Here is a 57671-nt window from a genome sequence, read left to right on the forward strand (position 1 = left end):
CCTGTGCCTGTGCCAGTACCACCTGTACCAGTGCCTGTGCCAGTACCACCTGTACCAGTGCCTGTGCCAGTACCACCTGTTCCCGTGCCTGTGCCAGTACCACCTGTACCCGTACCTGTGCCAGTACCACCTGTTCCTGTGCCTGTGCCAGTACCACCTGTACCAGTGCCTGTGCCAGTACCACCTGTTCCTGTGCCTGTGCCACCAGTACCACCTGTGCCTGTACCACCAGTACCTGTACCACCAGTACCGCCTGTGCCACCAGTACCAGAATCATCTCCTCCTCCAAGATTAGGATCTACACCCCTAAAGTCTTTCTGCAAGTAAATCTTTACAGGAAAATTCTTCTGAATCATCTCGGTAGAAGCATAAGGGAATACGTTGTTCTTAAAGAAATCTACATAGTAAGGCACTTCTGTACCTGGCACATCATCACCATAATAGAGTTTTCCCGTACCTATACCCGTCCATTTTCTGTTCAAGTCGGCAGGAGTAATATCCTTATACAGCAGATAAACACCATATTTATCATGTATTTCTTTAATATCTTCATCCCAAGAATTGTTACCTTGAGGAAATTCCATACGAAGAACGGAGTAGTTACCCGATGGAGTGATAGGATCTTCGGATGGAGTGCAAGCCGTCATTGTGATGAGGCTCGCAACTGTGATATATATAAATCTTTTCATTCTTCTGTGTTATTATCCGGGTTAGTATTATCAACTGTGAACTCAGAAGTCTCACCTATGCGCTTTGCACAAAGTGGATTCTGCTCCAGCTGATTGTTCAATTCTCGTGCTACATCAGGTATAGGGACTGTATAAAGTGGATCCTTTGCCTGAAGGGTATAGGTTGTCTTGGTAGTTGGTGTAGAATACCAAACGTGCTTGATTTCTGGCATACCCCAACGGCGCAAATCATACCAACGATGACTCTCGAAACAAAGTTCACGACGGCGTTCCTGATGTATATACTCCACCAACTTATCAATATCTGCAACATCCTCTGCCTTTGGAGCATAGTTATCAGCAAATCTCTTACTACGTAATTCTACCAAAGCTTGAAGTGCTTCCTGACTTCCATTAGCATCCACTCCAGCCTTGGCGAGCATTGCTTCTGCTTCCATATAATTGAGATATGCCTCAGAAAGACGAAGACTTCTACCAAATACACCTGTACCACCAGTAGGTCGATAACTATTATTGACCTTCAATTTACCGATAGCCAAAGGCAGCAGTTCACCAGAGAATTCTTTCCTTACGATATAACGCTGCTTACGAAGGTCACCATCCTCAAAACTGTTGAGCAGTTCATCAGAAGCACGGAAATAAGGTTTACGAGGCAAACCTGTCGTTGGGTCTTCCGTAGAATATTCTTCAACCCATCCTGCCCAATCCGATACTTTACCATAAGGGAAGATGACCTCAGAAGATTCATCATAAGAATGATAATTGGTATAGATACGTGCCACCTGACCATATTCATTCTTTTCCGTTTCTACGGTATTGAGATCAAGCAACTTGAACCGCGAATCGTTCATCACCATCTTCGCATACTTGGCAGCCTCTTCCCAGTTCTCCATATAAAGATAGGTACGAGAGAGCAGCAGTTGTACCATTGGCAGACTTGCACGGTAATCCTTCTTCCATTGTCTTGCCTCAGAAACAAGTTTAAACTGACTTTCTGCCTCCAGCAAGTCTTTGACAATTTGGTCATAGACTGCCTTCACGGTACTGCGAGCCATCGGTTTTTCCTCTACACCACTTGTTAATTTCAGAGGAACACCTAAAGCATCAGGATTCTCATTGTATGGCTGACCAAATATATTCACTAAGTTCAGATAGTAAAAGCCACGGAGCGCATAAGCCTGTCCCAGGACATAATGGATATCTTCTTCTGAACCTGTCACAGTATCAATATAATCAATGACAGCATTCACACCCTTCAGTTTACGATAATATGTATAATACATATCCGTAGAGGTTCTACCAGCCTCTTTCATCATATTAAACATATCCGGCTGCCATGTATAGGAAGCCAACAATATATCGTAATTGAAATTATCTTCAGGTAACTGATAGAGAGTTGCAGTTAAGTCGTCATCCATCAAGGAAAGAAAATAATTAAAGCCACCTATGTCGTTACGAGGATAAGCCTCGCCCAACAAGATTTCATTAAGTGAGCGCACATCCTTTGGGACAAACTCACTTGTGGATTTTGGCTCCAGGAAGTCACCGCAACTATTGAGCATCAGCATGCCTCCCAAGAGTACCATTGTATATAATTTAACTTTTTTCATGATTGTCATTTTTTAGAATGAAGCACTAAGTCCGAAAGAGAAAATGCGTGGCTGGATACTGTTACCCAACTCAGGATCAAAGCCATTCCATTTCTTGCTGGCAATGACGAAGAGATTGTTTGTACTACCACTCAAAGAGATGCTTGTAGCATGAATCTTCTGACAAATTTTCTTAGGCAGATAATAAGACACAGACAACTGATTGCAGCGGAAGAAAGAACCGCTCACAAGACGTGCTGTTGAATTTGCCCACATTTCATAACGATTGGTAAAATAGCCATCTGGTGTATAGAGATTGAGAATATCCGCTACCGAAGTATAGAGACCAGGTATGTTGGTATGCAACTCATCACCAGGCTGCTTCCATCGATTCAACAATTCCTTGCTGAGGTTGGACAGCGGACTTGGCATCTTGCCATAAGTAAAGGTAGAATATGGGTTAGGAAGGCGTTTCTTAGAACCCAAAATCAGGGCAAAGCTCGCACTTACCTGAAGATCCTTCCAGCGCACATGAGGATTGATACCTCCAGTAAAGAAAGGCTCTGATTCACCTGCATAAACCAAGAATGACAATGGATCTATTGTCTTATCCGGATTTTCAAACTCCTCTACTTGAGTACCTCTAAAGGTAGGAAGACCTGTCTCATGGTCAAGACCTGTAAAATCATAAGCCCAGAAAGAATAGAGAGAATAACCCTTACGCAAAGGGCGCTGACTGTTGCCGGCTACGAAATCACGATGGGTCAACTGGTCAACACGGGCTGTGCGATCATCCGTCTCAGTCTTGTTCCAGTTCTTGGAAGCATTAAATCCAACACTTACTACTAAGTCCTTGGTCTTGATAGGAGTGATATTCATTGTCCACTCGAGACCATGGTTGACGATGATACCACCATTGAGCTTCAATGTTCCCATACCATATTCCTCTGGTACATCTTGCTCGATAATCGCATTAGAACGTCTTCCGTAATACTCAAGACTCATCGTTACGGCTCTGAAAATTTGCATATCGAGACCGAGGTTCCAAGTCTTGGTACGTTCCCACTTCAGATAAGGGTTAGGAAGACTTGCGATGCTGGTATAGTATTCATTATAACCAGGAAGCAAACCACCATAAGAAGCTATCAATTCCGGACTGATGGAATTGACTACATTTCCCTGAATACCATATGTTGCACGGAGGTTAAGCTGGTCAAGCCACTTCACGTTGTCTTTGATAAACTTCTCTTCTGCTATCTTCCAAGAGAAACCGAACGAATAAGTAGGATCAAACTGCTTACGCTTATCCTGTCCGAAACGGTTGGAAGCATCTGAACGGATATTCATATTCATAACATAACGATTCTTCAGAGAGTAAGCAGCTGTACCAAAGAAGGATACGTAATTGGAAGTATTGTTGATACTACTCCATCCACCCTCAAAGAGACCTCTAAGAGCACCCCAACCTATAGACTGTGTACCTCCGATAGGCACAATATCCTCTGGAAGCGAAGGAGAGATCAAACTCTCACCACGCTCTGGCACATAACCCCAGACATTCGTACCCTTACCATATGTTTTGGAAGAACGCATCTCAAAACCAAACATACCATTGACACGATGAATCTCATTGAAAGTCTTGCTTGCTACCAGCTTATGCTGCATGTCAAGCGAAGTCATATTGGAATTATTATTGGTCAACTGACCGCCAAATGGCAACAGGGCTGCTTTATACAAAGCAGAACCAGGTTCAGCCTCACCTACTCCATAACCACGATAGTTGGTTTCAATGTAGGAAGTCCTTTCACCCTTATAACTTTCAGAATCGTTGGAACTATGAGCCATAGAACCCACCAACTGATAATTAAGCCAAGGAAGAAGCTGGAAATCAATATTTGCAGACACATTGAAGGTATTACCGCGGTTCTTACTATAACTGTTATCCATCTCATTGAGGACATTGTAGCCATAAGTATTGTTGGAACCGAGGGACTTGTTCAACTGATAAGTATAATATTGTTTATAGAAAGCTCGTTCACCATTTTCCTCGAAAGCAGGTACGGCACGGCTGGTATTAAGAGCATACGACTGAGGACTTACACCGCTATAGCCGTAAGAATTTCGTGAACTACCGCTAATATTAAAGGAAGCACGGATTCGCTTACTGAATTGCACACCTACATTCAGACGAGTAGTAAATTGATTTTGACTATTACCAATTTCTGTACCTTCAGAATTAGAGTAGCCAAAAGAAGCATTATAAGTTACTCTCTGAGTACCACCAGATACGCTGAGATTATGACTATGACTGAAAGAATTACGGGTCAAGAGATCAAGCCAGTCAGTATTTACAGTTTCCAATCTTTCCATCTGCTTCATAAAGTCGGCCTCGGAAATCATGTGCTTGTTAAACATAGCCATCAATCCCTCATAAGTATAAATCTGAGGAAGCGGATCACCCTGATAGCGCACACCCGCATCATACGCCTCCTTACTGAACTGAATACGCTCTTGCGAATTCATAAAATCAAATAAGTCGTAGTTAGGACGTTGACGGACAGAGAAGTTTGCTGAATAGCGGATACTGGTACGTTCTGCAGAACCCTTCTTGGTCGTGATGACAATCACACCATTAGAAGCCTTAGAACCATAGATGGCAGTAGCCGAAGCATCCTTCAACACAGTAATATTTTCTATATCCTGAGGGTTGAGCCAGGACACCTGATTACCTATCAATTCCTTCATATCAGTAGTCATCGCTGCTGTAGCATCGATAGAAATAGGGTCTTCCTGGATGACTCCATCAACAACCCAAAGAGGGTCGGTATTTCCAAGAATAGTTGCCTTACCACGAATGGTAAGCTTAGGAGCAGATCCCACACGGGAAGAAGAATTGACTACCATCAATCCTGCCACCTTACCCTGCAACATCTGGTCGATAGTCTGGTAGGCAGGCATCAGCACATCTTCACCTTTCAAAGTGGTGAAGGCACCAACCATATCCTTACGAGACAAGCGACCATAACCAGTCTCCACAACTTCAACTTCCTTCAATTGACTTGTGGCAGCAGGAATCATACTCACATTGATGGAATTGCTATTGTGGTAACGTACCACCTTCTTTTCCATTCCAAGGTAAGTGAACTCCAGGTAATATGCCTTTCCTGGCTCCATTTCAGGCATGGTAAGACTGAATTTACCATTGATGTCAGTTACGGTTGCCAATTTGGTACCTCTCACTCTTACACTTACACCAGGCAGGGGATCCTGGCTGTCATCGGTGACGACACCTTTGGCAATAACTGCAGTACGGCGAGCTTGAACAGCTCCCTTTTGGCTTGTGTTTACATTGTTTTGAGCAAAGACTGCTTGTCCAGAGGCAAGAGCAAAGCACAAAAGAGATGTATTCAAGACCATGGTGTAGTTTTTTCTCTTAGAATTCATAGTCCCTTTTGTTTTAAATTAATAATTGGCACAAAGATAGCAAATAAAGTTAAACGAGCAAAACATTTTATTACTATTTTTTGTATTTTGCACGTATTTTGTCAGTTTTTCCTGTATTTTTATACGCAAATAGAAATTTCATTGAATTAAATTTAGATTTCTATGGTCTTTTTAAAATATTTAATGATATTAATAAAAAAGTTAATTTAAAATTCCATGTAACCTTTTCTATTACTTCATCGTCTAAGTTATAAGATAACATGAGTAATAACATAAAAAGAAAGGAAAAAATTATGATTTTGAGCACAACTCCAACCATAGAAGGTCACCCTATCCGTGAATATCGTGGCATTGTGACAGGCGAAACCATCATTGGTACCAACTTTGTGAAAGATTTCTTTGCCAGTATTCGTGATGTGATTGGCGGAAGAAGCGGTTCTTACGAAAGTACCCTCCGCGAAGCTAAAGATACTGCACTCAGGGAGATGAGCCAGCGTGCTGCATCCTTAGGCTGCAACGCCATCGTGGGCATCGACCTGGATTACGAAACCGTTGGTAACAGCGGCTCCATGCTGATGGTAACTTGCAGCGGAACGGCGGTGATTATCTAAGTTCTGCATCTGAAAAAAGAACAAAACATGTCTGAACAGGGGCGGTAACCGCCTAAAAAATCGAGTTACCGCCCCTGTTCAGACATATTTTACAAGATTATAATATAGTATTAACAGGTATAAAGTAATTAAATAAATATGAAGTTGATTTTTAAATATTTTTTTATTTCTCTATTGTTCCTAAATGGGCAATTAGTTCATGCACAATCATTTAAAATCGACAGCTTAAAAGGTAAAAAATGGGAGTTGCAATTGCCAAAAGGAAAGTCTTATACTTCGAGTCTTATATTCAAAGATACGACATACACAACTAGTTTCTCCTTTAATGGACAGACTCATACTATAGAGAAGCCATACTTAATACAGCAGGAAAACGTAGAAACATTTTATGTTATTTTTCCATCAGAAGGAAAGGGTACAAAAACTTTCTCTGTTAAGTTTAAAGTTTTAGAATTTACCGACAAGTTGCTAAAATTGCAAAATACAACAACAAATGTTGTAAATACGTATTTCGCAAAATAAACAACTAGTAGATTGTAAAGTCTAAAAGTTTAGTAAGGCACGTGTGATATTTCATCAATCATCAGTATGTGACGAACGACGTTTTACTCAACTTTTAGACTTTACAGACCACTAGTAAGACAGTGCTTTTTGCAACATATTTCTCTGTTTGATATTTTTTGTTTAATAAAATTCTTAGATTCATTATTTTTTTGTATTTTTGCAGCCGAAAAGAGTTGTTAGGCAGCAAACGTATGCAGATTGCAGAATTTAGAACTGTTGCTAAATCATTACCTCTGTTGAGGTGAAAAACTCATAAATAGTTCATTTTTAGCTATTCGGCTGATTTTAGCGTAATTTTCGAAGAAAAAAGCTTATAGTATTCAAATAAAAGCATTATCTTTGTATCCGATTATCAGAGCCTTATGGCTAACTATTGTTATTAAGACATTACCATTATGCTACAAAAAATAATAGGATGCAAGCAAGAACAAAAAACGCTGTAGGATTGCTATGAATCCTCAAAACCGGAATTCGTAGCTATCTATGGCAGACGCCCACCGCTGTCTTCATCTGAACACCCTTTGAAATTTCCTACGTTTCAATTGAACAGAAGAAAACGTAAAGCAAACGTCTTTCTTATTATGATAGGCCAAGCCATGGACTTTCATTTCATAGCCAGCATCTCAATGCCAGCCATCCACGACAAGACAACTGCAAAGGTAATAAAAAGAAATAAAGACTCAACATAATCACTACTCTTCTATCTCACCAGATATTTCGCAACCAAATCTCTGAGCATCGTCTCCGGAAGATTCGACAATCCCGTCTCTTGAATCGTAGCATATTCAGGCTTGTTCTTTCCGATAATAAACTTACAGTCTCGCCCATCTATGCTTGCATACAAATGGAAGTTGCCTTTGTAAGCCTGCTCTATGCGAACATCAGTACAACTTTTGCCATCTATCTCAAAAGAAGCAGAACTGTTGTCTTTATCCTCCAACCCCCATGAAACGAGATGAGCATTTATCGCTGACTCTATGGAACTGGTCCATCTGTCCTGAACCTCATTTCGCTTGGCTATGTCACGGAATTGCCGCAGAGAATCAGCTACTTCCCTGATGATTGCATCAGCACGCCGAATGCCATTGTCCTTGGCAAACAGAATGGCATCATCGTAAAAAATATGATGCAGCTTAGACCTTACATACATACAATGACCCGTATTGGGTAAATAGCCTCCTGTATCTATAATATAAGTGAGGTCATAGGCTGGCGACAAACGCCAAAGACCCGCCTCATCCATAACAAAAGAGAAATTCTTTGTATGGTCATCCGTATTGTTGGAAAGGACATTGAACACAAGTCTGCGAAATACTTCCTGACAATCAGTCTCCGGCAAATGTAATTTTCTGCAGACAGCAATAAGTCCCTCATAGCTATCGGTTTCCGGAGAAATCGCAGCAAGGGTCTGTGTATGCAATTTCCGCTCACCATCACGGTCGAAACGCTTCGTTATGAAATTCCGGTTTCCCTCTATCTCATATAGTCTGGATGGCATCATATCTTAACCAGTTATTATTTAGTATGACGTATTCTCTGCGCTTTCTTCTCATCCTTTCTCATCAGATAAGGTGATGGAGGAAGTTCTGGAAGCACATCATTGATGGCATCAATCTGCCCCACCACCTTCAGCAAGAGGAGAAAAGTAGAAAGCGAGAGATTGCCTGCTGTTCCATTCTCAAACTTGTGGATGGTGGTCAAGCCAAGCCCCGTAAGCTCGGCAACCTCTTTCTGGGTGAGATTGCATCTCATTCTATATTCTTTGAATCTCATTCCCAGCAAGCGTACCAACTCTGGAGTAGAATATTCATATAAATCTGCCATAATCTTCTATTCATTTATCTATCATTATAATGATATTTACCCTTTATATCAGCCTTTATCTTCAATATACTGATATTTATGGTTGCAAAAATAATAAAAAGGAATGAGACTGGCAAGCTTTCAAGAAATTATTTTTTTCCTTTCTATTTTTTCTGATAAATGACGTACTTTTGATGCTCTTTTTGCACAAAGTGCCCAAAAATCACTCTATACTATGGGCACTCAATGCTCACGTGATGAGCAGTGAGTGCTCGTCTGTTGATCCATCGATGCCCATCAGACGAGCACAGACAAAGAAACGTATTTATAGGATAAGACAGACACTAACAAAGATGTCAAAAGGCATAGAAAAACATCTATACCTCAATAAATGTTTCTCTCTTATAGGATAATTTTCTATTCAACGACGTTGAACCGACATTCAAAGACGTTGAACCGCCGTTCAAAGTCGTTGAACGGACATTCAAAGACGCTGAACGAAGAATTCTCCCTGGTGCATAAACAATTTATATCAAGAGAAAAAAGTCATCTTGCTATATAAGAAAAAAAACAGCAATAGCTACTACTGAAAAGTATAGCCATTGCTGTTTTTTTATATCGTTACTATATTTATATCACTACTGCACGATCTTGAAACGAATACGCAATGAATGGGCATGCTCATCCCAATTTGTTCCGAGCAATACAAACTTACCAATCTGCGCCGTAGAACGTACATGCTTGCCAATACATGGACAAACATCGTAATCACCAATGCGTACCAGACGCAAAGTTTCACTTGCATCATCCGGCAAACGATCAATCTTAACATTCGCAGGAATATGGTCGCGATCCACAAACTCATAGGTCACAGGCATATCTTCCTCTATCAAGCGATTCATTTCCGTTTCTATCGCCTTTTCCTCCTGACGAGTTGGCTTATGATCGACAATAAAAGTCATCTTACTCTTCTTACGCTCAATATGGGCATTGCGACTACGCTCGCAACCAAACATGCGAACCATCAACTGGTTGAGCAGATGCTCAGCCGTATGAGCAGGAGGGAACTCCTCCTTGTGGTGCTGATTCAATACGAAATCAATTTCCTCCATCTTGACATTGAATTTATAAATTCTTACTCCATTGGCATCCATTGATATTGGGAACACGCCATCCTTCTTCAGTTCTACCTTCTTCTTACCACCAGAGAACAGTTCTGTGACAAGAACCTCTTCTTCCTTGATTTGGAAGAAATCGAAGGCGTGACCAGGAATGCGAACCTGCAACTGACGAGTCTCTTGAGAGAAATTGAGCACGATGAGCATCACCTCATCATCCTTCTTGCGAAGGAAAGCAAAGTTGGTACGCGGATCAAAGCCTTCAGAACCCGGATTCACATACATCAAATCAAAGGTTTCACCCTCTCGAATCGCTTTCTCCTCATTGGCGAGACGTAGAAGCTGGCGATAAGTGGCTGCCAAATACTTCTGTTCTTGGGTATATACGTCCTCTGCATTTTCCTGATAAGCATGCGTCAAAGTCTCAGGACTCCAATAATCAAATATCGTGGTGCGACCATCTCTGCCACTGAATCCTTCCTTATCCATACCCTTCTCGCCAAATTCCTGCCCGCTATAAAGCATGAAAGGATTCTTCTGGAAGAAGAGACTCATGGCTACTGCTGGAATCGCCTTCATAGCATTACCACAGAAGAAATCGCTGGCGATGCGCTGCTCATCATGATTTTCCAGGAAATAGAGCATGTGCTCGCGGATATCATCCACCTCCTGCCATTCATGAGTGATACTGGCAGCAGGACGCTCACCACGGATTACTCCACGCAGACAATCATACATACCCACCTTATCATATAGATAATCAAAACCAGACTTCACATAATTGCGATACTGACTTGGATCATAAACCTCTCCAATCACAATAATATGAGGATAACGAGCTTTCAATATCTGAGTAGCATACGACCAGAATGCAGTAGGTACCATTTCTGCCATATCACAACGGAAACCATCGATGCCCTTGCTTGCCCAATAAAGCAGGATATCTGTCATCTTGCCCCATGTACTTGGTACTGGCTCATAGTGATAACTTCTACCTCCTGCATCACAATAATCGACACCATAGTTGAGTTTCACGGTCTCATACCAGTCATTACAACCTGGGCGATTGTCAAAACGATCATTTCCCGTAGCCTTAGCCGGACTTTCTGTATATGGTTCAAAAATCTTAGAATCCTTTTCGGAAAAAGGAACCATTGCCGGTTTGGAATGACGGACTTCATTCAGGTCTAAGTCACCCCAGGCATAATAGAAATTATTCTTTGTAGAGAAGTGCATGTTCGTATCATCATCTTCTCCTAAATCTCGTACACCTGCTGGTTTGCAAATAGAATGATACTCACGGGCCACATGATTAGGCACGAAGTCCATAATGACCTTCATACCAGCCTTGTGGGTTCTGTCTATAAGACGTTCCCATTCAGTCATTCGCAAGCTTACATTCTCCGCTAAATCTGGATCAATATCATAATAGTCAGTTATAGCGTATGGAGAGCCTGCCTTTCCTTTCACCACCTCTGCGTGTTGGGTAGGAATACCATAAGATGAGTAGTTTGTTTGGGTAGCGTGACGAATAACTCCAGTAAACCAAATGTGAGTGAAACCCATATCATGTATGCGAGCCAGCACATCATCGGTAAAATTATTCAGTTTGCCGCAACCATTCTCCTCAATTGTTCCGTTCTCCTTTCGTGTGGTATTCTTATTACCGAAGAGCCTCGGGAGAACTTGATAAATTACAATTTTTTCCTTCATTTAGCGGTTCTACTAAAAATGAAACGATTTATCTTCTCGGCAACGCCTTTGCCAAGAAGATAAAACGTGGGATTATTTTTTTAAACGATTAAGCAATACCGTGAGCCGCAACAGTCTTATCGATGCGACCAATCATTCCCTGTAAAGCCTTACCTGGACCGCACTCAGTAAAGTCATCAGCACCATCTGCAATCATAGCCTGAACAGAAGATGTCCAGCGTACAGAACTTGTAAGCTGTGCAATAAGATTCTGCTGAATCTCTGCAGGATCAGTATGAGGCTTACCATCTACATTCTGATATACAGGACACTTCGGAGCAGAGAATGTTGTCTTCTCAATAGCTGCTTGAAGCTCATCCTTAGCAGGCTGCATCAATGGAGAGTGGAAAGCACCACCTACCTTCAAAGGCAAAGCACGCTTAGCACCAGCGGTCTTCAACTGCTCACAAGCTGCATTGATAGCATCTACATTACCTGAGATAACAAGCTGACCAGGGCAGTTGTAGTTAGCAGCAACAACAACATTACCCTCTGTGCTCACAGAAGTACAAATTTCTTCTACCTTCTCATCTGGCAAACCGATGATAGCAGCCATTGTACCAGGATTTGCCTCACAAGCCTTCTGCATAGCATTGGCACGAGCAGCAACAAGTTTCAAACCATCCTCGAAAGCCATAGCACCAGCAGCTACCAAAGCAGAGAACTCACCGAGAGAGTGACCTGCTACCATTGCTGGATTAAACTCATCACCCAAGCAAAGTGCAGAAATAACAGAGTGGAGGAATACAGCAGGCTGAGTAACCTTTGTTTCTTTCAACTGCTCATCTGTACCAGCGAACATAATATCAGTAATCTTGAAGCCGAGAATCTCATCAGCCTTATCGAAAAGTTCTTTTGCCAATGCGTTGTTATCGTAGAGATCTTTACCCATACCTACGAACTGTGAACCCTGACCAGGGAAAACAAATGCTTTCATTTTATTTATATTTTTAAGTTTAATATTAATATTTTCTATCAGAAATGTCGCATAACCATCTTCAATACTAAAATAGAAGATGTCATCATCGACTCAATTCGGCTGCAAAGATACAACAAAAAATCGAGACTTCGCAGAGATTAATTAAAAATTAATGGTTGTATTAACATTTCAGATAATATTGTTCTAATTTCCCATGAGATTGTTCGATAATTCGACTAACAACAATCCGAATTAATCATAGGGAAATAAAAAATCCCTTAAGTCTTTCGACAAAAGGGATTTATATTGTTTTGCTTTACAGTGCGAAAATTATCGTACTAAAAACAGAGTAGCTAAACTACTCGAAAGTTGAGTATAATTACTCAGCTGCTGGAGCCTCTTCCTCAGCTGGAGCTGCAGCAGGAGCTTCCTCAGCTGCAGGAGCAGCAACAGGAGCATTCTCAGCAACAACAACAACAGGAACCTTAACCTCAACCTCCTTGTGGTAGTGAACTGTAGCCTCGTACTCACCAACCTTCTTAGCATCCTTCATAGTGATGATCTTGCGATCAACCTCGATGCCCTTCTTAGCGAGCTCCTCAGCAACAGTAGCAGCGTTTACAGAACCATAAAGCTGACCTGTAGCGCTTACCTTAGCAGCGATAGTAAGAACGACGCCATTGAGAGCCTCGCCCTTCTTAACAGCCTCAGCCTTGATAGCCTCAAGCTTGTGAGCCTGCTGCTTCAAATCCTCAGCCAACTGCTTCTTTGCAGATGGAGATGCGATAACAGCCTTACCTGTAGGGATAAGGAAGTTACGACCGTAACCACTCTTAACATTCACGATATCGTTCTTGTATCCAAGACCGATAATATCTTGCTTCAAAATAATTTCCATTAGTCTTTATCCTCCTTAAATTACTTCATCAAATCGGTTACGTAAGGAAGCAAAGCGATCTGGCGAGCACGCTTAACAGCCTGTGCTACACGGCGCTGATACTTCAAAGATGTACCTGTGATACGACGTGGAAGGATTTTACCCTGCTCGTTCAAGAACTTCTTCAAGAACTCTGGATCCTTATAGTCGATATACTTAATACCGCTCTTCTTGAAACGGCAATACTTCTTCTTCTTTGTATCGATAGAAGGAGCGGTCAAATAACGGATTTCTGATTTCTGATCTGCCATGATTAAGCCTCCTCTTTTTTACCAAGCTTTGCACGACGCTTCTCTGCGTAAGCGGCAGCATACTTGTCAAGTTTAACAGTCATGTAACGAATTACCTTCTCGTCGCGGCGATAGCCTACTTCGAGTGTATTGATAACAGTTGGGTCAGCCTTGAACTCAATCAAGTTGTAGAAGCCTGATGTCTTCTTCTCGATGTTGTAAGCCAACTTCTTCAAACCCCAAGCCTCTTCATTCAAAATCTCAGCACCATTATCGGTGAGCAGCTTCTTGAATTTAGCGACCGTTTCCTTCATCTGTTCATCAGACAAAACGGGAGTCAAAATGAAAACGGTTTCGTATTGATTCATACTACTTTAATTAATTAAAATGTTATTATTAAATTTCTTGCTTTTCGCTAAAAAGGTATTCAAAACACCTATTTTCGCAAATTGCGGTGCAAAATTACGACTTTTTCTTGAATTAACCAAATATTTTTTGTACTTTTGCACTATAAACACCTCTCTTTTATAGTATTTTACCATTTTTAGGGAGGAAATGTGGCTTTCATCTATATAATCTATCCTATTTTATATAATATCAGCCATATAATTACTGCATTTTAAAATTTTTCAAGTCATGAAGAAATTCGGTTCTAAAATTTCAAGAAAGAAAATCCAATCATCACTCCAGGCACTTCCTTCTATGGGAATAGCCTTCGTGGTTTTGGGCATCTTGGTTTTCGCTTCTACGTTTGTTTTCAGCATCAGAAGCAACGCATTGCTGCTCACTGGTCTTTTCCTCGTCATAGCAGGATGCCTCGGTTATGTTTATTCATTAAAAAAAGGATAGATGCAGTTTTAGAGCATCTATCCTTTTATCTTTCAACCAACTAATGTTCTATTAAGCATTATTCCTGTTCTGGAGCAATCAACTTATATCCCTTACCGTGGATATTGATAATCTCGATCTGTGGATCATCCTTCAAATGCTTACGCAACTTAGTGATATAAACATCCATAGAACGTGCATTGAAATAGTTATCATCAATCCAGATAGTCTTCAATGCGAAATCACGCTGAAGTATCTCATTCGTATGAGAGCAAAGCAATGCAAGAAGTTCATTCTCCTTGGTTGTCAACTTAGTCTGCTTGTCGCGGATTGACAAGAGCTGCTTCTGAGTATCGAATGTAAACTCACCGATATGATACAATGTTGATTCCTTATTTTTCTTACCACGAACACGGCGAAGAATGGCCTCTACACGGAACACAAGTTCTTCCATAGAGAAAGGCTTAGTGATGTAATCATCAGCACCCAACTTGAAACCTTCCAAGATATCCTCTTTCAATGTCTTTGCAGTCAAGAAGATAATTGGAATCTCTGCATTAGCCTGACGAATATCCTGTGCCAAGGTAAAACCATCCTTCTTTGGCATCATCACGTCAAGGACTGCTATATCAAATTTGGTCTTTGAGAACTCCTTATAACCAGCTTCACCATCAGGGCAAAGTACAGTATCGTAATCCTTAGCCTCCAAGTACTCGCGAAGCAACATACCCAAATTCTCGTCGTCTTCACAGAGAAGAACCTTTATTTTCTCTTCCATATTCTTTATCTTTTAATTGTTAGTATTCTTAATTTATTATCTATTTTCTAATCATGAATGACAGGCAACTTAATGGTAAACTTCGTTCCCTTACCAAATTCACTTTCCACCTTAATTTCACCATCATGCAAATCAACGACTTTCTTGACATAAGCAAGTCCGAGACCGAAGCCTTTCACATCATGCACATTTCCTGTATGAACGCGATAGAACTTATCAAATATCTTCTTCAAGTTCTCTTTCTTCATTCCCATACCCGTATCTTTGATTGAGAGATAGAGGAATTTGTCATCATTCCAGGTTTTCATTGTGATATTCAAAGCCTCATCTGTTTTCCTGTATTTAACTGCATTGTCCATCAAATTGAATATTACATTCTGGAAATGAACCTCATCCACATAGATAGCCGAATCAATAGCTTCAATATCCGTATAGACCTTTCCACCTGTATGCTCTACTCTGAGTGTAAAGGAGTTGGCAATATTCTCCACCATCTCATTAAGATCTAACTCCTTCTTCTTGAACACAGCCTTCTTGCGATCAAACATACTCATCTGAAGCACTTTCTCCACCAGAAATCTCAAACGCTTGGACTCATCATTGATAACATTTCCCAAATGCTTCATCATCTGTTCACTCTTATTCACTGAATTATCATTGAGCATCTGAGCCGCCAGACTGATACTGGCAATAGGAGTTTTCAGCTCGTGGGTCATATTATTGATGAAATCATTCTTTATCTCCGTATATCGCTTCTGACGGAAAATGACTACTATCGTGAAGATAAATGTAATAAGCAAGACCAAAGTGAAAATGACACTTGGAATCATGAATCTCACACTGGAGAAGATATAGCTGTTCATATCCGGGAAATGAATCTTAACCACACCCATCTTCGATTGCGGATCATTACGGAAAAGTAATTGAGAATAACTATACTCCTCACCTTCCTCCGTATAGTCAGGACACCTGTAAACTTCACGACCATCCTGAGTCGTTACCGTAAAATGATAAGGAATATCAATGCCATTATTCATCATCTCAGCCTTCAAGTCCTGATCCAACTGCTTGAAGTTGATTCGCTCCTTCAAAGGTTTATCTGATGCCGAGTAAAGGATTGAATAAACCACCTCATCCAACAAGGCTTTCTGATAGACATATCTATTCTTGACGATTTCCTGCAAAGATTTCTGCGTCTCATCAATGGAGTTTTTGTCACTCCTCAATATCATCGCCTTTGGCATATTACCAGGATTGGTGGCTATGGTCTTCAACTCGAACGAAGAATAGATTGTACCATCCTTTCCTACTACCGAATACTGATGAGAATGCTGAATGGTTCCATCAGGCGCTCCACTACGAGTTCCTACAGAATCTTTCTTGTTGGCTCTACGCTCCGTCTCATTGACATCTTTTTCCAAATAGCGCAAAGTCTCATTAAGCTCCAGATTTCTTGAAGCTTGATATAAGGCTCTGTTGACAGACTCGTCAAACTGTTCCTTTTTCATATTCACCATTTCCTGAATATAGCTCAACTGCAGAAACAGCAAAGCAAGGAACGAAAAGCCCATAATGATTGCGATAGTCCAAATTGTTCTTTTCTTCATGGCGGCAAAGATATGAAATTTCTTAATTAGTTAACACTTTTACGTTAACAAAATCACAAGTTTTCAGCGATATTAACATTTTTAGATGTTTATAATTAAATATAAGCAACTATATACATATAAAAGCAACAAAAAAGAGGCGAACGAAATACGCCCACCTCTTTCTCCATACTTATATCATTGTTACTCTGCTTCTTTAGCCAATTCCTCCTCATGATCAGCAATCAGCTTGCTCTGGATATCATTAGGAACAAGTTCGTAACTTGCAAACTTGGTAGTAAAGGAAGCTCGACCACCGGTCAAGGAACTGAGAGAAATCGAATAGTTGGAGAGTTCCTTCAAAGGAATCTTAGCACTCAACTTCTGATAACCAGCCTCACTGTCCATACCCATAATAAGAGCGCGACGGCCTTGCAAGTCGCTCATCACATCACCCATGAAGTCTGCAGGCACATAAACTTCCAAGTCGTAGATTGGTTCCAGAATCTTAGGACCTGCCTGCTTGAATGCATCACTGAATGCACGTCGTGCAGCCAACATAAATGAAAGTTCATTGCTATCAACCGGGTGCATCTTACCATCGTAAACGATAACTCGTACATCACGTGCATAACTACCTGTCAACGGACCATGCTCCATGCAATCCATGATACCTTTCAAGATGGCTGGCATGAAACGTGCATCAATAGCACCACCGACCACAGAGTTGAGGAAAACCAACTTACCACCCCACTCTAAGTCAACTTCCTCACGGCTCTTGATATTCATCTTGAACTCCTGACCATTGAAAGTGAATGAGGTAGGATCAGGCATACCTTCTGCATAAGGCTCCACAATGAGGTGAACCTCACCGAACTGACCAGCACCACCACTCTGCTTTTTATGACGATATTCAGCACGGGCTTTTTTGGTAATAGTCTCACGATATGGAATACGAGGTTCCTCAAAGACAACATTGAGTTTCTCATTATTTTCCAAACGCCATTTCAAAGTACGAAGATGGAATTCACCCTGTCCGCGAACAATAACCTGACGCAATTCCTTGCTCTGCTCAACAATCCAAGTTGGATCCTCCTGACGCATTTTCAAGAGAGCAGCCATCAGTTTTTCTGTATCCTGAGCATTAACAGCCTTGATAGCACGGGAATATTTAGGATTAGGATATTTGATAAAGTCAAATCGCCATTCAGTATCCTTGCCATTCAGTGTATTACCGGTCTTCACATCTTTCAATTTCACTGTACAACCTATATCTCCGGCATTCAGCTGTTCTACAGCTACACGATTTGCACCAGCACAGGCATAGATCTGTCCAATGCGTTCCTTGCTGCCGCGATCAGCATTTGTCAAGTCATCACCCGTCTTCACGCAACCACTCATTACCTTAAAGTAACTTACTTCACCGATATGAGGTTCCATGCCCGTCTTGAAGAAATAAATACTTTCAGGACCATTAGAGTCAGGAACAATCTCCTCACCGCGAGTGTTATGCAATTTAGGCATATCATCAACAAAAGGAACAACATTACCCAAGAATTCCATCAAGCGGTGAACGCCCATAGACTTACCTGCACAAACACAGAAAACAGGGAAGATGCTACGAGTAACCAAACCCTTGCGGATACCTTCACGCATCTCATCTTCAGTCAAGCTCTCGCTTTCAAAGAATTTCTCCATCAAGCCCTCGTCATTTTCTGCAGCAGCTTCAACTAAAGTTTTATGCAATTCCAAAGCCTTATCCATCTCCTCTTCAGGAATATCCTCAATAATAGGAGCACCACCCTCTGGCTTCCAAGAATATTTTTTCATCAGAAGTACGTCAATGAGAGCATTAAAGCCAGAACCTGTCTCAATAGGATATTGAATCTGAACACACTTTGAACCATAGATTTCCTTCATCGTAGCGATGACATTATCGAAATCACACTTATCAGAATCCAACTGATTGACCAGGAAGATAACAGGCTTGCCCAACTTCTCTGTATAGCGGAAGTTGTTCTGAGTACCTACTTCAGGACCATACTGACCATTAATAAGGATAACAGCCTGATCGGTTACATTCATAGAAGTAATCGCACCGCCCACAAAGTCATCACTACCAGGACAATCAATGATATTAAGCTTCTTGTTGTTCCACTCAACATGAAAAACTGTAGGGAACACAGAATAGCCATATTCCAACTCAACTGGGAAGTAGTCGCTCACCGTATTCTTCGCTTCTACAGAGCCTCTACGCTTGATAACGCCTGCTTCAAACAACATACTCTCGGCAAGTGTAGTCTTGCCGCTACCCGCACTGCCCAACAGCGCAATGTTTTTAATCTCATTAGTCTTATAAACTCTCATGACGCTTATAGATTTTAAGGGTTATACATAATTGTTAGTGAGGAGAGGACACCAAGGCATCTTCTCCTGAATTCGTTTTCTAAGTTACCACTTTTTTCTGACCCTTGCAAAATTTTCGACCTAAAAATGCTCTATTTTTAAAACATATTAGTAATTTTGCACCTTATTAAATACTCTTTTCGTGCTTACACCTTATTATATAAGGAAACACAGAATGCAAATAAGAGGCATCGCGTCTAAACATAAAGACGATGATATCATAAATTTAAAATATAAAAATCATGGCAGGAATTTACATACATATCCCTTTTTGCGAAAGTCGATGCATTTACTGCGACTTTTACAGTACTACATCTCTCAAATGGAAAGATGATTATGTAGATGCTCTATGCAAAGAGATGAAACTGCGGCCAGCAATCCAGGCATTGGGCGACAACTACCCTATTGAAACCATCTATCTGGGCGGTGGCACACCAAGTCAACTGTCTAACGAACATTTGCTAAGGATTTTCACGATGCTAAAAGAGACGTATGGAGATTTGTTTACCAAGAACATGGAAATCACCATGGAATGTAATCCAGATGATGTTACACCCGACTATTGCAAGACTCTGGGGAAGCTACCAGTCAACAGAGTCAGCATGGGAGCACAGACGTTCTCCGACCAAAGACTTCAATTTCTTCGTAGGCGTCACAATACTGCTGAAGTTAAAGAAGCAGTATCTCTTCTGAGAAATACAGGAATAGAAAACATCAGTATCGATCTCATGTTTGGTTTTCCAAAAGAGAACATAGAAGATTGGAAATATGATATCCTACAAGCTTTACAATTAGGTGTAGAACACATATCTGCCTATAGTCTCATGTATGAAGAAGGAACTCCATTATACAAAATGCTGGAACAAGGAAAGATAGAAGAAATTGATGAAGAATTAAGCAGAAACATGTACGACACCTTGGTTGATATGCTTACTATTTCAGGATATGAGCATTACGAAATCAGTAATTTTGCAAAACCAGGCTACCGCTCACGACACAACAGCAGCTATTGGAACGAAACTCCATACATAGGACTGGGCGCAGCAGCACATTCCTATCGTAGAGCGCAGAATCAATCTGGAAACATGAAAGTAACCAGAAGTTGGAATGTCAATAACATCCAACAATATATCAATAGCATCCATCAAGGAATCTTACCTTCCGAAAAAGAATACCTTGACCTTGCCACACGTTATAATGATTTGATAACGACTGCCTTAAGAACAAGTGATGGCATTGATCTGGAAAAGACAGAAAAGGAATTTGGAAAATGCTATCTGGAGAAATTGCTCGACGAAGCAAACGACAAAATAAAAAGAGGACTCATGAAAATAGACAACAAGAACTATCGATTGTCTTTAACAAGAGAAGGAATTTACATTTCAGACGATATCATGGGAGATTTCATGATTGTTTAACGACAATGTTAAGCAATCATGAAATCAATATTTTGAGTTTCTCGCAATTACGAAGAAAAACTATTCTCCAATTTTTATAAATTGTGAAACACAAGGAAGCTAATTATTCCAAGGTTCCAATGTATCTAATTTTCCTGTTTTCTTATAACGCTCATAATAATATTTCTTAATTTCTTCCAAAGCTTCAGCCTCGGTCTTTTTCTTGGAAATATATGGCTTTATCATCTGCATGAGAACAAATAACAAAACAACGACGACTAAAACTATTGCCCATGATAGAATTTCACTTGTAAATCTCAGTAATGGCTGCAGCAATATACCCACTCCAACAGGAAGGATAAAACAAACCCAATCTGCAGGAGAGTCCAAACGGCCGGCTTCCATATATTCTGAGCGCAGCTTCTCAGGTGCACTTAATATCAAATGCCGCTGATGTAAATTCCAATAGTCCTCAAATTCCTTATCCATACTTAAAAGATGTTCTTTATTTAAAAAGTTAAAACAAAATAGTGTGTAACAATATATATTCTTATACAATATGCAAAGTTAGTATAAATATTCAAAAAGTCCAAATATATCTTGATATTGCATACTCAATTAAGTATATTTAACTATAATAATAGCATTTTTATTGGAAATATATAAAAAACTATGATTTCATTGTTATTACATAGAAGTATATTCATGCAATTAACAGCAATCCAATAAACTTATCCAAAAAGATGAATATGATAAAAATAGAAAAAACAAATACTATTTTTGCATATTATAAAAAAATGCCTGAAGATAAAAATCTCCAGACATTTGATTCTATTACAAAAGTTGTATTAATATTCGCGCTCAATAAGTTCCACACAGCCCAATGCCATTCTCCATTTTTCCCATCCAGCAAATGCTTTGCTACATAATTCCAGCATAGGATGGCCGTCTCCAGCGACTCCTCTGTATGGAAATATTGGTAGAGATCTATATGTCCGATAATATTCTCCAGAATATCCATCATTGTCAGTTTCAAATTTTCCATAGAGGTATTCAGTTTTAATATCATTTTTACTTCTTGATTGGGAACAACCAACTTAATACCATCAGCAAGAAGGCGATAACAGCTGGGAACTGAGAGAACAGAGACCATACCATGGTAAGCACAGAATCTGTCACAGACTTAGGGTCTATCATCGTATTACCCATCGCGTCAGTTATCATATTAGCTCCAGCCATACCCAACAATAATGCTATCAATGAACCAGAGATGGCTGTACCAAACTTTTGAGACATGGTACCAGATGAGAAGATAAGTCCGGTTGCAGATGTCCCGAAGTGTTCTGTATGATAATCAGCCACATCAGCATACATAGACCACATCAATGGTGAATAAATTCCAATTCCAATAGAAGTAAGCACAACCAAAGCTATCATAACCCAAATATAAGATGGATCCATTGGGATAAAGAAGAAGACAATGGAAAGTACCAAACAAAGTGCTGCAGCCCAGAAAAATGCCATACGCTTAGAACCAACCAAGCGAGTAAACCAAGGAGACACTCCACCAAAAATCATACAGGTAACCTCACCAAATGCCATAAAAACGGTATAATTGATAATCAGCCCTTCTACAGTCACATTACCATGCAAGCAATAATCAAACATATATCCGGCTACAGCATAGCGAAAACCATTAAAGAAATTGGTACATACAGCAATGGCCGTCATATACAACCAGGCTTTATTGTGCACCAAATCTACAAATTGATGGAAAGAGAACTTTTCTGCACGCTTAGGTTTCAGACGTTCTTTTGTCATAAGACCACAAGCCAAAGTCAGCACGGCTGCAACTACACCAAGAACAGCACCTATCACAGCATATTGATGCGCATCAGTACCACCCACCATCTTCTGCAGATATGGAAAAGAAAGCAATGTAATGAATCCCATTGCATAGGCTCCTACCATACGGAAAGAAGAAAATTGGTTGGTCTCATTGTCATCATCGGTCATTACACCCAACAAGGAGCCATAAGGAACATTTACCATGGTATATACTGCCATCATCAAGAGATATAAAGTATATGCATATATTCGTTTACCCACAGGTCCAAAATCTGGAGTATAGAGTAACAATGCAAAAATCAATCCAAAAGGAATCGCACCAAAGATTAGCCAAGGACGATAGGTACCCAAACGAGACTGAGTACGATCTGCAAGACTACCCATCAATGGATCAGTCACCACATCAAACATACGGGCAACAAGCATCAATACTGCTGCATCAGCAAATGAAAGTCCAAAAACATTAGTAAAAAACAAAGGGAAAGCAATAGACATTACCTTCCAAACTATACCACCAGCAGCAGCATCACCCAATGCGTATGCTATTTTTTCTTTTATACTTGCCATTAATTTTTATATGTTATTAAGTTATTTATAAAGTGTTAAGTATCATCATAAGATATAGGAGGCCGAGTAAAAATGCAGGAATCTATGCTATAAGATGCAGGAATCCAAGCAAAAACACTTCACCACAAAAATAGGGACTCAAACGCAGAAATTCTTGCTTGCCCACGCAAAAATAAAAGCCCTATGCCATCAAGAAAATCAAGCGACTATTGAGTAATCAACTTTTTGGGGAATTAGACGAATGATAGCGAATCAAACCTTCCATAGGAGACCTCATGATTACTCCCATTTTCATTCCTGTTTCTTCCATTGCAGCCAAGATAAACTTCTGAAAATAGAAAGCAATACTGCCTACAAATCCTACAGCATTTTCTGCCAAGGAATAAGAACATAAAATATGAGAAACAAAATCACGAAACACCTGAACCAACATCTCTTTCAAGAGTTTATACTCCTCATCCGTTAATCCAACCTTAGCATCAGCCTTACCTTGAAGTAATTCACCGACAAACGTAGAGATGGAAGCCAGGAAACGATTAGCTAAAGGTTGTCGATAAACCCTATCAATAATACCAGCATAGTCCATACCAGCCCATGCAAAGAATCTTTCCTTCACCGCAGACATGACAGGTTCACGCAATATCAATCTGAGAAAATCCTTTCCAATTGCAGTACCACTACCCTCGTCACCTAGGATGTACCCCAACGGAGGAACTCCCCGAACAATATTTACTCCATCATAGAAACAACTGTTGGAACCCGTTCCCAAGATGACAGCCACACCTTGTTCTCTTCCCAATAAAGCACGGGCTGCACCCAGCATATCACTCTCTGCTATACAAGTTGCTCCAGGAAAAGAAGTATGAAGTAAAGCCTCCATCTTCGGTTTCATGGCATCAGTAATTCCGCTACCATAGAAAAAGACCATCAGCGGACCTGCCAATGCTTCACCTATTTTATTTAAAAGAGGAACTTTCACATCCTCATCCAAAATTCGGATAATCTCATCCTCATGAAGATGATAAGGATTCAATCCCTGCGACTGGCATGTTATCAGAACACGACCATCAGTTTCCACCAAGTTCCAATCAGTTTTTGTACTGCCACTATCAGCTATCAAATACAACATACTTATATGATTAATTTGAATATTTCACTTACTACAATAATACGACAAGCACCCATATTCTAAATTCATCAGGCACTTTCTCAATGCAAAATTAAGAAAAGAAACAAATATTACCAAACAAAAAACGAAAAAGTTTATCGATTATTTTGCATTATCTCTGATTTTGAGTAACTTTGCACTCAAATATGAAATTTGTTATGAAAAAGAAAATTCTGTTTATCCTTTTATTGTTGGTTGTGTGTTTATTGCCAACTCATGCCGTGCTGAAGGAAGCTAACCTCGACACGACACTCTTCATGCTTCGTACTGAATTGACACAATACCACATAGACCTGGAAAAACAGAACAGAATGGCGAAGGCTCAGCAGCAAGCTGTCATCAAAGAGCTTATTCATATCATGATGCAAGCAGACCAGAACTCCATTATGCTCTATTCACAAAGAAATGGTTATATATTTGACTTGACCTATGCCTGCAACGAAGCTACAGAACAGTTCAGAAAATTTAAGTCTAAAGCAGCCCCATTCCGCAATATGATCAACCAAAATAATATTGAGGTGGCACGGTTTGACTCGCTCATCAACTATCTCTACGGCATGAACACCGTATTCATGAGCAAGGAAGCACAGGTGAATAGGAATGTGGATCTGACCCTTGCTGTTAATATCAGGAGGCAACTGATAGAAAAGCAACAGCAACTCAACGAATACATCAAGGCATACGATGTAACCGACAAAAAGCTGAAAGCTCTCAACGACTATGCCAATATCAGATATTCCGAAATACAAACCAGCATCTTCAATAATGGAGGAGAAAACTATTTCAAGATATTAGGCAACTTAGGCAACAACTATAGAGAAGCAAAAAGTTCAGTCACCGAGAAATACAAGCCTGCACCAGGTATGATGTCACAATGGGATGTACGCATCATCTTCATTCTTTTCGGCATCATCATTTTCTATGGACTCATTTCCGTCTTCCTCAACTTGCTGACCATTCGTTGTCTGATGACTTTCCTCATCAAGAAAGGATGGTTTGAAAGCATCAAGGAGAGTTTTATGGCCAAGCGTCCATGTATCATCATGGCAATGACCGTTGTTACCTTTGCTGCTATTTTAGGGATTATTAGAATGATTACCAAGCAGAATTTCATCATCATGGCAAGCGATTTGCTGGTGGAATTTTCCTGGTTGGTGGGTGTTATTCTCATCTCTCTCCTTCTCCGTGTAGGCAATGACCAGATCAAGAGTGCTTTCCGCATCTATTCTCCATTGATGCTGATAGGCTTCTTCGTCATTACGTTCCGTATTATCCTGATTCCAAACGATTTGGTCAACTTCATATTTCCACCTATTCTGTTGCTTTGTACTTTATGGCAGTGGAATGTCATCCAAAGACACAACAAGAAAGTACCACGTCTGGACATGATTTACACATGGATATCACTGGCAGTATTCACCGTCAGTACATTCTGTTCGTGGATTGGTTTTACCCTGCTTGCCGTACAGATCATCATCTGGTGGATGATGCAGCTTACCTGTATTCTGAGTATCACCTGTATCAAAGACTGGCTGGAGGTATATGCAGAGCGCAAGAATTTAAAGCACAAACCTATTACAAACAAGTGGTTCTTCCGCTTTATCAATAAGGTGGCTTTACCTGTAGCCGGTGTATTCTCATTTATTATTGCCATCTACTGGGCGGCAGCGGTATTCAACATGAGCGACACAACCTGGATGATTTTCAACAAGCATTATATCGACAGTGAGAATTTCTCGGCATCTCTATACAGTTTAAGTCTTGTAGCATGCCTCTACTTCCTGTTCAACTATCTGAATATCACAACCACCGATATCATGCGCCATCATTTCGAGAAGTCAGATCCGACGTCTGCAGCTTCCAAGATTATGATGTTCAAGAATGTGCTGCAGGTAGTGGTCTGGGGCATCTGGCTGATGATAGCTCTCACGATATTCCATGTAGGCAAATCCTGGTTATTGGCCATCTTCGCAGGTTTATCAACGGGTCTGGGTTTTGCATCGAAAGACATCTTGGAGAACATCTACTATGGCGTTTCCCTCATGATGGGTCGCGTGAAAGTTGGCGACTACATCATTTGTGAAGGAACCCGTGGACGCGTAAGCAGTATCAGCTATACTTCCACGATGCTGGAGGCTACAGACGGCTCCGTCATAGCATTCCAGAACTCTCAACTCTTTGCCAAGAACTACAAAAATATGACCCGAAATCATGGTTATGAGTTGGACATATTAGAAGTAGGTGTGGCATACGGTACCAACGTAAAAGAAGTTAAGAAAATACTCATTGAGGCACTCAATAAACTCGATTGCATCTATCATGAAAAAGGTGTACGCATCGTTTTGAAGAGTTTTGATGACAACTGTATCACGCTTAAGATATTAGTATGGGTCAACGTACTCACACAGTATGCAGACGATGGTATCATCATGGAATGCATTTACGATACACTCAACGAGCACAATATTGAGATTCCTTTCCCACAACGTGAAATAACAATCAAGAACGTAACGACAGAGGAATTAGGAGTCAAGAAACAAGAGTTAGGAGATTAAAATTAGATACTTTAAAATAATAAGATATGGCAACAACATTTATAGCAGGTCCATGCGTCATTGAATCCATGGAGTTACTGGAAACAGTAGCCCAGGAGTTGGTACGCATCAACCAGGAGTTGGGAACAGACATCATATTTAAGTCATCATTTGACAAGGCTAACCGCACATCTATCCACTCTTTCCGTGGACCAGGCATAGAAAAAGGCTTGCAGATGCTCAGCGATATCAAGGAGAAGTACGGCTTACGTGTACTCACTGATATTCACGAGAGCTATCAAGCAGAAGCTGCAGGTGAAGTATGTGATGTACTTCAGATTCCAGCTTTCCTCTGCCGCCAGACCGATCTATTAGTGGCTGCAGCAAAGACCGGTAAAATTGTAAACATCAAGAAAGCTCAGTTCTTGAGCGGTAGAGATATGCGCTATCCTGTGGAGAAAGCACTGGATAGCGGTGCCAAGGAAGTATGGCTTACAGAACGCGGCAACTGCTTCGGGTACAACAATCTGGTAGTTGATTTCCGTAACATTCCAGATATGAAGGAGATTGTCCCTAATGTCATCATGGATTGTACCCATAGCGTACAACGTCCAAGTGCTGGTGACGGAAAAACCGTTGGAGACCGTAAATTCGTACCAGCCATGGCTAAAGCAGCTAAAGCTTTCGGTGCTACAGGCTATTTCTTTGAAGTACACCCAGACCCAGATCATGGAAAAAGCGATGCTGCTAACATGCTGGAATTGGACAAGCTTGAAGCATTAATCGCCGATCTATTGGCTTAGTACATAACATTTCAGTTTAAGAATCATCAATCATGACAGAAAAGAACAACCATATAGAGGACAAAACCGTCCGTGCCTATGGTGAACAGGCACTTCGAGAAGAGGCACAGGCTATTCTTGATCAAATCCCTTTCCTGGACGAGAACTTCGAAAAAGCAGTTGACATGATGTACAACTGCCAGGGAAAAATCATCGTAACCGGTGTAGGTAAAAGTGGACATGTAGGAGCCAAAATAGCAGCTACACTTGCATCAACCGGAACACCAGCTTTCTATATCAACCCACTCGATGTGTATCACGGCGATTTGGGTGTAATGACAGATAAGGACGTGGTCTTGGCTTTGAGTAATAGCGGTCAGACAGACGAATTGCTCCGATTCATTCCAATGGTACTTCACATGAACATCCCAATCATTTCCATGACAGGTAATCCGAAGTCACTGCTGGCAAAATATTCCAACTTTCATATCACAGTAAAGGTAAAGAAGGAAGCCTGCCCATTAAACCTCGCCCCAACAAGTAGCACAACAGCAGCACTTGCCATGGGTGATGCCTTGGCTATTGCGCTGATGCAGGTGCGCCATTTCCAACCTCGTGATTTTGCGCAATTCCATCCAGGCGGTGAGTTAGGAAAACGATTGCTGACAACTGCAGAGGATGTCATGCGAAGCGACGATTTGCCTATTATTCCTAAGGAAATGCATCTCGGTGAAGCTATCATCCATGTAAGTAAGGGCAAGTTAGGATTAGGAATATCGCTCGATGAGGAAAAGAAGGTCATCGGATTGATTACCGATGGTGACATCCGTCGTGCTATGGAGAAATGGCAGGCAGAATTCTTCAACAAGACTGTGAGCGACATCATGACAATTACTCCGAAGATGGTAAATCCAAACACCAAAATCTCCGAGATACAACGCATCATGCACAAGTACAAGGTTCATACTGTACTCGTAGTAGATCAGGAAAACCATCTCATGGGAATCGTCGATCATTATGCTTGTATGATATAGGAGGTTTAGGAACGGATTACACTTTTTTACATGGAGGATTCCTTTTGTAAGGGATTCTTTCATGGGTTATTGATTTTAGAGGTTATTGATTAATAAGATGAGATATTTATTATTCATTGCGACATTGTGGCTGTCTTGTTCGCTGTGCAGCGCACAGACAAGCGATTCATTGATCGTAAATCAGCTTCGCGGGAAAGGCATCCGCTTTTCTCACGATAATTCTGTTACACTTCTGATGAGCGGTCAGGAGAAATTTGATGATATGTTCCAGGCTATCCGACAGGCCAAACATAGCGTACACTTGGAATACTTCAACTTCAGAAATGATAGTATTGCCGGACTTCTTTTTGATCTGCTTGGCGAGAAAGTCAAGGAAGGTGTCAAGGTAAGGGCACTCTATGATGGTTTCGGAAATGCTTCCAACAATCAACCGCTCAGAAAGAAGCACCTCAAAAAAATACGCAATATGGGCATCGAGATTTATGAATATAAACCGATGAAATTCCCATGGGTACATGGAGTGTTCAACCGTGATCACCGAAAGATTGTAGTCATCGACGGACAAATCGCCTATACAGGTGGCATGAACGTTGCCGACTATTATATAAAAGGTACAAAGGTAGTGGGTGAATGGCACGACATGCATTGTCGCATTGATGGTAGTGAAGTGAATACCCTGCAGAAAATCTTCCTCAAGATGTGGAACAAAGTAAGTGGACAAAACATACATGGTGCAGAATACTATCGGGCAGCCAAAAAGGACTATCTGGTAGAGAATCTGAAACCAGACACTACCGCAACAGCCTATCATAAGATGGTGGGCATCATCAACCGTGAACCGCATATTTCCAAGGACATCATCCGATACTTCTACGTGAATGCCATCAATGATGCCCAAGACAGTATCAAAATCATCAGTCCCTACTTCACTTTAAGCCGCAAATTGAAGAAAGCATTAAAGAATGCGGTAAAACGAGGAGTGAAGGTTGAGATTATGCTCAGTACAAGGAGTGATATACCGCTGACACCCGACTGTGGATTTTATAATGCCCATAAGTTGATGAAAGAAGGTTGCAATATCTGGATGTACACCCCGGGCTTCCATCATACCAAGATCATTATGGTAGATGGCAGATTCTGTACAGTGGGCAGCGCCAACCTCAATGCGAGAAGTCTTCGTTGGGATTATGAGGAAAATGCAGTTATCATCGACCCACATACAACCCGCCAGCTTGTAGATCTATTCGATGGCGAGAAGAAAGATAGTTTCCTGCTCAATGAGAAAAATTGGCGGGAATGGAGAACAGGCTGGCAAAGATTCAAAGGATGGTTTGCAGCCAAACTGCTGACACCTTTTTTATAAATTCCTAACAAGGAGAAAAAACAGAGATATAGAATGAAAGAAGAAATGAAGAAACAACAAATAGGCAGACAAGCACCAGCGTTTGCTATAGTAGAAAGCAACACATTGGCAGTAATGGGACTCAGGCAATTGCTCGAGTCTGCCATCCCCTCTGCACAAATTCAGGCATTTGGTACATTTGGTGAATTGCAAGCTTCCAATCCAGAGCATTTCATCCACTTTTTTGTATCTATGCATATTGTACTCGCTAATCGAAATTTCTTCTTGAATTTTAAACATAAGACCATCGTCCTCACTCCCAGCAATGATCCTATGTCACAACTGAATGATTTCCATTGTCTTTGCGTCAATGTATCAGAAGGAATACTCATCAAAGAACTCATCAGTTTACAAAAAAAAGGACATCCTCATGGAGAGTATTTGCCAGAAACATTGGAGCATACACAGGAAAAAACACTCACCGACCGGGAAATTGAGGTACTTTCATTGGTGGCAAAAGGAAAGATTAACAAAGAAATTGCCGACCTCCTATGTATCGGATTGACAACTGTGATAACACATCGAAAGAATATTCAAGAAAAATTAGGTATCAAATCGGTATCTGCTCTTACCATTTATGCTGTCATGCACGGTTTTGTGGATATCAATCATATATAAGACATCATTATAAGTAGGTATCACCTGTAAAAGAGACAATAAAACCTCCCATCATTTTTTTGATAGGAGGCTTTATTGTGTATCTTCAATACCTAAAAATAGGGATAGTAAGAATCTATCCAAGAGCTTTCTATTGAAAGAATTATAGTTTGACCGTTGAAATATCCACGAGATTATTCACTATCGCATAGATTGTAAGACCTGCAGGAGAATGAATCTGAAGCTTTCGTGCTATATTTCTTCGATGCGTAATCACTGTATTAATAGAGATATAGAGATGATCAGCTATCTCCTTATTGGTCATACCTTGAACCAAAGCTACAATGACATCCTTCTCGCGATCACTCAGCTGTTCGTCATTCTGTGGAGTCTGGGAAATCATATTAGAAATCTTCGCACTTACATCATTCTGCTTCAACTTCCGCTCTGCATTTCTTACGGCAGGAATAAAGATTTCCTCCTCGACTTCAGAGTGGTGCTTGAGCCATTCCTCATTATTATATATATCATAAAGCGTAGCACTGAGTTGATTATTGTGCAACCCATCAGAAGGAAGATATTTGATGATGATATTTTTTAATTCCTTAAGTTTCTGGTCCACCTGAACATGATGCTTGGAGAACGTTTCTATATTGAAATCAGCAAGTGGATTACCCTCTATAAGTGACTGAACATAAGGGAAAACCGATTTTTCTTCATACTTCATATGGTTGATAATACTATGAGCATATTCATCATAAAGTTTGAGGATGAGACGCGCTAAATTGTCATTTTCATCCAAAGCCTCAACCAATTCCTTACGGATGAAAGGTAATTGAAAATCAATATAATATGCATGAGAAGCCTTAAGATAATGCAACAAAGTTGACAAGGACAAACGTTCAGCATTATCATACTCCTTATATCCATTCATTGCGAAATTAACTACAGCCAAGAAAGTATAAGTATCCACTCCCTGTTCCGCGCATACCTCTTCTACCGTCTTGTCGCCGAATCCCAGATTGATGCCGAAGCTACCAAGACTCTGCAAGATGTTATAATTGTCTCTAATGATGCTGATCATCTTATCATCAGCTTCATACATCTTTTGATTTTTCATCTTTGTCACCTATTTTGAAAACATTCATAATGTCAAGTATCCCAACAGCAAAACTCTCATTCTGCTATTCGGCGGCAAAGATACAAAAAAACTCTGAAACATGCAATACCTAAAAATGGGGATGCCAAAGTTTACCGATTTTTAGGTATTGCAAGTTTTTTTAAAACTCCGTACCTTTGCACCCGAAATCAGAATAGTGCGGTGATGCTTGCCACTCCCGAGTGGATAGTGCTGTATTCCTATATATATAAGGATAACCCACTTGAAGTCGAGACCGCAAGCAGACAACCGCACTTTTCTTTTCATTTCATTCCAACTCTATATATTAGGTTAGGATGATAAGGAAAAAGATTATAAAGATAACAAAAGAAATAAATAAATGAACAATTTAAGAATTGGATTGATGTCCGCTGCCCTGGTTGCCGGCTTGGCCAGTGCAAACGCACAGACAGTTGCTGCTGACAGTGTTATGCAGCACGTGAATGGTAAACGACTTAGCGTCGGAGGATATGGAGAGGTAGCTCTGAGTCGCAACTTCTATAGCGACGCAGGTAACCGTTACTCTAACGCTAATGCTTACAAGAACGCTCCTTCACATGGTCGTTTCGACATTCCTCATGCAGTCATCTACTTGGGTTACGACTTCGGTAAGGGTTGGACCATGGGTACTGAGATTGAGTTTGAGCACGGTGGTACAGGTTCTTCTATCGAATATGAGGCAGAAGAGGCTATTGAGTACGAGCAGGAACAGGAGAAAGGTGGCGAAGTTGAACTGGAGCAGTTCTGGATTCAGAAATCTTTCGGTCATTTTGCCAACATCAAGATGGGTCATATCGTTGTGCCTGTTGGTTTGACCAATGCTTATCATGAGCCATTGAACTTCTTCACTGTTTATCGTCCAGAGGGCGAGAACACCATTCTTCCTTGTACATGGCACCAAACAGGTGTTAGCTTCTGGGGTAAAGCAGGCGATTTCCGCTATGAGGCTCAGTTCTTGGCAGGTTTGAATGCCTATAAGTTCAGCCGAAGCAACTGGATTCAAGGCGGTAACAAGAGTCCTTACGAGTTTGAGGTAGCCAACAAATATGCGGTAACCTTACGTGTGGACAACTATAGCATACCTGGTCTTCGCCTAGGTTTGAGCGGTTACTACGGACAAGCCATGAGCAACACCACTCCTTACGATGCTGTGTATAAAGATATCAAGGGAAATGTATATGTAGGCGCATTTGACTTTACCTATAATAAATACAACTGGATTGTACGTGGTAATGTGGACTATGGCTACGTAAGTGATGCAGACAAGATTTCCGACCACACTTACCCAGGCACCGCATTGGTAAAACCAAATGAGTCTGGCAAGAACAAGTACTTCGGTAGTCATGCTGTAGCAACCATGATAGAGGCAGGATACAATGTGTTCTCACAGATTCCATCTCTACGAAAGAACAACCAGAAGCTCTATGTATTCGGTCACTATGAGTACTATGACTCATCTGTACACAACACTACATCAAAGTGGACCAACAAGAAGATTCTCGCAGCTGGTATCAACTACTATCCTATGAAGCAAATCAGCGTAAAGGCAGAGTACAACCATCGCTTCTTGAAGTCAAAGTACAACGATGAGCCTGCTATCAACATTGGTATTGCATACGAGGGCTTCTTCCTCTAAAGCATGGACTAGGAAACATTAAAAATAAACAATAAAATCAAAACACAAAATGAAAAAAACATTCAAAAACGTCATGATGCTCGTAACGGCCATGACACTTTCATTGGGTTTCGCATCATGTAGTGATGACAATGATGATCCATCAACAGGTAACGACATCGTCCCTTCAGCAGAACTTTCTGCTGTAGCTAACACTTATGTGAACGATGTGGTTTATCCTACATACCAGACATTGCGCGACAACAGCAAGACATTGCACGAGGCTTGCACCAAGCTCTATGCCAATGCAAAGGCTGGTTCTTTGTCTGACGCTGATGTAGAGGCTGCCTGCGAAGCATTCAAGAACGCACGCCTTCAGTGGGAGCGTAGCGAAGCATTCCTTTATGGTGCTGCTACTGACCACGAAATCGACCCACATATTGATACATGGCCATTGGACCACGACCAATTGGTTGAGGCATTGAACGATGCAACAGTAATGGACGGCATTAAGAACCAGGGGTCTAAGTATGTCTTTGAAAAGAACGGAAAATTCGACTCTTCATTGGGTTTCCACGGACTTGAGTTTGTACTTTTCCGCAATGGCGCTGCACGTAAGGCTGCCGATTTCGCTGCTAATGAGACAGAAGAGGGCATGACATCAGTTGCCGGTATCGACGAGCTTGCATTTGCTGATGCAGTATCTGGCGACATCTACAACATGACAACTTTGCTCCACTATGGTTGGACACAAGACAACACTGATTACTCTTGGATTAACAGCAACTGTAAGTGGGTATTGAACGTAGCAGATAACAACGAGGAAGAAAACACTCACACTGGTGGTAAGAATGGACTCTGCTCTGCTGGTATCGGTTATGGTGCTTGGTTGCTCAAGGGTGCTACCCAGGATGGTTGGTTCCAGACATGGCAGGAAACATTAGAGAATGCATGCGTAGCTGGTTGCTCTAACATCTGCCAAGAGGTTTACACTCAGAAATTGGGTCAGGCTTTCCGTGTAGCATCTGGTCAGGGTGGCACTACAGAAGATGGCGCGAAGGAGTCAAGAGACTACATCGAGTCTCCTTACAGCAAGCGCTCTTACATCGACTACCAGGACAACATCTATTCTATCAAGAATTCTCTCTATGGCACTCGTGACGTTACAGCCACAACTCCTGTAACCAACTCTATGATGAACATCATGAAGAAGTACAACTACAGTGGCTACAACGACATCAACACAGCTCTCAACGAGGCTATCGCAGCATTGGAGACTGCCAAGAACAGCAGTTCATTCGTTGCCGATATCGCAGCTATTGAAAAAGCATACAAGAATGGCACTATCAATAGCGAGGCAGCCTATACACGTGTGAAGACTTGCATCGACAAGATCAACAATCTCGATGACGAGTTGAACAAGGCAGGTGCTTGGTTCCGTAAGATTCGTGCTTCTAAATAAGCCATTCCATATCTTAGGAAAATAAGAATATAATACAAAACGTAGCCTCTCCTGATTCCTTCACAGAAAAAGGTGGGCTACGTATTGTCACGTTTACAAAGTACATTACAAAAATACATTATGAAAAAGAATTATGCATGGATGTCTATGGCATTGGCCATGGCACTCACATCTGTAAGTTGCTCCGACGATAAAGACATTGAAATCGTGGAGACTGATGCTAACTACGTAGGACAGGATGTTGGTAATTTCTCTGCCGATGAATGGTATCCAGGTGGCAAACTAGGAACCACCGAGAACACAACAGCGAGCTGTTATAGCGACCAGACTCCTTATGTTGACAACCATAAAGATTTATTTGATGCCTTTTTCCAAGGTGAACAGATGTTTGAGCGTCAATACACACTCAACACTGGTGCTTTCAAGGGACTCGGTCCTGCTTCCGTCCGCACATCTTGCATCGATTGCCACCCAGAGTATGGTCACGGCAAACGTATGAACCAATTCGAGACTCGCTATAGCAATGGTAATGGTTATTTGCTCGTAGTTTATCACCCACTTGATGGTGCCAACAGCAATGATGGTGGCTATGTAGCCGAAGTAACAGGTATGCCTCAGACACAAGCCGCTTCTCCATTCAAAGCTCCTATCGACGAGAGCATGATTAACCTTCAATGGCCACACATCAGCAAGATGGAAACAGACGAGATTCCAGCCATGCAGTTCCCTGATGGTGAGAAGTTCGACCTTATCTATCCTGAGATTTCTATTCCTAAGGGCGCATTCCGCACCTCTCCTACCCCATACGAGACAGGAAACGGTGCTGTAGCTTGCCGCTTGGAGTCAACCATCGGTATCGGCGGTACAGGCTTGATTGATGCCATCCCTAACGAGGCCATCAAGGCCCAGTATGCCGCAGAGGCTGCTTACTTCAAGAAGGCTGGTCTTACCGTATCAGACTATATCAACCCTAGCATGTGGGATGCAGAGGCAAATGATTTCGCATCAGGTGCATTCTATACCACATTCGGTCGTGACGCAGCCAAAAAGAGCAAAGATGGTACAAAAGACAGTCGCACACAGAATGTAACAGGTGGTGTTCATGCAGATGGTACTCCATTCGACCCTAACACAACAGACCTCAACAAGAAGATAGTGAAGCGTTATACATACGCTTTGACCCGTGGTTCTTTGCAAGACGGTCCTGGTGCCAATGCTATTTGGAATATCACCAACGTAACTCGCCCAGACCGTCCTTTGCTCTACACCACTGAAGCTTGGGCTCAAAAGATGTCCGAGGACCCTGAAGTTATTGCAGCCATCAAGAAAGATCCAAGTTCTCCTTACTACGCAGATGGTACGGACGAAGGTATCAAGAATGCAGTAAGAGTTCTGTTGGATCCTTATACCAATCAGTTCGACAACAACATCCACAGATTCACAGCAGAGCAGAGCATGGATGACTACTATGCTTTCATGGTATGGCATCGTGGTCTCGCCATCCCTCGTGCTCGTAACTTGAACGACCCACAGGTTCAACAGGGTAAGAAGCTCTTCATGGAATGGGGTTGTGCTAACTGCCACAAGCCATCTTGGAAGACAGGCGACGACAACTACATCACCTCTAAGTATATCGCTGACAAACCATTGCCACGCTATCAGAACCAGACCATCTATCCATACTCAGACTTCATCCAGCACAAGCTCTACATGAAGAATGACATTCATGGTTCTTGGTGCCGTACCACTCCACTTTGGGGTCGCGGCTTGTCATTGCTCAACACTGGTGCAGAGGATCGCTTGCACGACTGCCGTGCCCGCAACGAGGTGGAAGCCATCATGTGGCACTGCTACAGCAAGCAGAGTCATGCTTACTCTTCAGCCATCAACTTCTACAAGGCATCCAAGGCAGACCGTGATGCAGTGGTTAAGTTCTTGCGCTCTATCTAATCTACAGATGAAATAGATAGCAACTTTGCATATCTGATTACAAAGCATTATCAATAAGAAAGCTGCCAAGCCCTCCATAGACTTGGCAGCTTTTTTCATAGTCAAAAGAAATTAATTGCCCAAAGACCTTACACATATCGATTATTTATCGTAACTTTGCAGCAAAATTAATTCAGGAATGATGGTCAAAAAGATTATTTTCACCCTTTACATCCTTGTACTCATCAGCATGGCTGTCGCCACTATCGTGGAAAAAAGCCAGGGTACAGACTACGTCCATGCCCACTACTACGGCGCATGGTGGTTTATATTGATGTGGGCAGTGATAGCTGCCCTCGGAGCATTCTATATCATCAAGCGAAAGGTGAAGCGTGCCTCTACACTTGCACTCCACCTCTCCTTTATCATTATACTCGCAGGCGCACTGCTCACGCATATCTCCGCCAAGCGAGGAATGATTCATTTACGCATCGGTCAACCGACAGACAGCTATCTCATGGCTGACGAAGATGGTGAAGGAATGAAGGAGGAGAAACTACCTTTCTCGCTCTGCCTACAGAACTTTGAGGCAAAGATGCACGATGGTACTCAGGCGGTCGCCGACTATTCCTCTAAGTTTACGGTAGTGGATGGTAATGAGAAGAGCGAGGGGTTGGTGTCGATGAACAAGATTTATTCACATCGCTCCTATCGTTTCTACCAGTCATCATACGATGAGGACGGCAAGGGTAGCGTGCTCGCCATCAATGCCGATCCATTTGGCATACCTGTTACCTATACCGGTTATGCCCTACTCTTCCTCTCGCTCATCTGGATGCTCTTGGATCCTAAGGGCGGTTATCGCAAGCTCCTTGCCAGTCCTCTACTGAAGAAAGGTGCATTGGGAATAGCCTTGCTTCTGAGCGTGGGCTATCTGCAAGCAGCCGAAACGGGAGCCTTGGATCATGCGGTGCTTCCTAAGGAGACAGCAGAGAAGTTTGGAGAGCTAAATATTCTCTATAACGACCGTATTTGTCCCGTTCAGACCTACGCCCTCGACTTCTGCAAGAAGATATATGGCGCTAGAAGCTACAAAGGCTTGACTGCCGAACAGGTGTTGAGCGGTTGGATATTCTATGGAGATGAATGGGCAAAAGAACCATTCATCAGAGTGAAGAGCGGCGAACTGAAATCTACGCTCAATCTGCCAGACTACTGCTCTGTCAGCCAGTTCTTCAATAAGGATATGGGCGGCTACACCATCGGACAATACGTGCAGGAATATTATAATGGAGCGCAAGATAAATTCCATCATCAGGCAGGAGACATTGATGGCAAGATACAGCTCATCATGGATCTGCGCCGCGGTGTATCACTCAAGGTATTGCCTTATACTTTCACAAAGAACGTGCGTGCCACCAAGGAGAATCCATTTATCAAGGCAGGAACCACCACTTGGTTCTCACCAACAGATAAGTTGCCTTACGCTGTAGAAAAACAGCATGCACTCTATATCACCAACGTATTCTCCTTGCTCTATGGCGACGTAAAGGCAGGAAATATAGACAGAGTGAACATCTTCTTCGACAAGATGAAGAAGTATCAGCAGATAAGCGGTGGCAACTCATTGCCATCCAGCACCCAGTACAAGGCAGAGCGCATCAACAATGCTTTCCCTTTTGCCACGGTGCTCTTTATGGTAAACCTGACATTAGGCTTCATCGCCCTCTTCTATACCATCTATCGCATGACGAAGAAGAGAGAAGTGAAAGTCCTGGACATCGCCTTGCCTATTCTGTTGGTAGTATCATTCTTGGCGCTGACCTTCGGTTTGATATTGAGATGGATTATCAGTGGCAACGTACCGATGTCGAATGGCTATGAGAGTATGCTCACCGTGGCATGGTTTGTAATGCTGATAGCCATCTTCATGCAGTTCAGAATCCGACTTGTGATGGTATTCGGCTTCTTGCTCTCAGGTTTCTTCCTGCTCGTAAGTCATATCAACCAGATGGATCCTGCCATTGGACAGATGATGCCTGTACTGAATAGTCCTCTTCTGAGTATGCACGTAAGCATCATCATGATGAGCTATGCTCTGCTATCACTGACATTTATCTGCGGCATCATGGGCATCTGCATGCGCTCTCATGGCGAAGAACTCCAGGCATTGAGCCGTGTGTTCCTCTACCCTGCCCTCACCTGCATGGGATTTGGTATCTTTATCGGTGCTATCTGGGCTAACGTGAGCTGGGGCAACTACTGGAGTTGGGACAGCAAGGAGACTTGGGCACTCATCACCTTTATGATTTATGCTGTGGTGGTACATACGCAGAGTCTACCGGTTTTCCGCAAGCCGCTGGTGTATCACATCTACATCACCTTAGCCTTCCTGAGTATCGCCATGACCTACTTCGGTGTGAACTATTTCCTCACGGGCATGCACTCTTATGCATAGCCCGTCAGAAGCCAGAATATATTTAGTCTTAAGGCAAAATTTATTTTCCCTTAAGGATAATTTTAATTTCCCTTAAGGATAAATATATGATGGTGTTGACATCAATCTAATCATCATGCTCTTCAAGAAGGGAGAAATCCATTCCCCCACACTCTTTTTATGTTTTTTTAATATCCTACGGTCACAATTGTTACCGTAGGAATATTTTTAAAGCCGTAATTTTGCAGCCGGAAACCAGGAATGGCCGATTGCCGCCTGGAAGAAAACATTAAAATAACTCATTAATTTATAGCAATATGGCAGAAAACAAGATGTTCTGTTTCCAGTGTCAGGAAACAGCTAAGGGTACAGGCTGTACCATCAAGGGTGTTTGCGGTAAGGAGGCTACAACTTCCAAGTGGCAGGATCTGCTGCTCAGCGTGGTTCGTGGCATAGGAACCATACAGCATAGCATAGGCAAAGAGCCGACACCAGAGGTAACCCGTTTCCTCACGGATGCACTCTTCACCACCATTACCAACGCCAACTTCAACGACCAGGATATCCTGCAAAAGGTAGATAAGGGCATCGTACTGAAGAAACAGCTGCTGCAAAAGGCGGCAAGCATGAATATCCACCTCCCTGCCTATCAGGAGGTAACCTGGGGTGGCGAGAAGACAGACTATGAGGCAGAGGGCGCCCGTGAATCCGTGCTCCGCCACGAGAATGCAGATATCCGCTCGCTCAAGGAACTCACCATGCTCGGTCTGAAGGGTATGGCAGCATACTACGAGCACGCAGCCCATCTGGGAGAAGAGAACAGCGAGATTATCAGCTTCATCTGCCGTGCTCTCGCCACCATCAGCAACCCTGATGCTGATATGAACACGCTGCTGGGCGTGGTGCTCGAAACAGGAAAGTACGGCGTGGATGTGATGGCACTCCTCGACAAGGCCAACACCCAGGCATACGGTAATCCGGAACTCACCAGAGTGAACATCGGCACAGGCAGCAATCCGGGCATCCTCATCTCCGGTCACGACCTGAAGGATATCGAAGATCTCCTCATCCAGACCGAAGGCACGGGCATCGACGTCTATACCCATGGCGAGATGCTTCCTGCCCACTACTATCCGCAGCTCAAGAAGTACAAGCATCTGGTGGGCAACTACGGCAATGCGTGGTGGAAACAGAAGGAGGAATTCGAGAGCTTCAACGGTCCTGTAGTCTTCACCACCAACTGCATCGTACCGCCATCGCCATCGGCAGGCTACAGGAACCGCGTCTTCACCACCAACTCTACCGGTTTCCCTGGCTGGAAGCATATCCAGGCGGGTGTCGACGGCCACAAGGACTTCTCCGAGGTGATTGCACTTGCCAAGACCTGCCAGCCACCTAGGGAGATAGAGACAGGCGAGATCATCGGCGGTTTTGCGCATGCCCAGGTCTTTGCCCTGGCAGACAAGATAGTAGAGGCTGTGAAGAGCGGAGCCATCCGCAAGTTTGTGGTGATGAGTGGTTGCGATGGCAGAATGAAGAGCCGCAACTACTACGAGGAGTTTGCCAAGGCGCTGCCTCAGGATGTAGTGATACTCACCAGCGGCTGTGCCAAGTTCAAGTACAACAAGCTCAATCTGGGCGACATCAACGGCATTCCTCGTGTGCTGGATGCCGGTCAGTGCAACGACTCCTATTCCTGGGCGGTTGTGGCATTGAAGCTGAAGGAGATCTTTGGAGCCAGCGACATCAACGAACTTCCTATCTTCTTCAATATTGCCTGGTACGAGCAGAAGGCAGTCATCGTACTTCTTGCCCTGCTGCATCTGGGCGTAAAGAACATCCATCTGGGTCCTACGCTCCCAGCCTTCTGTTCACCAGCCGTACTGAAGGTACTGGTAGATACCTTTGGCATTGCCGGAAACGGAACGGTAGAAGAGGACATCAAAAAATATATAGGATAAGAACAGCAGCTACTGAGTTAAGGGAGAATCTGTAAAACTCGGGGAAAAAATCAAAAGATAAGTTTTCATGTTTAAAAGGCACTTTGCAATAACACTCTCGATAGTGTTGCAAAGTGCCTTATTTTTTGAGCGAACAATAAATCGGGGGAAAATGCGTTATTGAATATAAAACTTAAAAGTATGAAAGAATCAATATTCGTTACCTTGCAGAAATGCACGGTGTTTGAGGGGTTTACTCCAGAGGAAATCAAAGAGGCACTGTCGATGGTAAGCTACCGGATGGTGGAGCTTGCTGCCAGGGAAACCTATGTGCTGGCAGGAATGCCCTGCAGATATGCCGACATCATTGTCGAGGGGGAGATGATAGCCCGCATGTCGGGATTGTCGGGCAAGCAGGCTCAGATAGAGCGGTTGGGCGAATCGATGTTGATAGCCCCTGCCTATATCTTCGCACATAATAACGAGATGCCCGTAAGCGTGGAGACAAGCAGGAAGACCACCCTCCTGCGCATGAGGCCTTCTGAACTGAAACTGCTGATAGATACTGATGAGCGCATACGCTGGAACTTCATCCAACACCTGTCAAGGATAGATATCTTCCTTTCGCAGAAAATGCGCATGCTCTCCCTTTTCTCCGTCAAGGAGAAGGTGGCGCAATACCTCATCAAGATGGCCATCGAACAGCAGAGCAGAACCATCCGACTGGATGTCAGCCGCCAGGAAATGGCGGATATCTTCGGTATCCAGAAGTTCTCGCTCCTCCGCTGCCTCTCCGAATTCGAGGAGAAGGGTGCCATCAGGATTGAGGGCAAGACCATCACCATACTCAACTCGGATGAAATGAAATAAGGAGCAGGAATGAATGTTCAATCATTTTTTTAACAGTTTATTAAGAGTTTTTTGGAAAAAATACATTTTCCATCAATTTTTCTAAAAAAAATTTTCTCACACGCGTTTACGTATAGTATAAAAAGTATAATAAAGTATATATATTACTATATATGGTATAGTATAAGGGCCATTTTCTTAAATCTATCCAACTAACTATCATGTACTTAGCATTCAACCTCTCGCTGAGAGTGTAGCTTCAGACATCCCATCGATATGCTGATCCGGCGCTACAGACTAGACGAAATATCCTTCTAAATATTTGGAATTTTGAATTATTTTCAGTATCTTTGCAAGCAAATGTTTTAATGAAATAGTAAATGATTATACAGTAAAAACCCAAAATGAAGAAACAGAAAAAACATCGAAAGATTCCGGCTCTGGCAGCTAGTACTACGCTCGTGGCGGCGATGACCCTGATGGCATCCTGCTCCACAAACTACGAAGACAAGATTGTGTACAACGACATCCAGCAGCCATTCCAGCAGGACTTCAAGAAAGACACCGTGGTTTTCGACAAGCTGCCGGCTGAGTTCGCCAAGCACATCCTGAATCTATCCGACCCTTCAACGGAAATCGTAGGCAAGGCAGACTACACCTTCCAGACCAACAACCTGATCAGCGTGAAGAAATCGGCAGTGGGCGATTCGCTCGTCATCACCAGCTGGAGTGCGAAACCCGTCTCCAACGTCACCCTCGAGATGTATATCCCGGAGGCTGACGAGTATATCCCGGTGGCTTTTTTCGAAACCATTCCTGCTTTCTCCCGTTTCTCCTTCAAGCCATCCTTCATTGGCAGAAGAAACGTATGGAAGAAGGAAGGCGGAAATTTCGTGAGCTTCCTTTGTCCATATCTCGATATGAACCAGATGAAGGCACGACTCACCAGCGACGACGAGCACTTCAAGATGCTCCAGAAGATTGACGCCCAGTGGAACTGCAGCTTCTCCAATTTCGGATGGACTCCTACCGTAGGCGAATCGCACAACTTCCGCGAGATGAGACCTATCTATGCCCGCGAATGGGTGGTGATACTCACCAACTATGCCTATATGATGACCACCCCAGAGTACAAGTACGTGTTGGCGAACTTCAAGAAGGTGATGGGCGGCGACCTCTACGACAACGAAAAGGTACCATTCACAGCCGAAAAGTATCAGAGCGAGATGGAGAGATTCAAGGCCAAGAAGAACTTCGTGCTCGGACAGACCTCACCTGCCTATGGCGGCCTGGGCGGCGGTGCCACCTGGGGCATTACCGACTGGAACTTCTACGGCCATTATGCATCCTTCAGCGGATGGGAGTCGATCACCCACGAGTTCATGCACTGCATGGATTACGGTCACAACAGTAACATGACCTATGCGGCAAAGACTCCGGAAGGCGTGAACGTAGGTTGGACAGAGTTCATCTGGCAGCTGCACATGTGGTTGAGCAAGAAGGGCGACCTGCCATATACCGACCGCAACCTGCTGGGTTTCCACAAACCGGAGAATGCGCAGTATCGTGACTGCGCCATCATGGAGATTTTCCAGGATGATGCCGTATTGCAGAAGCACATCGATAATTTTTACAAGAAGAGCCGACTCGTGAAGTACTTCACCGAGAACCCACTCAAGGACAACAAAAAGTAAGGAGGAAAGAGAAAATGAGAAAAGACGTAATGATGATAAGCGCAGGACTGATGATGATGGCAATGGCATCCTGCAACCAGACAGAATATAGAGAGATTACAGAAGACCGTGTAGTGTCGCAGCCGGTGGATACCATCAAGGTGGCAGACCACTTCTACCTGGACGGCTATCTCTCGCGCACATCCGAGGACATCGGAGGCCGACAGCTGAATGCCGTAAATCTCTTCAGCGATGGCGAAGAGCTGTATGTAGCCAACTTTGCCGGCAAATGCATCGACGTATTCGATGCCGAAACCCTGGGTCTGAAGCGCAGCATGAGCAATGGCGACCGCACCCTGGCTAGGGATGTATATGCCGAGGGCGACCACCTCTTCGTGGCAGCCGGCGACAGCCGTGAGGTGCAGATCTTCGAGAAGAAGACGGGCAAGTATCTCAGCCGTCTGGGCACCGGCTCCTGGCCAGCCAGCAATGTTTCCTGGGCAGGATGCGTCTGCGCCACCCCTCGCCTGGTGTTCGTAAGAGACTCTAAGGAGACCAATATCAGAGTATTCGACCGCAACGCTATCAACCTGGGTGCTGCCAACAACAACAATGTGTATGCCAAGCTGGCTACAGACAGTTATTTCATCGGCAGCAAGTTTGAGCCGCAGTCAGAATCCTACGATATGGAAGCGATAGGCGATTCGCTCTACAGTTTCATCCCTCGTACAGGTACCATCTATTCCTGGAAGGTACAGGACATCATCGAGAAGAAGAACGATGCGCCAGCCAAGATTACCCAGAACGCAACAGAGAAAATCCGTTCCATTTCGAAGACCGACGACAAGGAGAAGTTCTTCGTATCGATGGAGAAGGACGGCAAGATGCAGCTGGCAGAATACACTCTAGCTGATATCCAGAAGCGCAACTTCTCTCAGCCAACCCGCAGCTTTGCGAGCGACAGCCGTGTGAGCCTGCCATCCCAGACCATCGTAACCTACCAGAAGGAGAAGCTGATCCTGACCAACGGCACTAAGCTCGACCGCTGGGAGATCCGCAACAATCCATCCTACGAGATCCAGCCTCGCAAGAAGTAAGCGAAGCATTCTCAAAATACAGAAATCCCCCATCCTGCCTTCTCAAACCGGATGGGGGGGCTTATGTGATAAGTAAACCTAAAAAAACAAAAGCAAGTATCAATCCATTAGGGGTTGATATTTATATTTATAGATATATGATATCTTTGAATCTTCGAATCAAAACTCTGCCGGCTACTGCCTGGGGGCTGGGGATAACATATCCCCAAAGCATAAAGAGGTTAGGACATTTTTTAACGGCGGATAACATATCCGCCGGGACGCTTAACGGAGGACGGGCATATCCGGCGCTATGGAAATACACTCGATCGATAGAGCCTGCATTCAACTGTCGATTACACTCCATCCTCTTACACGAACTATTGCTGTCTGAGGGTATTGTAAACCGCTTTGTTACTTGTCATCCCGCAGATTCCGAGGATTCCGACTGCCATGTTGTTAACCTGGTGTGGCTGCCAGAATTACAGAAATGGGCTATGCTAGACTCGGATATGAAAGCTTGGGCAGAAGATGAAAAAGGCACTCCACTTTCTCTTACAGAAATGCGTGAGCGATATATTGACGGCAGAGAAATCGTTTACCGTCCTCTCTTGAATTCAGATAATGATTTTGTTTATTACAGGGCATATTGGGCAAAAAACTTATACTGGTTTGATACTTGGGAGACAACAGGCTATGGTCGCGAAGATAATAATCCTGCTTATCGAAACAATAATCGCCATATCGTGCTTGTTCCTTCAGGATTCAAAGGTTTTGAACTTCCCGACCATTCAGTACTGACAACAGATACTTCACGTTTCTGGGCAGCTCCCCAAAATTAGTAACTGCCACTTACTAGATCTATCCCAGGAACAAATACAATAGGCTTCGTTGGCAAATGAAGCCTATTTCATTGGCTAACGAAAGTAGTTTCATGAGCACATGAAACTACTTTCGTTTTTATTGCTTCTTCTACAATAGTTATATCATAAAAACGGAGCGCCAAAGACTGTAGCGGGCTTCGGGGTTCATCTGCTCCAACTGCTGGAAAATAGCCTGCATATCAGCTCGACGAGTAGTCTCTTCGTAAGGACACAATGTTTTCTGTTTGCTGAAATGTAATTCCTCAGCAACCAGCCTTATATCAGCTTCATGAACCAGACAGAGAGGACGGATAATAGTAAGCGGATAATGCTTTAGAGTAAGACTTGGTTGCATCGTGGAATGTGAACCCTCGAAGGTGATATTCATCAGCAGGGTAACGAGGATATCATCCATGTGATGGCCCAGGGCTATCTTATTGAACCCATGGCTTACCGCAAACTCGAAGAGCGTCTTGCGACGGTTCCAAGCACAGAGGAAACAACGAGTCTTGCGAGGATCAGTAGATTCATCAAACGAACTATGCAGGATGTGAAGTTTGATGTCATTCTCCTCACAGAAATGCTGAATATAAGAGCGGTCAGTCTCATAAGGAATGTTATCCATGATGATATGCGCTGCCTCCACCTCGATATGTGGCTTATAGATACGGGCACGCTGAGCCAGCAAGCGGACCAGTTCCAGGGAATCCTTGCCACCACTCAAAGCAATCAGAATGCGATCACCATCTTCCAGAAGATGATAATCCACACAACCTTTATTGAACTGTTTTAAAACCTTACGTTCCACCTTCATAACTTCAAATTTAATAAGATGTAAAGGAACATTTAAGATATAAAAAGCCGCTGCCCAAAAGAACAGCGGCTTTATTTATTTCCGGATAAATATACTCAGCTTTTACTATTTAGCATAAGCAACGCTACGAACCTCACGGATGACAGTAATCTTCACCTGACCAGGATATGTCATCTCATTCTGAATCTTGGTTGCAATCTCATCAGAAAGTTTTGTGCTCTCGTCATCAGACATCTTGTCTGCACCCACAATCACACGAAGTTCTCGACCAGCCTGAATAGCGTAAGTCTTGGTTACACCAGGATAGCTCATTGCGATAGCTTCAAGATCATTCAGACGCTTGATATAAGCCTCAACAATCTCACGACGGGCACCAGGACGGGCACCAGAGATGGCATCACAGACCTGAACAATAGGAGCCAAGAGCGTATTCATCTCCATCTCATCATGGTGAGCGCCGATGGCATTGCAGATATCTGGCTTTTCCTTAAACTTCTCAGCAATCTTGGCACCATACAAAGCGTGTGGCAATTCACTCTCCTCATCAGGCACCTTACCAATATCATGTAAGAGACCAGCACGCTTAGCCTTCTTTGGATTCAATCCCAACTCTGAAGCCATGACAGCACAGAGGTTAGCAGTTTCACGCGCATGCTGTAAGAGGTTCTGTCCGTATGAAGAACGATATTTCATCTTACCGATAATACGAATCAACTCTGGATGTAAACCATGAATACCCAGGTCAATAGCAGTACGCTTACCCGTTTCGATAATCTCATTCTCCAACTGCTTCTTCACCTTAGCCACAACTTCCTCAATACGAGCAGGATGAATACGTCCATCAGCTACCAACTGGTGGAGAGCCAAGCGACAAACTTCACGACGGATCGGATCGAAAGCAGAAATAACGATAGCCTCAGGAGTATCATCAACAACGATTTCAACACCAGTAGCTGCCTCTAAGGCACGGATATTACGACCTTCACGACCGATAATACGTCCCTTCACCTCATCATTATCAATATGGAAGACACTAACGGAATTCTCTATAGCAGTTTCCGTAGCCACACGCTGGATGGTCTGGATTACAATCTTCTTAGCCTGCTGGTTGGCATTCAGTTTAGCATCATCCATGATTTCATTGATATAACTTGCAGCATCCAGTTTAGCCTGATCTTTCAGACTTTCTACCAGTCGCTGTTTCGCTTCCTCAGCACTCAAACCAGAGAGTTCCTCCAGTTTAGCCTGCTCCATCTTCTGCATCTTCTCGAGTTCCTGCTGCTTGACGGTGAGGAGTTTTTTCTCATTGTCAATACGCTGCTGGTTCTGCTCCACTTCCTGTTTGCGACGACCCAGTTCTTCCTGGCGCTGATTGAGAGAAATCTCACGCTGCTTGAGCTTGTTTTCACTCTGCTGGATACGGGAATTACGCTGCTGTACTTCCTTCTCCAACTCAGCCTTCTTATTCAGGAATTTTTCCTTTACCTCAAGAAGTTTTTTCTCTTTAACTACCTCAGCCTCTTTATTGGCTGCTTCTATCATTTCATTATATTTTCCCTTAATAACATAACGGAAAATGAAAAACCCTGCAGCTCCACCTAAGATAAGAGCCACAAGAGCGGCGATAATTATTTCTACCATTATTATTATATTAATATGTATTTATAGAACATTCTACCTAACATGCATCATGATTTTAATGCATCTTCTATTTCGGCAGTCAGCTTTTTGAGAAGATCATCATAAGGTTCGGTATCATTGCGCCCAACCTCTTTTTCATATCTCAAGGCAATATCAATAAGCGCCATATAGAGGATTTCCTTGTCGCTTTTTCTTCCCTTGAAAATTTTATTATATGAATTGACAATATCATCAATCAGTTTTCCAGACTTACGATAATATTCCTCATCCTCTCTGGGAATTCTCACAGAGAGGTCTGTGTCATAGACATGTAATCTAATCAATAATTTCTCTTCACCTTGATCTGCCATAACGCTTATAGTTTTACTGATCACTCAATAACGTGATACATTTGTTAACATCCCTGATAAGTTTAGCTATACGTTTTTGCGTAGCTTCCATATCCGTATCAGAAATCGTCATCATCTTAGCCATTTTGAGACTATTGTAATCATGCTCAGACTGAGATAACTTATCCTCCAACTGTTTGATTTTTGCATCACGCTCATCCACCATAGAGTATAGTTCAGCATTCTCCTTTTTGAGTTCTTCAAACTGGAGAATCATCTGCCTTACTCTTGTAGCAAACGTATTGATGTTTTTCTCATTAGCACTCATTACACTTCTTTTTTGGCTACAAATATAAAGGAATAATTTGAAAAGAACAAATATTCCTCTATATTTTTATTAAATTTAATGAAAAAGCGGGATTACTTACCCATTTTAGCCTTGGCTTTTTCCACATCTTCATCAGAAGGGCGTGGTTCTTTCTTAGCCAACATGACTACTTGGTAAGTAAAATCAGTTACCCACTTCTGGCTGAATCCCAAACGTTGGTTCAACTGTCTCAACTGTGCCACAGTCTTCAAGACACTGGCATCATTGAAATCATTTTTGTTGAAAATATCATTTACCGTTTTTTGAGTCATATTGTATAATGCTTTCTTCATGAAAGAAGGCAAACGTAACTTAAACTTCATCAAGTTTCCCATCAACATCATCAAATCCTGTGTAAATGTTTGGAACTGAATCAGATAAACATTGACATCCTGCAATTTGCGGCAATTCTTACGAATACTTTGGTCTATTTCCTTGAAATAATCCTCTTCAGTTCCATAGACGCCCTTCATCATCTTCTTCACATGAGCTTTTTCGCCAATACCTAAACGATTATTGACTGTAGGAACATGGAAGGTATTTTTGAAAACACGGAGGTCTGGAAGCATTGCCAAATTGGTGATACCTAATTGAGAAGCCAAGGCTGCCTGGAAATAAACACGCACCAAGGTCATGTAATCTTCCATTCCTCCAACCTTTTCTTCATTTTTATGACCGAATAATTTTGAAAATATTCCCATTTCTTATTCTTTTAAACTTTTAAATTTTCAATTGATTTACTAATTTGTACTGCAAAAATACAATAAAATCGCAAAATATCAAAATTCAAAGCTTCTTTTTTTGCAATAAAATGAAATATTTGTGTCCAAAAACAAAGTTTTAACCATAAAAGTTTCAAAATATGAAAAAAAAACGCTAACTTTGCGCACGTTTAAATAATTATCTTTTAACTTATCTATAAAAGAAATACCACATTCACATGAAAGAAGCTTATAAAGGTAGTGATTTAGTGAGATGGTTAGTAATAGTCGCAGACTTTATCATTCTCAACTTTGTTCTTTTTCTGGCTATCAACTGGGATAAGATCTCAGTTCCAATAGTCTTTTTCCATGCAAGCAAGATATGTTATTTTGTAGCTAACGTTTCACTTTTCTTAGGTGAACTACTCTTCGCGTCCATTATCCACGTTCGTAAGGTAAGGTTTATACAGGTATTGGGCAGAACTTTCAAATTGATTTTCGCCACGATACTTATCTTCAATATTACCATGTCCTATTTGCTGAAGGGTGGCTACGACTTAATCAAATTCTGCATCTATTTTGCAGTTGCTACATACATCTGCTTAATACTCTCCCGATATATAGAATTAAGCATTCTCAAATATTACAGATCAAGAGGTAGAAACATCAAAACAGTTTTATTTATCGGAAACGATCCTGCTGTCATAGAAATGTACAATACGCTGATGGAAGACCCATCTGCCGGATATCGTGTACACGGATATTATGCAAATGAGCCAATAGCTAATGCTCCTAAAGAGTTTAAATGGCTGGGGGATATGCAACACCTCAATAAGGTGATGGCAGAAAGCATCAATAATACCATCAATGGTATTCCAAGCAATATTGAAGAACTCTTCTGTTGCTTATCTCATGATTACTCCAATGAGATAGTACGTATCATGCAGTTCTGTGACAAGAACGTTATTCACTTTTATTATATGCCACGCCAATTTGGAGAATACAGTTTGCATCTGGACCCACAACTCTATCTTGGGAAAAGTGTATTTACCAATCGACGTGAGCCTTTGGCGAAATTAGGCAACAGAGTTATTAAACGCAGTTTTGATATTGCTGTAAGTTCCATCATCTGCCTTTGTTTCTTACCATTCTTACCTATCATAGCTATCATCATCAAGATACAGAGTCCTGGACCGATATTTTTCCGACAGGCAAGAACCGGACTCAACGGCAATACATTCCAATGTCTGAAGTTTCGTTCCATGCATGTCAATAAGGATGCAGATACAGTTCAAGCTACCGAAAATGACCCAAGGAAGTTTGCTTTCGGAAACTTTATGAGAAAATCCAACATAGATGAATTCCCACAATTTTTCAATGTACTCAAGGGAGACATGAGCATCGTTGGACCACGTCCTCACATGCTGCATCATACAGAAATTTATGGTTCAATCATCGACAAATACATGGTACGTCACTTCTCCAAGCCAGGAATTACAGGATGGGCACAAGTAACAGGTTTCCGCGGTGAGACCAAAGAGCTTTGGCAGATGGAAGAAAGAATAAAAAGAGATATATGGTATATTGAAAATTGGTCGTTCTGGTTGGATTTGCGCATTATCTACCTGACAGCCAAGAGTATAATCATACACGATAAGAATGCTTATTAATAAAATCACATAAAAATATGAAAGGTATTGTATTAGCAGGTGGATCAGGCACTCGCCTTTACCCCATCACAAAAGGTATCAGCAAACAGTTGATTCCTATTTTTGACAAACCGATGATTTACTATCCGGTTTCAGTCTTGATGCTTGCCGGTATCAAGGAAATCCTGATTATCTCCACCCCATTCGACTTACCTGGGTTCCGCAGATTATTAGGTGACGGCAGCGAACTTGGCGTTCATTTCGAATATGCAGAACAACCTTCACCTGATGGATTGGCTCAAGCTTTCATCATTGGTGAGAAATTTATTGGAAATGATAATGTCTGCCTGGTTTTAGGAGACAACATTTTCTATGGTGCCGGATTTACAGGTCTTCTCAAAGATAGTGTCAAGGCTGCCGAAAATGGTCAGGCCAGCGTTTTTGGCTACTACGTGAACGACCCAGAAAGATATGGAGTTGCCGAATTTGATAAAGATGGTAACTGTCTCAGCATTGAAGAAAAACCTGCTGAGCCTAAGAGCAACTATGCGGTAGTGGGTCTGTATTTCTATCCTAACAGCGTGGTAGAAATCGCCAAGAACATCAAGCCAAGTGCCCGTGGAGAACTTGAAATAACCACAGTGAACCAAGAATATCTCAAGCAAAAGGTACTGAAGGTAAGAACTTTACAGCGTGGATTTGCATGGCTTGATACCGGAACGCATGATAGCCTTTCAGAAGCCAGCACATTTATTGAGGTCATCGAAAAGCGACAGGGGTTGAAAGTTGCATGCCTGGAAGAAATCGCATTCAAACAGGGATGGATTAACGCAGAACAACTCAAGGAATTAGCCAAGCCAATGCTCAAAAATGGTTATGGACAATATTTGATGGAATTGGCCACTACTAAATAGGCAAATTGTATAAGAAGAGATAATACATATTATATAATAATAAACGACATTTGAATAATGGAAGAAAACAAGAACTTAGAAATGGAGAGTATCCAGGAGAACGAGGAGAAGTCAAGTTTTGACTTTGCCACTATCTACACCGCTCTCATACTCAACTGGAAGTGGTTTGTACTCTCCCTTATCATCTGTATGGGTGCAGCCCACATATATTTGCGCTATGCCACGCCAATATACCAATCTGCAGCCAAACTCTTGATCAAGGATGACGAAGGCTCACGCAGCAGCTTCAAAGGTGGTAATTCTATCATGAGTGCCACAAATTTGGGTATCATATCAAACTCCAATGGTATTGATAACGAGATGGAAATCTTGAAGTCAAGAACCCTGGCACAACAGACTGTCTATGACTTGAAACTTTATGTGAATTACAGACATGAAGGCAAGTTGAAAGACCATATACTTTATGGTGATCAGGAAGTCAACATTGATATGGACTTGGAGCATTTGAAAAAGTTGAATGCACCAATGAACTTAAAGATTACAAGAGAAGGAAGAAACTATCATGTAACGGGTTCATACAATGTTCCTATTGATAATAACTCATTCAACCCAGAAGCAGTCAATATCGACAAGACTTTCTCTGCACTTCCTGCTACTATCGGTACAAGAGTGGGTGTTGTAAGATTCACACAAAACGGCAACTATATGTTGCGAGATGGCGAATCACTCAAAGCTACCATGATTGCTCCAGAGATTGCTGCAGGCAAATATGTAGGAAACCTAAACGTAACAGAGAGCTCAAAGACTACTACAATTGTCGATTTGGTGCTGAACGATGAAATTCCACAAAGAGCTATTGATTATCTGAAGCAGTTGGCTATCGTATATAACAGACAAGCTAACGAAGATAAGAACGAAATTGCAGTACGTACAGAGCAGTTTATCAATCAGCGATTGGAGAAAATCAACGCAGAATTGGGTAGTACAGAAGGTCAGTTGGAAAATTACAAGAAACGTAACAACATGGTTGAGTTGAAGATGAATGCTACTCAAGCTGTTGCAAACGCAGACCAATATGCCCAAAAGTTAAGCGAAGCTAATACACAGGTGGCTCTGTTGGACGAATTGACTAGATACATGAATGAGCCAAGCAACCGTCACCAGCCTATTCCATCAAATGTAGGTTTGTCTGATGCAAGTGCTACTTCCCTCATCAACGAGTATAACAAAATTGCCTTGCAGCGCAATCAGTTACTCCACAGTGCAAGTGAGAATTCTCCTACGGTAACACCACTGACAGCTCAGTTGGATGATCTGAATTCATCTATCAAACGTGCAATGACACAAGCCCGTGCAGGTTTGAGAATTCAACGTAATAGTATTGCAGCTCAAGCAGGCAAGTATGAAGGACAAATCAACAACACTCCAGAACAAGAGCGTATGTTGACCCAGATTGGTCGCCAGCAGGAAGTAAAATCAGGTTTGTATCTGATGTTGCTCCAGAAGCGTGAGGAAAACTCTATTTCATTGGCAGCTACTGCAGATAAGGGTAAGCTGATTGATACCCCTGTGTTTGCAGGTAAGGTAACACCTAAGAATTATATGATTATGCTGATTGCATTGATTCTTGGTTTGGCTATCCCAGCAGGTATCCTCTTCCTCTTGGAATTCTTCCGCTACAAGATTGAAGGACACAACGATGTTGCAAAATTGACAGACTTGCCTATCATCGCTGATGTTGCCATCGCAAGTGAACGAGCTAAGACCAAAGCTGATATCGTAGTACATGAGAATAAGAACAACTTGATGGAGGAAATCTTCCGTAGTTTACGTACTAACCTGCAGTTCTTACTCAAGCAACATGACAAGGTGATTATGTTTACTTCTACCACATCAGCTGAAGGTAAAACATTCATTGCTTCGAATGTGGCTATCAGTTTCGCTCTCCTTGGCAAGAAGGTGGTATTGGTTGGTCTGGATATCCGTAAGCCTCGTCTGGCAGAATTATTCGGGATTGACGATCATCACCATGGCATTACTAATTTGCTCGTAAAAGACGAAGTAAACTGGAGCGACGTAAAAGAACAGATTGTCCCTTCTGGTATTAATGACAAATTGGATATCCTCATGGCAGGTCCTGTTCCTCCTAACCCTGGTGAATTGGTAACAAGAGAAAGCCTCGAACAAACTATGGAGCAGTTGAAAGAGCACTATGATTATATCTTAATCGATACAGCTCCTGTAGGTCTTGTAACTGATACATTGGCATTGGGCCGCATCTCAAATGCTACAGTTTATGTTTGTCGTGCAGACTTCACCCAGAAGGCAAGTTTTGGTCTCATCAACAGCTTGAGCATGGAGAAGAAATTGCCAAATATGAGCATTGTACTCAATGGCGTTGACTTATCTAAGAAGAAGTATGGCTACTTTTACGGATATGGGAAGTACGGGAAGTACGGAAAATATGGTAAATACGGCAGCAATGGCAAATATGGCTACAAGAGCTACGGCTATGGAAGCTACGGTTCATATGGTATCTATGGTAATTACAGCAAGAGTCATTATAGCGATATCAATGACGACAGCGTAAAGAAATAAATGTAAAGAATGGCAACTATCGCAGTTGATTTCGATGGCACAATTGTAACTCATGAATACCCAAAGATTGGTACCGAGATACCATTTGCCATCGAAACCTTAAAAATGTTGATTAGAGACCATCACCGCTTAATCCTGTGGAGTGTTCGAGAAGGACATCTCCTGCAGGAAGCAGTTGACTGGTGTAAAGAGAGAGGAGTAGAATTCTGGGCTGTAAACAAGGACTATCCTGAAGAAAGTTTAGAAAACAACAATCACTTCACAAGAAAACTGAAAGCTGACTATTTCATTGATGATAGAAATATAGGTGGACTTCCCGACTGGGGGCAAATTTACCAGATAATAAGCCAGGGAAAGAGCTATAGAACCATCATTAAGGAAAGCATGGGAGCGTACCAAGAGCCTCCTAAGAAAAAGCATTGGTGGAATCGAGGATAAATAATATCACAAGATATATAAAACAAAAAGAGCGTGACTTCGAAATGAAGCCACGCTCTTTTTGTTTTATATGAATTTCTCTTTTACTTAGAAGAAGAGATATCTGTTATCAACGACATTTGCATTGAGATAAAGCTCGTTCATGAAGTTACCAGCATACTGCATAGACTTCTGACGGCATTTCTGCTCCTGAGCCTTTTCATTAAACTTAACAGGTCTGTTAGACTTATTAGTAACCAAGAAGAGATATACACCCGCATTACCCTTAACAGGATGAGCAGAGAATGCCCCCTTCTTAGTAGCAGAAACTGCACCAGAAAGAGCAGGTTCGCTTGCACCAGCAGAAGCTACGAATACAGGAGCTGCGAAAGTAATCTGATTAACTTCAGAAACCTTAGCACCCTTAGACTTAGCTGCAGCGATATTCTTAACACCATTCAATTTAGCCTCAATCATTTCAGCCTTCTTGTCTTTGATAACCTCAGCCTTAACCATCTCCTTTACCTGAGGATCATCCAAGCCACGGAAACCAATACGATTAATCTTATCAAGTACTACAACCAAAAGGTGATCGTTGTTACCACACTCATACATAGGAGACACAGAACCTTCTTTAGCCTCAAAGATCCACTTGAGAGCCTCACGAGTAGAATGGATGTTTGCTACATAGTGAGTAGCTGTTGTAATATCCTTCAAATCCTGAACCTTATAACCGCTCTTTGCTGCATTCTTCACAATCTCATCAGCAGTCTGGTTGGCGCTGACAAAACTTGAGAACTTGTTGTAAGCAGTACGATAAGTATCCTGAGAGAAATCAACATTCTTCTTGATGACAGCAGCTGTATATTTCTCGATCATTGCCTTACGGTCGCAAACCTGAAGGATTACATAACCCTGTCCCAACTGCAACTGAGAAGTAGCATTAACAGCCTGAGTATTCAAAGCGTTGATGAATGCCTTATTATCCTTATCCATAGACTGAGCAAACTCATACTGACGAGTTGTCATCCATGCCTTCTCACCAGTCTGACCATACTTCTTAGCGATAGCCTCGAAATCAGCACCACCAGAAATAGCACCCTGGATAGAATCAGCCTTTGTCTTAGCTTCTGCAACAGAAGCTGCGGCAACCTGAATAACACGATACTGAATAGAATCAGGCAACTGCTGCTTGTTAACCAACTTGACAATATTCAAAGTATTATCAGCTTTATTTGCCTTCACTGCAGTAGTAGCACCAACAGCCATAGAATCAAGAGTAGCTGCGATATCTGATGGGAAAGCATCCTTGCCAACAGGAATACCCAAGTAAGCAACTGTAGATGCAGACTTGCGAACAACCTCTGTAGGATCTGCTGCAGCAGCTAACTGAGTCTGGTAACCAGCAAATTCCTTGTTAAGAGCAGCGCGGTCTGCCTGAGAAGCCTCTACCTGAATATCAACGAACTTGATATCACGGCTCTCAACAGGCTGCTTGAAACGAGCCTTCATCTCATCATACATAGCCTTCAAATCACTTTCAACAACCTTCACCTTGTCATCCTGGATATCAGAATAAGGGAAAGCAGCCAACTGAATCTTGCTCTCCTCGTTTTCCTCCTTGAAAGCCATCTTAGCCTCTACAGGATTTGAAAGGAAACAGTGTGCGAGCAAAGACTGATACTTTTGAGCCAAAGTCTGCTGACGAAGAGTCTTCTCGATAAATGACCAATAGTTGTAAATTTTAGTGTATTGATCCATCATCTGAGCATTTGCAGATGGATTAGCCTTCTGAGTCTTATAATCAGCCAAGAACTTCTGCAAAGCAGAAACATCAAAGCGACCTGTCTGCTGATTAACAAAAGGAGTTTGAGCCAACATTGGGTTGGTACCGGTCTTCAAGATATCCTGAAGTTCTGCATCAGTAACAGTGAGACCCAACTTCTCTGCCTCATGAGCAACAATCTTGTTTTGGATGTATGAATTCCAAACCATATCCTTGACTTGGTTCATCTGCTCCTCAGGGAGATTGTCCTGTCCCTGTTGCATTTTAATTACTTCGGTGTACTCATCTACGAGTTTCTGGAACTCCTGTACACTGATTTTCTCGCCAAATACCTCACCGATCTGCTGGCGTTCGTTGTTCTTTGCAGAATCACAAGAACGGAAAGCTTCTTCAGCAATGAAGGCGAAGAGGCCAAAACTGATAATGCAAACCAGAATGACGCCTCTTTTTCTAATTGTTCCTAATGCTGCCATTACGTTTTAATTTTATTTTTATTTTTTGTTTATTTTCTCTAGTTATATAGGCTTTTCTTTCCATAACCCTGCTCCGAATCAATGAAAGCAAGGTAAGACTTTAGCCAATTGTTTGCAAAAATACAAAGAAAATCGGAAATAAGGGAATTTTTTTATGCCTTTTTTGGACATACATGCCAAAAAGTCCCAAAAATAGCAAGAAAAAAGCACTTATCGCAAACGACAAGTGCTTTTTGCTATATTATTTTTAGGAGTTTACTTCAACAAATGCAAGTGAACTAATTCTATTTTTCGAGAGGTTGACTTGATAATTTTAAATTCAAACTTACCAATGCTTATTACTTCATTCAACTTTGGAAAACTCTGATATTCATGAAGTATCAAGCCTCCAACAGT

General features: G+C 42.2%; 46 protein-coding genes and 1 pseudogene (1 of these 47 only partly in view). 22 read left to right on the plus strand and 25 right to left on the minus strand.

The genetic code is table 11. The features are described from left to right. From DW917_RS17500 to DW917_RS02310, 3 genes and pseudogenes are all read right to left on the minus strand, one after another. A pseudogene (locus DW917_RS17500) lies at positions 1–689 on the minus strand (hypothetical protein); the annotation flags it as partial. After that, positions 686–2299 carry a RagB/SusD family nutrient uptake outer membrane protein gene (locus tag DW917_RS02305; protein ID WP_158570057.1) on the minus strand — a complete coding sequence of 538 codons (1614 nt, stop codon included), beginning with the start codon at positions 2297–2299 and terminating at the stop codon, positions 686–688. The pseudogene DW917_RS17500 and the gene DW917_RS02305, both read right to left, overlap by 4 nt. A gap of 12 nt (positions 2300–2311) precedes the next feature. Further along, the gene (locus DW917_RS02310; protein ID WP_118116112.1) at positions 2312–5722 is read right to left on the minus strand and encodes a SusC/RagA family TonB-linked outer membrane protein; all 3411 of its coding nucleotides are present in this window, start codon (positions 5720–5722) and stop codon (positions 2312–2314) included. A 293-nt stretch (positions 5723–6015) separates the two neighbouring features. On the opposite strand from DW917_RS02310, the gene DW917_RS02315 reads away from it, so the two are divergent. Both DW917_RS02315 and DW917_RS02320 read left to right on the plus strand, forming a co-directional pair. Beyond that, positions 6016–6333 (plus strand): heavy metal-binding domain-containing protein, encoded by a 318-nt coding sequence (locus DW917_RS02315; RefSeq protein ID WP_118116257.1) that lies wholly within the window; start codon positions 6016–6018, stop codon positions 6331–6333. A 138-nt stretch (positions 6334–6471) separates the two neighbouring features. After that, the gene (locus DW917_RS02320) at positions 6472–6855 is read left to right on the plus strand and encodes a hypothetical protein (protein WP_089544302.1); all 384 of its coding nucleotides are present in this window, start codon (positions 6472–6474) and stop codon (positions 6853–6855) included. Between the two features lie 742 nt (positions 6856–7597). On the opposite strand, the gene DW917_RS02325 is transcribed toward DW917_RS02320, so the two are convergent. The 7 genes from DW917_RS02325 to rpsF all read right to left on the minus strand — a co-directional run bounded on the left by DW917_RS02325 (position 7598) and on the right by rpsF (position 14024). Beyond that, positions 7598–8398: a type II toxin-antitoxin system HipA family toxin gene (locus DW917_RS02325; protein WP_118116114.1), complete on the minus strand. Its 801-nt coding sequence runs from the start codon at positions 8396–8398 to the stop codon at positions 7598–7600. Between the two features lie 14 nt (positions 8399–8412). After that, positions 8413–8721 carry a helix-turn-helix domain-containing protein gene (locus DW917_RS02330; protein WP_118116116.1) on the minus strand — a complete coding sequence of 103 codons (309 nt, stop codon included), beginning with the start codon at positions 8719–8721 and terminating at the stop codon, positions 8413–8415. A gap of 617 nt (positions 8722–9338) precedes the next feature. Then, on the minus strand, positions 9339–11531 hold the full coding sequence (locus tag DW917_RS02335; protein WP_118116118.1) for an alpha-amylase family glycosyl hydrolase: 2193 nt from the start codon (positions 11529–11531) through the stop codon (positions 9339–9341). A gap of 88 nt (positions 11532–11619) precedes the next feature. Next, on the minus strand, positions 11620–12507 hold the full coding sequence (gene fabD, locus DW917_RS02340; RefSeq protein WP_118116120.1) for an ACP S-malonyltransferase: 888 nt from the start codon (positions 12505–12507) through the stop codon (positions 11620–11622). A 361-nt stretch (positions 12508–12868) separates the two neighbouring features. Then, a complete protein-coding gene (gene rplI, locus DW917_RS02345; RefSeq protein ID WP_118116122.1) occupies positions 12869–13387 on the minus strand; it encodes a 50S ribosomal protein L9 in 519 nt (172 codons plus the stop codon). A gap of 20 nt (positions 13388–13407) precedes the next feature. Next, positions 13408–13677 carry a 30S ribosomal protein S18 gene (gene rpsR / locus DW917_RS02350; protein ID WP_006847399.1) on the minus strand — a complete coding sequence of 90 codons (270 nt, stop codon included), beginning with the start codon at positions 13675–13677 and terminating at the stop codon, positions 13408–13410. 2 nt (positions 13678–13679) lie between these two features. Then, positions 13680–14024, minus strand: a complete 345-nt coding sequence (gene rpsF / locus DW917_RS02355; RefSeq protein ID WP_118116124.1) for a 30S ribosomal protein S6 — start codon at positions 14022–14024, stop codon at positions 13680–13682. Positions 14025–14292: 268 nt separating this feature from the next. On the opposite strand from rpsF, the gene DW917_RS02360 reads away from it, so the two are divergent. Beyond that, entirely contained in the window at positions 14293–14505 is a 213-nt protein-coding gene (locus DW917_RS02360) for a hypothetical protein (RefSeq protein WP_022109848.1), read from the plus strand. Positions 14506–14563: 58 nt separating this feature from the next. Here the strand turns inward: DW917_RS02360 and DW917_RS02365 are convergent, their stop codons facing one another. From DW917_RS02365 to DW917_RS02375, 3 genes are all read right to left on the minus strand, one after another. Then, positions 14564–15262 (minus strand): response regulator transcription factor, encoded by a 699-nt coding sequence (locus DW917_RS02365; protein ID WP_022109847.1) that lies wholly within the window; start codon positions 15260–15262, stop codon positions 14564–14566. A 47-nt stretch (positions 15263–15309) separates the two neighbouring features. Continuing rightward, positions 15310–16869 carry a sensor histidine kinase KdpD gene (locus DW917_RS02370; protein WP_118116126.1) on the minus strand — a complete coding sequence of 520 codons (1560 nt, stop codon included), beginning with the start codon at positions 16867–16869 and terminating at the stop codon, positions 15310–15312. A 183-nt stretch (positions 16870–17052) separates the two neighbouring features. Further along, a complete protein-coding gene (locus DW917_RS02375) occupies positions 17053–19215 on the minus strand; it encodes a translation factor GTPase family protein (protein ID WP_118116128.1) in 2163 nt (720 codons plus the stop codon). Positions 19216–19496: 281 nt separating this feature from the next. Between DW917_RS02375 and hemW the strand changes: the two genes are divergently transcribed. Then, the gene (gene hemW, locus DW917_RS02380) at positions 19497–20672 is read left to right on the plus strand and encodes a radical SAM family heme chaperone HemW (protein WP_118116130.1); all 1176 of its coding nucleotides are present in this window, start codon (positions 19497–19499) and stop codon (positions 20670–20672) included. Positions 20673–20771: 99 nt separating this feature from the next. On the opposite strand, the gene DW917_RS02385 is transcribed toward hemW, so the two are convergent. From DW917_RS02385 to DW917_RS02400, 4 genes are all read right to left on the minus strand, one after another. Then, positions 20772–21140, minus strand: coding sequence for a hypothetical protein (locus DW917_RS02385; RefSeq protein WP_118116132.1), 369 nt, complete (start codon positions 21138–21140; stop codon positions 20772–20774). A gap of 298 nt (positions 21141–21438) precedes the next feature. After that, positions 21439–21696 (minus strand): hypothetical protein, encoded by a 258-nt coding sequence (locus tag DW917_RS02390; protein ID WP_147344101.1) that lies wholly within the window; start codon positions 21694–21696, stop codon positions 21439–21441. Between the two features lie 26 nt (positions 21697–21722). After that, positions 21723–23066: an MFS transporter gene (locus DW917_RS02395; RefSeq protein WP_118116136.1), complete on the minus strand. Its 1344-nt coding sequence runs from the start codon at positions 23064–23066 to the stop codon at positions 21723–21725. Between the two features lie 217 nt (positions 23067–23283). Beyond that, positions 23284–24195, minus strand: a complete 912-nt coding sequence (locus DW917_RS02400; protein WP_118116138.1) for an ATPase — start codon at positions 24193–24195, stop codon at positions 23284–23286. A gap of 197 nt (positions 24196–24392) precedes the next feature. On the opposite strand from DW917_RS02400, the gene DW917_RS02405 reads away from it, so the two are divergent. The 5 genes from DW917_RS02405 (at position 24393) to DW917_RS02425 (ending at position 30604) form a co-directional block, all read left to right on the plus strand. Continuing rightward, a complete protein-coding gene (locus tag DW917_RS02405) occupies positions 24393–26789 on the plus strand; it encodes a mechanosensitive ion channel domain-containing protein (RefSeq protein WP_118116259.1) in 2397 nt (798 codons plus the stop codon). A 26-nt stretch (positions 26790–26815) separates the two neighbouring features. After that, positions 26816–27571: a 3-deoxy-8-phosphooctulonate synthase gene (gene kdsA / locus DW917_RS02410; RefSeq protein WP_022110973.1), complete on the plus strand. Its 756-nt coding sequence runs from the start codon at positions 26816–26818 to the stop codon at positions 27569–27571. Between the two features lie 32 nt (positions 27572–27603). Beyond that, positions 27604–28584 carry an SIS domain-containing protein gene (locus DW917_RS02415; protein ID WP_118116140.1) on the plus strand — a complete coding sequence of 327 codons (981 nt, stop codon included), beginning with the start codon at positions 27604–27606 and terminating at the stop codon, positions 28582–28584. Between the two features lie 97 nt (positions 28585–28681). Further along, positions 28682–29947: a phosphatidylserine/phosphatidylglycerophosphate/cardiolipin synthase family protein gene (locus DW917_RS02420; protein WP_118116143.1), complete on the plus strand. Its 1266-nt coding sequence runs from the start codon at positions 28682–28684 to the stop codon at positions 29945–29947. A gap of 33 nt (positions 29948–29980) precedes the next feature. Further along, on the plus strand, positions 29981–30604 hold the full coding sequence (locus tag DW917_RS02425) for a LuxR C-terminal-related transcriptional regulator (RefSeq protein ID WP_118116145.1): 624 nt from the start codon (positions 29981–29983) through the stop codon (positions 30602–30604). 142 nt (positions 30605–30746) lie between these two features. On the opposite strand, the gene DW917_RS02430 is transcribed toward DW917_RS02425, so the two are convergent. After that, positions 30747–31703: a LuxR C-terminal-related transcriptional regulator gene (locus tag DW917_RS02430; protein ID WP_118116147.1), complete on the minus strand. Its 957-nt coding sequence runs from the start codon at positions 31701–31703 to the stop codon at positions 30747–30749. A gap of 379 nt (positions 31704–32082) precedes the next feature. Between DW917_RS02430 and DW917_RS02435 the strand changes: the two genes are divergently transcribed. From DW917_RS02435 to DW917_RS02475, 9 genes are all read left to right on the plus strand, one after another. Continuing rightward, positions 32083–33378 (plus strand): hypothetical protein, encoded by a 1296-nt coding sequence (locus tag DW917_RS02435; RefSeq protein WP_118116149.1) that lies wholly within the window; start codon positions 32083–32085, stop codon positions 33376–33378. A gap of 49 nt (positions 33379–33427) precedes the next feature. Then, positions 33428–34819, plus strand: coding sequence for an imelysin family protein (locus DW917_RS02440; RefSeq protein ID WP_118116151.1), 1392 nt, complete (start codon positions 33428–33430; stop codon positions 34817–34819). Positions 34820–34939: 120 nt separating this feature from the next. After that, the gene (locus tag DW917_RS02445; protein ID WP_118116154.1) at positions 34940–36769 is read left to right on the plus strand and encodes a di-heme oxidoredictase family protein; all 1830 of its coding nucleotides are present in this window, start codon (positions 34940–34942) and stop codon (positions 36767–36769) included. Between the two features lie 181 nt (positions 36770–36950). Next, positions 36951–39206 (plus strand): cytochrome c biogenesis protein CcsA, encoded by a 2256-nt coding sequence (ccsA, locus tag DW917_RS02450; RefSeq protein WP_118116262.1) that lies wholly within the window; start codon positions 36951–36953, stop codon positions 39204–39206. Positions 39207–39502: 296 nt separating this feature from the next. Next, positions 39503–41146 carry a hydroxylamine reductase gene (hcp, locus tag DW917_RS02455; protein WP_118116156.1) on the plus strand — a complete coding sequence of 548 codons (1644 nt, stop codon included), beginning with the start codon at positions 39503–39505 and terminating at the stop codon, positions 41144–41146. Between the two features lie 180 nt (positions 41147–41326). Beyond that, positions 41327–41995 (plus strand): Crp/Fnr family transcriptional regulator, encoded by a 669-nt coding sequence (locus tag DW917_RS02460; protein ID WP_118116158.1) that lies wholly within the window; start codon positions 41327–41329, stop codon positions 41993–41995. A gap of 383 nt (positions 41996–42378) precedes the next feature. Beyond that, entirely contained in the window at positions 42379–43668 is a 1290-nt protein-coding gene (locus tag DW917_RS02465) for a hypothetical protein (protein ID WP_118116160.1), read from the plus strand. 14 nt (positions 43669–43682) lie between these two features. Next, a complete protein-coding gene (locus DW917_RS02470; protein WP_233524605.1) occupies positions 43683–44744 on the plus strand; it encodes a YncE family protein in 1062 nt (353 codons plus the stop codon). 65 nt (positions 44745–44809) lie between these two features. Continuing rightward, positions 44810–45565 carry a hypothetical protein gene (locus DW917_RS02475; protein ID WP_233524606.1) on the plus strand — a complete coding sequence of 252 codons (756 nt, stop codon included), beginning with the start codon at positions 44810–44812 and terminating at the stop codon, positions 45563–45565. 139 nt (positions 45566–45704) lie between these two features. Here DW917_RS02475 and DW917_RS02480 read toward each other — a convergent pair whose 3' ends face one another. From DW917_RS02480 to DW917_RS02500, 5 genes are all read right to left on the minus strand, one after another. Continuing rightward, positions 45705–46400: a tRNA 2-thiocytidine biosynthesis TtcA family protein gene (locus DW917_RS02480; RefSeq protein ID WP_199545471.1), complete on the minus strand. Its 696-nt coding sequence runs from the start codon at positions 46398–46400 to the stop codon at positions 45705–45707. A 105-nt stretch (positions 46401–46505) separates the two neighbouring features. After that, positions 46506–48041: a ribonuclease Y gene (gene rny / locus DW917_RS02485; RefSeq protein ID WP_118116166.1), complete on the minus strand. Its 1536-nt coding sequence runs from the start codon at positions 48039–48041 to the stop codon at positions 46506–46508. A gap of 47 nt (positions 48042–48088) precedes the next feature. Then, a complete protein-coding gene (locus tag DW917_RS02490; RefSeq protein ID WP_118116168.1) occupies positions 48089–48391 on the minus strand; it encodes a cell division protein ZapA in 303 nt (100 codons plus the stop codon). Between the two features lie 13 nt (positions 48392–48404). Then, on the minus strand, positions 48405–48698 hold the full coding sequence (locus tag DW917_RS02495; RefSeq protein ID WP_118116170.1) for a hypothetical protein: 294 nt from the start codon (positions 48696–48698) through the stop codon (positions 48405–48407). A 92-nt stretch (positions 48699–48790) separates the two neighbouring features. After that, positions 48791–49438: a hypothetical protein gene (locus tag DW917_RS02500; protein WP_118116172.1), complete on the minus strand. Its 648-nt coding sequence runs from the start codon at positions 49436–49438 to the stop codon at positions 48791–48793. Positions 49439–49677: 239 nt separating this feature from the next. Here DW917_RS02500 and DW917_RS02505 point away from each other — a divergent pair, with 239 nt between their 5' ends. Genes DW917_RS02505 through DW917_RS02520 form a run of 4 tightly spaced genes read left to right on the plus strand, consistent with a single transcriptional unit; the run spans position 49678 to position 55037 of the window. Continuing rightward, entirely contained in the window at positions 49678–51108 is a 1431-nt protein-coding gene (locus tag DW917_RS02505; protein ID WP_118116174.1) for an undecaprenyl-phosphate glucose phosphotransferase, read from the plus strand. Positions 51109–51125: 17 nt separating this feature from the next. Then, a complete protein-coding gene (gene rfbA, locus DW917_RS02510) occupies positions 51126–52001 on the plus strand; it encodes a glucose-1-phosphate thymidylyltransferase RfbA (protein ID WP_118116176.1) in 876 nt (291 codons plus the stop codon). Positions 52002–52058: 57 nt separating this feature from the next. After that, positions 52059–54599, plus strand: coding sequence for a polysaccharide biosynthesis tyrosine autokinase (locus DW917_RS02515; protein WP_118116178.1), 2541 nt, complete (start codon positions 52059–52061; stop codon positions 54597–54599). A gap of 9 nt (positions 54600–54608) precedes the next feature. Further along, positions 54609–55037 (plus strand): BT0820 family HAD-type phosphatase, encoded by a 429-nt coding sequence (locus DW917_RS02520; protein WP_118116180.1) that lies wholly within the window; start codon positions 54609–54611, stop codon positions 55035–55037. A gap of 87 nt (positions 55038–55124) precedes the next feature. Here DW917_RS02520 and DW917_RS02525 read toward each other — a convergent pair whose 3' ends face one another. Continuing rightward, positions 55125–57275, minus strand: a complete 2151-nt coding sequence (locus DW917_RS02525; RefSeq protein ID WP_118116182.1) for a peptidylprolyl isomerase — start codon at positions 57273–57275, stop codon at positions 55125–55127. 255 nt (positions 57276–57530) lie between these two features. Next, positions 57531–57671 carry the 3' end of a hemolysin family protein gene (locus DW917_RS02530; protein WP_118116184.1) on the minus strand. Its footprint extends 1128 nt past the window's final position, so 141 of the gene's 1269 nt are visible here — the last part of the coding sequence; the start codon falls outside the window, past its right edge; the stop codon is at positions 57531–57533.

This window comes from Prevotella sp. AM42-24 (genome assembly GCF_003461825.1).
In the GTDB taxonomy this organism is placed as follows: Bacteria; Bacteroidota; Bacteroidia; order Bacteroidales; family Bacteroidaceae; genus Prevotella; species Prevotella hominis.

Excerpts from the sequence above, each read along its gene's own strand:
- DW917_RS02525 (WP_118116182.1), bottom strand. The coding sequence starts at position 57,275 with ATGGCAGCATTAGGAACAATTAGAAAAAGAGGCGTCATTCTGGTTTGC.
- DW917_RS02335 (WP_118116118.1), bottom strand. The coding sequence starts at position 11,531 with ATGAAGGAAAAAATTGTAATTTATCAAGTTCTCCCGAGGCTCTTCGGT.
- DW917_RS02330 (WP_118116116.1), bottom strand. The coding sequence starts at position 8,721 with ATGGCAGATTTATATGAATATTCTACTCCAGAGTTGGTACGCTTGCTG.
- DW917_RS02505 (WP_118116174.1), top strand. The coding sequence starts at position 49,678 with ATGAAAGAAGCTTATAAAGGTAGTGATTTAGTGAGATGGTTAGTAATA.
- DW917_RS02325 (WP_118116114.1), bottom strand. The coding sequence starts at position 8,398 with ATGATGCCATCCAGACTATATGAGATAGAGGGAAACCGGAATTTCATA.
- DW917_RS02415 (WP_118116140.1), top strand. The coding sequence starts at position 27,604 with ATGACAGAAAAGAACAACCATATAGAGGACAAAACCGTCCGTGCCTAT.
- DW917_RS02385 (WP_118116132.1), bottom strand. The coding sequence starts at position 21,140 with ATGGATAAGGAATTTGAGGACTATTGGAATTTACATCAGCGGCATTTG.
- rplI (WP_118116122.1), bottom strand. The coding sequence starts at position 13,387 with ATGGAAATTATTTTGAAGCAAGATATTATCGGTCTTGGATACAAGAAC.
- DW917_RS02470 (WP_233524605.1), top strand. The coding sequence starts at position 43,683 with ATGAGAAAAGACGTAATGATGATAAGCGCAGGACTGATGATGATGGCA.
- DW917_RS02375 (WP_118116128.1), bottom strand. The coding sequence starts at position 19,215 with ATGAGAGTTTATAAGACTAATGAGATTAAAAACATTGCGCTGTTGGGC.
- DW917_RS02465 (WP_118116160.1), top strand. The coding sequence starts at position 42,379 with ATGAAGAAACAGAAAAAACATCGAAAGATTCCGGCTCTGGCAGCTAGT.
- DW917_RS02390 (WP_147344101.1), bottom strand. The coding sequence starts at position 21,696 with ATGGAAAATTTGAAACTGACAATGATGGATATTCTGGAGAATATTATC.
- DW917_RS02370 (WP_118116126.1), bottom strand. The coding sequence starts at position 16,869 with ATGAAGAAAAGAACAATTTGGACTATCGCAATCATTATGGGCTTTTCG.
- hemW (WP_118116130.1), top strand. The coding sequence starts at position 19,497 with ATGGCAGGAATTTACATACATATCCCTTTTTGCGAAAGTCGATGCATT.
- DW917_RS02460 (WP_118116158.1), top strand. The coding sequence starts at position 41,327 with ATGAAAGAATCAATATTCGTTACCTTGCAGAAATGCACGGTGTTTGAG.
- DW917_RS02435 (WP_118116149.1), top strand. The coding sequence starts at position 32,083 with ATGAACAATTTAAGAATTGGATTGATGTCCGCTGCCCTGGTTGCCGGC.
- DW917_RS02520 (WP_118116180.1), top strand. The coding sequence starts at position 54,609 with ATGGCAACTATCGCAGTTGATTTCGATGGCACAATTGTAACTCATGAA.
- DW917_RS02440 (WP_118116151.1), top strand. The coding sequence starts at position 33,428 with ATGAAAAAAACATTCAAAAACGTCATGATGCTCGTAACGGCCATGACA.
- DW917_RS02480 (WP_199545471.1), bottom strand. The coding sequence starts at position 46,400 with ATGAAGGTGGAACGTAAGGTTTTAAAACAGTTCAATAAAGGTTGTGTG.
- DW917_RS02420 (WP_118116143.1), top strand. The coding sequence starts at position 28,682 with ATGAGATATTTATTATTCATTGCGACATTGTGGCTGTCTTGTTCGCTG.
- DW917_RS02515 (WP_118116178.1), top strand. The coding sequence starts at position 52,059 with ATGGAAGAAAACAAGAACTTAGAAATGGAGAGTATCCAGGAGAACGAG.
- DW917_RS02430 (WP_118116147.1), bottom strand. The coding sequence starts at position 31,703 with ATGAAAAATCAAAAGATGTATGAAGCTGATGATAAGATGATCAGCATC.
- rpsF (WP_118116124.1), bottom strand. The coding sequence starts at position 14,024 with ATGAATCAATACGAAACCGTTTTCATTTTGACTCCCGTTTTGTCTGAT.
- DW917_RS02360 (WP_022109848.1), top strand. The coding sequence starts at position 14,293 with ATGAAGAAATTCGGTTCTAAAATTTCAAGAAAGAAAATCCAATCATCA.
- fabD (WP_118116120.1), bottom strand. The coding sequence starts at position 12,507 with ATGAAAGCATTTGTTTTCCCTGGTCAGGGTTCACAGTTCGTAGGTATG.
- DW917_RS02445 (WP_118116154.1), top strand. The coding sequence starts at position 34,940 with ATGAAAAAGAATTATGCATGGATGTCTATGGCATTGGCCATGGCACTC.
- DW917_RS02495 (WP_118116170.1), bottom strand. The coding sequence starts at position 48,698 with ATGAGTGCTAATGAGAAAAACATCAATACGTTTGCTACAAGAGTAAGG.
- DW917_RS02425 (WP_118116145.1), top strand. The coding sequence starts at position 29,981 with ATGAAAGAAGAAATGAAGAAACAACAAATAGGCAGACAAGCACCAGCG.
- rfbA (WP_118116176.1), top strand. The coding sequence starts at position 51,126 with ATGAAAGGTATTGTATTAGCAGGTGGATCAGGCACTCGCCTTTACCCC.
- DW917_RS02405 (WP_118116259.1), top strand. The coding sequence starts at position 24,393 with ATGAAAAAGAAAATTCTGTTTATCCTTTTATTGTTGGTTGTGTGTTTA.
- DW917_RS02490 (WP_118116168.1), bottom strand. The coding sequence starts at position 48,391 with ATGGCAGATCAAGGTGAAGAGAAATTATTGATTAGATTACATGTCTAT.
- DW917_RS02315 (WP_118116257.1), top strand. The coding sequence starts at position 6,016 with ATGATTTTGAGCACAACTCCAACCATAGAAGGTCACCCTATCCGTGAA.
- kdsA (WP_022110973.1), top strand. The coding sequence starts at position 26,816 with ATGGCAACAACATTTATAGCAGGTCCATGCGTCATTGAATCCATGGAG.
- DW917_RS02320 (WP_089544302.1), top strand. The coding sequence starts at position 6,472 with ATGAAGTTGATTTTTAAATATTTTTTTATTTCTCTATTGTTCCTAAAT.
- DW917_RS02365 (WP_022109847.1), bottom strand. The coding sequence starts at position 15,262 with ATGGAAGAGAAAATAAAGGTTCTTCTCTGTGAAGACGACGAGAATTTG.
- DW917_RS02400 (WP_118116138.1), bottom strand. The coding sequence starts at position 24,195 with ATGTTGTATTTGATAGCTGATAGTGGCAGTACAAAAACTGATTGGAAC.
- DW917_RS02305 (WP_158570057.1), bottom strand. The coding sequence starts at position 2,299 with ATGAAAAAAGTTAAATTATATACAATGGTACTCTTGGGAGGCATGCTG.
- rny (WP_118116166.1), bottom strand. The coding sequence starts at position 48,041 with ATGGTAGAAATAATTATCGCCGCTCTTGTGGCTCTTATCTTAGGTGGA.
- hcp (WP_118116156.1), top strand. The coding sequence starts at position 39,503 with ATGGCAGAAAACAAGATGTTCTGTTTCCAGTGTCAGGAAACAGCTAAG.
- DW917_RS02395 (WP_118116136.1), bottom strand. The coding sequence starts at position 23,066 with ATGGCAAGTATAAAAGAAAAAATAGCATACGCATTGGGTGATGCTGCT.
- DW917_RS02310 (WP_118116112.1), bottom strand. The coding sequence starts at position 5,722 with ATGAATTCTAAGAGAAAAAACTACACCATGGTCTTGAATACATCTCTT.
- rpsR (WP_006847399.1), bottom strand. The coding sequence starts at position 13,677 with ATGGCAGATCAGAAATCAGAAATCCGTTATTTGACCGCTCCTTCTATC.
- ccsA (WP_118116262.1), top strand. The coding sequence starts at position 36,951 with ATGGTCAAAAAGATTATTTTCACCCTTTACATCCTTGTACTCATCAGC.
- DW917_RS02500 (WP_118116172.1), bottom strand. The coding sequence starts at position 49,438 with ATGGGAATATTTTCAAAATTATTCGGTCATAAAAATGAAGAAAAGGTT.